Origin of the sequence: Stenotrophomonas sp. Sm2128 (assembly GCF_030985535.1) — a bacterium.
Lineage (GTDB): Bacteria > Pseudomonadota > Gammaproteobacteria > Xanthomonadales > Xanthomonadaceae > Stenotrophomonas > Stenotrophomonas maltophilia.
On sequence record NZ_JAPTFQ010000033.1, the window covers coordinates 1 to 49,060 of the forward strand.

General features: G+C 67.1%; 30 protein-coding genes. 5 read left to right on the plus strand and 25 right to left on the minus strand.

The features are described from left to right. Positions 1-116 precede the first annotated feature (116 nt). The 14 genes from O0K41_RS11240 to glnA all read right to left on the minus strand — a co-directional run bounded on the left by O0K41_RS11240 (position 117) and on the right by glnA (position 30,396). Entirely contained in the window at positions 117-743 is a 627-nt protein-coding gene (locus O0K41_RS11240; RefSeq protein ID WP_012478735.1) for a superoxide dismutase family protein, read from the minus strand. 31 nt (positions 744-774) lie between these two features. Beyond that, complete coding sequence (locus tag O0K41_RS11245; RefSeq protein ID WP_005407586.1) at positions 775-1,344, minus strand: superoxide dismutase family protein; 570 nt, start codon at positions 1,342-1,344, stop codon at positions 775-777. A 93-nt stretch (positions 1,345-1,437) separates the two neighbouring features. Next, positions 1,438-2,886: a nitrogen regulation protein NR(I) gene (gene ntrC, locus O0K41_RS11250; protein ID WP_123959345.1), complete on the minus strand. Its 1,449-nt coding sequence runs from the start codon at positions 2,884-2,886 to the stop codon at positions 1,438-1,440. Then, positions 2,879-3,940 carry an ATP-binding protein gene (locus O0K41_RS11255; RefSeq protein ID WP_088436486.1) on the minus strand — a complete coding sequence of 354 codons (1,062 nt, stop codon included), beginning with the start codon at positions 3,938-3,940 and terminating at the stop codon, positions 2,879-2,881. Before O0K41_RS11255 ends, ntrC begins: the two co-directional genes overlap by 8 nt. A 114-nt stretch (positions 3,941-4,054) precedes the next feature. Beyond that, on the minus strand, positions 4,055-6,100 hold the full coding sequence (locus tag O0K41_RS11260; protein WP_123959343.1) for a TonB-dependent receptor: 2,046 nt from the start codon (positions 6,098-6,100) through the stop codon (positions 4,055-4,057). A 107-nt stretch (positions 6,101-6,207) separates the two neighbouring features. Next, positions 6,208-6,522, minus strand: a complete 315-nt coding sequence (locus O0K41_RS11265; RefSeq protein ID WP_049423150.1) for a hypothetical protein — start codon at positions 6,520-6,522, stop codon at positions 6,208-6,210. A 108-nt stretch (positions 6,523-6,630) separates the two neighbouring features. After that, positions 6,631-7,797 carry an MltA domain-containing protein gene (locus tag O0K41_RS11270; protein ID WP_123959341.1) on the minus strand — a complete coding sequence of 389 codons (1,167 nt, stop codon included), beginning with the start codon at positions 7,795-7,797 and terminating at the stop codon, positions 6,631-6,633. Positions 7,798-7,864: 67 nt separating this feature from the next. Next, a complete protein-coding gene (locus tag O0K41_RS11275; protein ID WP_049449259.1) occupies positions 7,865-8,611 on the minus strand; it encodes an N-acetylmuramoyl-L-alanine amidase in 747 nt (248 codons plus the stop codon). A gap of 258 nt (positions 8,612-8,869) precedes the next feature. Beyond that, complete coding sequence (locus O0K41_RS11280) at positions 8,870-9,217, minus strand: hypothetical protein (RefSeq protein ID WP_123959339.1); 348 nt, start codon at positions 9,215-9,217, stop codon at positions 8,870-8,872. A 10-nt stretch (positions 9,218-9,227) separates the two neighbouring features. Further along, positions 9,228-24,710 (minus strand): hemagglutinin repeat-containing protein, encoded by a 15,483-nt coding sequence (locus O0K41_RS11285; RefSeq protein ID WP_308304506.1) that lies wholly within the window; start codon positions 24,708-24,710, stop codon positions 9,228-9,230. A 106-nt stretch (positions 24,711-24,816) separates the two neighbouring features. Continuing rightward, the gene (locus O0K41_RS11290) at positions 24,817-26,541 is read right to left on the minus strand and encodes a ShlB/FhaC/HecB family hemolysin secretion/activation protein (RefSeq protein WP_164221891.1); all 1,725 of its coding nucleotides are present in this window, start codon (positions 26,539-26,541) and stop codon (positions 24,817-24,819) included. Positions 26,542-26,848: 307 nt separating this feature from the next. Beyond that, complete coding sequence (gene amt, locus O0K41_RS11295) at positions 26,849-28,279, minus strand: ammonium transporter (protein WP_099605661.1); 1,431 nt, start codon at positions 28,277-28,279, stop codon at positions 26,849-26,851. Between the two features lie 21 nt (positions 28,280-28,300). Beyond that, entirely contained in the window at positions 28,301-28,639 is a 339-nt protein-coding gene (locus O0K41_RS11300) for a P-II family nitrogen regulator (RefSeq protein ID WP_004134334.1), read from the minus strand. A 347-nt stretch (positions 28,640-28,986) separates the two neighbouring features. Then, the gene (gene glnA, locus O0K41_RS11305; RefSeq protein ID WP_005407550.1) at positions 28,987-30,396 is read right to left on the minus strand and encodes a type I glutamate--ammonia ligase; all 1,410 of its coding nucleotides are present in this window, start codon (positions 30,394-30,396) and stop codon (positions 28,987-28,989) included. Positions 30,397-30,619: 223 nt separating this feature from the next. On the opposite strand from glnA, the gene O0K41_RS11310 reads away from it, so the two are divergent. The 3 genes from O0K41_RS11310 to O0K41_RS11320 all read left to right on the plus strand — a co-directional run bounded on the left by O0K41_RS11310 (position 30,620) and on the right by O0K41_RS11320 (position 32,924). Then, on the plus strand, positions 30,620-31,414 hold the full coding sequence (locus O0K41_RS11310) for an undecaprenyl-diphosphate phosphatase (protein ID WP_099605660.1): 795 nt from the start codon (positions 30,620-30,622) through the stop codon (positions 31,412-31,414). Positions 31,415-31,487: 73 nt separating this feature from the next. Then, positions 31,488-32,315 (plus strand): META and DUF4377 domain-containing protein, encoded by an 828-nt coding sequence (locus O0K41_RS11315; RefSeq protein ID WP_005411853.1) that lies wholly within the window; start codon positions 31,488-31,490, stop codon positions 32,313-32,315. Positions 32,316-32,438: 123 nt separating this feature from the next. Further along, entirely contained in the window at positions 32,439-32,924 is a 486-nt protein-coding gene (locus O0K41_RS11320) for an META domain-containing protein (protein ID WP_239503554.1), read from the plus strand. 35 nt (positions 32,925-32,959) lie between these two features. On the opposite strand, the gene O0K41_RS11325 is transcribed toward O0K41_RS11320, so the two are convergent. The 9 genes from O0K41_RS11325 to O0K41_RS11365 all read right to left on the minus strand — a co-directional run bounded on the left by O0K41_RS11325 (position 32,960) and on the right by O0K41_RS11365 (position 41,929). Then, the gene (locus tag O0K41_RS11325) at positions 32,960-33,571 is read right to left on the minus strand and encodes a YbhB/YbcL family Raf kinase inhibitor-like protein (RefSeq protein WP_005407546.1); all 612 of its coding nucleotides are present in this window, start codon (positions 33,569-33,571) and stop codon (positions 32,960-32,962) included. 10 nt (positions 33,572-33,581) lie between these two features. Then, on the minus strand, positions 33,582-35,651 hold the full coding sequence (locus O0K41_RS11330; protein WP_099604818.1) for a tetratricopeptide repeat protein: 2,070 nt from the start codon (positions 35,649-35,651) through the stop codon (positions 33,582-33,584). A gap of 56 nt (positions 35,652-35,707) precedes the next feature. Continuing rightward, entirely contained in the window at positions 35,708-36,697 is a 990-nt protein-coding gene (locus O0K41_RS11335; protein ID WP_197592303.1) for an alpha/beta fold hydrolase, read from the minus strand. 52 nt (positions 36,698-36,749) lie between these two features. Further along, positions 36,750-37,541, minus strand: a complete 792-nt coding sequence (locus O0K41_RS11340) for a lysophospholipid acyltransferase family protein (protein ID WP_024956258.1) — start codon at positions 37,539-37,541, stop codon at positions 36,750-36,752. Positions 37,542-37,661: 120 nt separating this feature from the next. Continuing rightward, a complete protein-coding gene (locus O0K41_RS11345; RefSeq protein ID WP_005407542.1) occupies positions 37,662-38,096 on the minus strand; it encodes a hotdog fold thioesterase in 435 nt (144 codons plus the stop codon). Positions 38,097-38,106: 10 nt separating this feature from the next. Then, positions 38,107-40,155 (minus strand): phospholipase D family protein, encoded by a 2,049-nt coding sequence (locus O0K41_RS11350; RefSeq protein ID WP_005407541.1) that lies wholly within the window; start codon positions 40,153-40,155, stop codon positions 38,107-38,109. Next, positions 40,152-40,769, minus strand: a complete 618-nt coding sequence (locus tag O0K41_RS11355; protein ID WP_005407540.1) for a YceI family protein — start codon at positions 40,767-40,769, stop codon at positions 40,152-40,154. Before O0K41_RS11355 ends, O0K41_RS11350 begins: the two co-directional genes overlap by 4 nt. Before the next feature lie 4 nt (positions 40,770-40,773). Further along, positions 40,774-41,250 carry a histidine phosphatase family protein gene (locus O0K41_RS11360; protein WP_005407539.1) on the minus strand — a complete coding sequence of 159 codons (477 nt, stop codon included), beginning with the start codon at positions 41,248-41,250 and terminating at the stop codon, positions 40,774-40,776. Between the two features lie 49 nt (positions 41,251-41,299). After that, entirely contained in the window at positions 41,300-41,929 is a 630-nt protein-coding gene (locus O0K41_RS11365) for a ParA family protein (protein WP_049419310.1), read from the minus strand. Positions 41,930-42,051: 122 nt separating this feature from the next. Here O0K41_RS11365 and O0K41_RS11370 point away from each other — a divergent pair, with 122 nt between their 5' ends. Then, positions 42,052-43,536, plus strand: coding sequence for an AAA family ATPase (locus O0K41_RS11370; protein ID WP_164221895.1), 1,485 nt, complete (start codon positions 42,052-42,054; stop codon positions 43,534-43,536). Between the two features lie 120 nt (positions 43,537-43,656). On the opposite strand, the gene O0K41_RS11375 is transcribed toward O0K41_RS11370, so the two are convergent. Then, positions 43,657-44,292 carry a tetratricopeptide repeat protein gene (locus O0K41_RS11375; RefSeq protein ID WP_164221897.1) on the minus strand — a complete coding sequence of 212 codons (636 nt, stop codon included), beginning with the start codon at positions 44,290-44,292 and terminating at the stop codon, positions 43,657-43,659. A gap of 171 nt (positions 44,293-44,463) precedes the next feature. Between O0K41_RS11375 and O0K41_RS11380 the strand changes: the two genes are divergently transcribed. Further along, positions 44,464-48,150: an indolepyruvate ferredoxin oxidoreductase family protein gene (locus O0K41_RS11380; protein WP_164221899.1), complete on the plus strand. Its 3,687-nt coding sequence runs from the start codon at positions 44,464-44,466 to the stop codon at positions 48,148-48,150. A gap of 73 nt (positions 48,151-48,223) precedes the next feature. Here the strand turns inward: O0K41_RS11380 and O0K41_RS11385 are convergent, their stop codons facing one another. Continuing rightward, positions 48,224-48,838, minus strand: a complete 615-nt coding sequence (locus O0K41_RS11385; RefSeq protein ID WP_164221901.1) for a DUF938 domain-containing protein — start codon at positions 48,836-48,838, stop codon at positions 48,224-48,226. Positions 48,839-49,060 lie beyond the last annotated feature (222 nt).

The following is a 49,060-nucleotide window of genomic DNA, read 5'->3' on the forward strand; positions in this document are numbered from 1 at the left end:
CGCCCCCCCCCCCCCCCCCCCCCCCCCCCCCCCCCCCCCCCCCCCCCCCCCCCCCACCACCCATCAATAAAAACGCCGGCTTGCGCCGGCGTTTTCCATTTCCAGCAGGAGCGCGCTTACTGCGCCTTCTGGATCACCGCACACGCCAGGCGCGCGCCGGCGTTGCCGGTCGGCTGGGTCTTGTAGTCATCCGCATCGGCATGGACGATCAGGCCACGGCCGATGATGTCGAAGTCATCACCCTTGCCGATGTTGACGTTGCTCGACACCGGGCCGTCGATGGTGGCCACGCCCTTGTCGTCGGCCTTGATGTTGGGCATGTCGCCGCCGTGGTGCGGATCGGTGGCGACGTTGCCGTGGTCCTGCTTGCCCGGGTTGAAGTGGCCACCGGCGCTCATGCCGTCCGGGGCGCTGCAGTCGCCCTTCTCGTGGATGTGGAAGCCGTGCTCGCTGCCCGGCTTCAGGCCGCTGATCTGGCCGGTCACGTGGACCTTGCCATCGACCACCTTGAAGGTGACGCTGCCCTTGGTCTCGTTGCCCTGGGTCGGTGCCAGCTCGGCGCTGGCCGTAGCATCGGCAGCCGGTGCAGCCGCCGGGGCCGGCGTTGCAGCCGGTTCGGTGGTGGCACCGTCGGCCGGCGCGGCCGGCGGGGTTTCAGCCTGCGGCGCGGCCGGCTGCTGGTTGCAGGCCGCCAGGCCCAGCGCAGCAATGGCTGCGAACAGCGAAGTGTGGATCAAGCGCATGGAATCTCTCCCTGGATGATGCCTGCAGTGATCAGCGGACAACCCGGATCACGCCACAGGCGATGCGGACGCCGGCATTGCCGGCGGGCTGGCTGCGATAGTCGTCGGCGTTGGCATGCACGACCAGTGCACGTCCGGCGATATCGGTGGCGGCGCCTCCGCCAAGGGTAACGCCCTTGAGGTGGATATCGACGTTGGCGCGGCCCTGGGCGTCGGCACGCAGATTGTCCATGTCGCCCAGGTGGTGCTTGCCGGTGCCGGCGCGGCCATGCGCAGCGCCACCGGGATTGAAGTGATTGCCGGCACTGCTGGCATCCACCGCACTGCAGTCGCCGCGCTCGTGGATGTGGAAGCCGGCCTGCTGCATCGGCTGCAGGCCACCGATCAGGCCGGTGATGTGGATACCGCCGGGCTCCACCATCAGTGCGATGCGGCCACTGACAATGCTGGCCGAGGCCGGCGCAAGATTGGCCTCGCCCTGCTTCGCTGCGCTGACCACGGTCGGCGGCGGCGGAGTAGGTTCGGTCTTTTTCGGCGCGCTGCCGCAGGCAGACAGCAGCACGGCGGCGGACAACGGCAGGATGGCAAAGGACAGACGCATCAAAGACTCCTTGCAGATGACACTAAGCGTTGCATCGTCCATGAACGATCAACAGTTCGGCAAGCGGGCGCGAGGATCGCGTGCAGGGGCCGTTCAATGGCCCCCGCGGCGGCGTCCGGCGCCCAGCTTGCGGGTAAGGGTATTGCGGCCAAGGCCCAGGCGGGCCGCGGCTTCGGCACGGCGGCCGTGGGTGATCTGCAGCGCGGCCTCCAGCAGGGCATGGTCGACCCGCTCGCGCACCTGCGCGTGCAGCCCTTCCACGCCTTCGGCCAGCTGACGGCGTGCCCATTCGGCCAGCAGCGCTTCCCACTGCCCTGGATCGGCGCTGGTGGTGCTGCTGCGACGACCGCGCGTACGGTTGAGCGCGGTATCGACGTCGGCCACGCCGATGGTGTCGGCGGCCGCCAACGCCGCCATCCGCCAGCACACGTTTTCCAGTTCGCGCACGTTGCCCGGCCAGTCGTGTTCGCGCAGCGCCTGCAGTGCGGCCGCGGTCAGCCGCTTCGGCGGCGTATCCAGCTTGCGCGCGGCGGCGGCCAGGAACGTACTGGCCAGCTGTGCGATGTCCTCGCGGCGCTCGCGCAGCGGTGGCAGCTGCAGGCGCACCACGTCGAGGCGGTGCAGCAGGTCGGCGCGGAACTTTCCTTGTGCAACCAGCCCTTCCAGGTCCTGGTGGGTGGCGGCGACCACGCGCACGTCGACGCGGATCAGTTCACGGCCACCGACGCGGAAGAACTCGCCCTGCGCCAGCACGCGCAGCAGCCGGGTCTGCAACGGCAGCGGCATGTCGCCGATCTCATCCAGGAACAGCGTGCCGCCATCGGCCTGCTCGAAGCGGCCGATATGGCGGCGCTGCGCACCGGTGAACGCGCCGGCCTCGTGGCCGAACAGCTCGCTCTCGAGTAGTTCAGACGGGATTGCAGCGGTATTGAGTGCAACGAACGGCCCATGCGCTCGCGGTGATTCGCGATGCAGCGCATTGGCCACCAGCTCCTTGCCGGTACCGGTTTCGCCAGTGATCAGCACCGCCAGCGGCGCCTGTGCCAGGCGACCGATGGCGCGGAACAGCGCGCGCATCGGCGGGGTATCGCCCACCAGTTGCGGCGGTTGGTCGCTATGCGCTTCGGCCGCAGGTGTGGCCGCGGCCAGTGCCGGTGCCACCGCCGGCAGCACGCGCTGCGCCAGCGCCACCGCATCGTCCAGATCGAACGGCTTGGACAGGAACTCATGCGCACCACCACGGAACGCACCGGCGGTGCTGGCTACATCGGTATAGGCCGACATCACCACCACCGGCAGCTGCGGCAGCGCGGCCTTGAGCTTGTCCAGCAGCACCAGGCCATCGTCGCCGGGCATGCGCACATCGGTGAACAGCAGCGCCGGTGGCGGGCCTTCGCTCAACGCCTGCAGGGCGGGTGCGGCGCTGTCGAAATCGACGACCTGGTAGCCCGCCTCGCGTAGCGCGGTGCACAGCACGAAGCGCACGGCCCGATCGTCATCGACCACCCAGATGCGCTGCGGGGACGAAGAAGACTCAGACATCGCGCGGGGCCTCCTCGGCCGGGGCAGCGCCGCTGACGATCGGCAGCAGCAGCGTGAACACGGTATGGCCCGGGCGCGAGCGGTAGGTCAGCGTGCCGCGATGCTCGCGCGCCACCTGCTGGGCCAGCGCCAGGCCCAGGCCAGTGCCTTCGGCACGGCCACTGACCAAGGGCAGGAACAGGTGTTCAGCCAGTTCCTCGGGAACGCCACGGCCGTCGTCGGCGATTTCCAGGCGCAACGCCAGCGTGTGCAGCTGCTCGGCAATGCGCACGCCATGCTCCACGCGGGTACGCAGGGTGATGTTGCCGGCGCCGGCCTGGATCGCGTTGCGCACCAGGTTCCAGACCGCCTGGGTGAGGCGGTCGGCGTCACCATGGAATTCGGGGATGCTGGGGTCGTAGTCACGCTGCAGGCGCACCGCCCAGCCGGCTTCGCTTTCGGCCAGGCGCAGCACGCGTTCCAGCGCGGCATGGATGTTCAGTTCGGCATGCGGCGCGGCCGGGGCCGGCGACAGCAGCTGGTCGAGCAGGCCGTTGAGGCGCTCGATCTCCGAACCGATCAGTTCGATCAGCTCACGTTCGCTGGCGTCGCGCTGCGCCGCACGCCGGGCAAGCAGCTGGGCCGCGCCCTTCAGCCCGGCCAGCGGGTTGCGCAGCTCGTGGGCCAGCCCCTTCAGCGCCGCACTGAGCGCGCTGGGCAGCGCCTGGGTGGGATCGAGTCCTGGGAACTCATCGACCGGATGCGCCTCCAGCAGCCAGCCGCCATCGTCGCGGCGGCTCATCCAGCCCTCGGCGAAGCGCGGTGCTTCGCCGGGCACCGCCAGCGCCAGCCGGTTCAAGCGCAGGCTGTCACGCTCATCGCGGGCCAGGAAATGGGCCAGGGCTTCGCCCTGCACTTCCAGTGCGGCCAGCGGCCGACCCAGCAGGCGCCGGATGCTGACGCCCAGCCAGCGGGCGAAGGCCGGATTGCAGCCGGCAATGCAGCCATCGGCCCCGGCCCAGGCCAGCGGCGTGCCCAGGGCATCGAGGGACGGCGGGGGTGCGGGGTCGGACATTGCACCAATGTAGTGCAAAACGGGGGTCCGGGGTCGGATCCCTTTCCGTCAGGAAAGGGCTCTGACCCCTGCCGCAGGTCGAGCAAGCTCGACCACTACCAGATGCGTGGCCGGTTACAGCTTCATGTTCAGGCCGACGAACACGCTGCGGCCCGGGGCCGGCGAGAACATCGGGCGGGCGCTGTCCCAGAAGAAGCTGTCGTACCAGGCGTAGGCGTACTGGCGGCCGGTGACGTTCTTCAGCTGCAGGTCCACGCTGAAACGCGGGGTGAGCTGATAGGCAGCACTGAGGTCGAGCACGGCGAAGCCACCGAACTTGCCGGCCACGTTGCGTTCTTCCAGGTAGTAATCGCCCTGTGCACGCGCCTGCAGGCCCAGCCGCAGCGCATCCGTGGCGCGGTAATCCACACCCAGATTGCTGATATGGCGCGGGGTGGCAGCCACTTCGCGGCCCTGCAGGGAAATGCCGGCATCGCGGTCGTCGCGGGTGATCTTCGCTTCCTGGTAGGCGTGCGAGGCCCATACCGTCCAGTCGTCGCCCAGTTGCAGGCTCAACTGCGCATCCACGCCGCGTCGGCGGGTCTTGCCCAGGGTGACCGTGGTGCCGGTGGCCGGCATGTTGGATACCTCGTTTTCCGCGTCCTGCTGCCACACCGCCAGGCGCGCCTGGGCGCCCTGGAACGGCTGGAACTTGAGGCCCAGCTCCATGCCGGTATTGGTGGACGGCTGCATCGGCGCCTGCCCCGGAGTGAGATAGGCCGGTGCGGTGGAGCCGGTCAGCACCTGGAAGGTGCGGCCCCAGTTGGCATAGACGTGGGTGGTCTGGCCCAGGCTGTGGATGACGCTCAGCTTGGGCTGACCGATGGTGCCGTAGTCCTGCAGGCGTCCGCGGACGCCGTTCATCAGGTGCGTGCTGCCACTGAAGCGATCGATACGATAGGCCGGCACGATCTTCCACGCCTCGGCGGGCCGGTAGATGGCCTGCACGTAGGCGCCCCAGTTGTCGAAGCTGTGGCGGTCGTCGTTCTGCACGCGCACCGGCGGCTGGCTGTAATCCGTCGGTTCGGCGTAGGCGTAGCGCTCGCGGATATAGCCGTTGTCCTGCTGCTCGTAGTTCAAGCCGCCTTCGAGGGTAAGCGCTGGGCTGGCCTGCCAGGTCAGCGTGCTGAGCAGGCCAGTCTGGCGCTCATCCCACACGCGGCGCTGACGCGGCAGGTTGCCGGTGGGCAGGTCGCTGAAGGTCACGCGGCGGTCGTCTTCATAGCGGTTGTAGTAGAGCCGCGTGCCGAAGGTGAGTGCGTCGGACAGCTTCATATCCAGGTGCGCGGCAAGCTGGCGCATGTCGCGGTCATCACCGTCGTTGCCGTTGCGCAGCTCGCTGCCACGGCGGTGCGTGCGCAGTTCCTCGGCGGTCATGAAGCCGGGTTCGTCGGCCTCATGGTGATAGGCGCGCGCGGTCAGGCCCACGCGCAGCCCTTCGTCCAGCGTGCCGAAGAACCACTTGCCGCCCAGCGAGTACTTCCTGGAGGTGTCGTGGTCGCGATAACCATCGCTGGCCTGGGTGCCGACGAAATAGTTCTGCGCGAAGCCATTGGCTTCGCGGCCAACCGCCAGCTGTGCATCACGGGTGTTGTAGCTGCCGTAGGCGAGGCGCGCATCGGTGTAGCTGCCGCCTTGGCGCGTACCGAAGTTCACGTTGCCACCGATGTTGTGCAGCCCATAGCGCGGGTCGTTAGTCCCGCGCACCACTTCGATGTAGCTGATGTCCAGCGGGAACAGCATGTCGATGAAGCGCTGGTTGCCGCTGTTGACGTTGCTGGGGATGCCGTCGATGAGGGTCTTGATGGCGTTGAGGTAGCCCTCGCCGTTGAAGGCGCGGAAGCTGACCTTGCCCGATTCGGCGCCCTGCCGGGTTTCGGTGAGCTGGATGCCGGGCATCTGCCCGAGCAGTTCCCAGCTGTGCGAGACATTGCGGTTTTCGATCTGGTCTGCACCCAGGACGTCCACCGAGGTCAGCACCTGGTGCGCACTGAGCTGGCCTTCGCCGTGCTGGTGCACCTGCACCTTGCCGAGGGTGAGCGCGGCATCGGCGGACTGTGCGAAAGCTTCAGGGGCGAGCGGCGCGGCCGCCAGGGCGGCCACAAGGGTGGGAGTCTTCATGGGAAGGGGCGGCTGCGGTGAAATGTAATCATATAACATTTCACATGCCCGCTTTTGCAGCGTCGAGCAAGGCTCGGCGCTACAAGGGCGGGTGCCGGGGGCTGGGATTACACCGGGTAGCCGGTGGCTTCCCGCGCCTTCTTCCAGGCGCTTTCGAACTCGCGCGCACTGATCTCGTCATCTTCGTCGAAATCCAGGAACGACACTGGCTGGTCGGCCAGCAGGAAGCGGTCATCGCTGTGGGCGTGCTCGTCGGCCCAGACCATCCTGGTGCCGTAGATTTCCACCTGGCGCACGATCTTCTCGCCACGGGCTTCCATCAGCACGTTGCCCTTGCCCAGGCCCGATTCGGCCCAGTGCTTGTAGTACTTCTTTGCGGCGGACTTCGCGCCGGGTTTTGCGTTGTGCTTTGCGTAGGTCATTGCAGGGGTCCTGGCCGCAGGCGCGGCCGGAAAGTTCGGAATGGCGCCATTATCAGGCATCCGGGGTGAGAGCCCTTCCCTTTGGAAAGGGATCCGACCCCTGCTGGTTCAGTTCGGCAGGGGCACGCCCTTCGGCCACAGCATCCAGATATTGCCCTTCTGCTTCATGTCGCCGGCCAGCTTGCCGGCGGCATCGCCGCTGCCCCAGTACAGGTCGGCGCGCACCTCACCGGCGATGGCGCCGCCGGTGTCCTGCGCGGCCACCGGGCGCACCACCGGGGTGCCGTCCGGGCGCGTGGTGGAGAGCCACAGCAGGCTGCCCAGCGGCACCACGCTGCGGTCCACCGCCACGCTGTAGCCGGCGGTGAGCGGCACGTTCAGCGAACCACGCGGGCCTTCCGGGCTGTCCGGGTTGCGCACGAAGAACACGTAGCTGGGGTTGCTGCGCAGCAGTTCCGGCACGCGCGCGGGGTTGGCCCGTGCCCAGGCGCGGATGGCGTCCATGGTGACGTCTTCCTTCTTCAGCTGGCCCTGGTCCACCAGCCAGCGGCCGATGGCACGGTACGGGTGGCCGTTCTGTTCCGCATAGGCCAGCCGCACCTGCTTGCCATCGGCCAGGCGCACGCGGCCGGACCCCTGGATCTGCAGCAGTTGCAGGTCCATCGGGTCGGTCAGCCAGGCCAGCACCGGGGCGTTGGCACCCTTGGCCGCGATGGTACCGGCGTCGTCATAGGGCTTGAGCACCTTGCCTTCGACGCGACCGCGCAGGCGCTTGCCCTTCAGTTCCGGGTAGAGGCTCTCCAGCTGCACCACCACCAGATCATCGGGAGTGCCGTAGACCGGCACCGTCGCCTTGTCGGTGCGGGTCAGGCTGCCGGCATAGATCGGCTCGTAGTAGCCGGTAATCAGTCCGTCGGCCTGGTGGCCACCGGCACGCAGCGCATAGACATCAAGGTCGCGCTGCAGGAACTGGCGGATCGCGGCCGGGTCCTTGTCTGACACCGCTGCGGCGGTGGCGCAGGGTTTGGCCCAGACGGCATCGTTCTTCAGGCGGGTGCAGCTGCTGCGCCAGGCAACGAAGCCGGCCTGCAGATCGGTATCGGAGACCGGGGGCAATGCGCTCCATGCAGCCTTGGCATAGGTGGCCGCGGGCGGCGTGACCGGCGTCGGCACTTCAGATCCGGTGCGGGGGGCGGTGGTGGCGCAACCGGCGAGCACGGCCGCTGCCAGCAGGATGCAGTGCCTGCGCTTGAAGAAGGTGGCGGAATCGATCATGCCGCCATGGTGGCGGGCCGGCCGCTGGGCGGCAACCCGGCGCGGGGTCAAGCGTTCATGCGCGGGGTCACGGCGTCTGCAGCAGCAGCGAGTACAGGATGCGCGCGTCTTCGGCATCCAGCGTCTTCGGCAGGTCGTCGCGGCCACGGAAACGGCGGTGGAAGGCGGCGACGGTGGCTTCGCGGTTGTCCAGTGGATAGCCGAAGCGGGCCAGCGCATTCCACGCGTCGAAGCCTTCCGGTGCCGCGCCGTCGGCGGCGCGCGGCCATACCCCGAAGCCAGCCTCGGCCAGCTGTTGCCAAGGGAAGAAGCGGCTCGGATCCTGCTTGCGCGTCGGCGCCAGGTCGGCATGGCCGATCACCTGTCGCGGCGGAATGTTCAGACGCGTGGTGAGATCGCGCAGCAGCACGATCAGCGATTCGATCTGCGCCGCACTGAACGGGCTGCGGCCATCGTTGTCGAGCTCGATGCCGATCGAGGCCGAGTTGAGATCGGTGATGGTGCCCCAGCGCCCCGCGCCCGCGTGCCAGGCGCGGCGCTCATCGGCGACCAGCTGGTAGCGATGGCCATCGGCGCCGACCAGGTAATGTGCACTGACCGGTCCACCGCTGTTGGCCGTGCGCAGCGTATGCAGGCTCTGCTGCACCGACTTCTGCTCGGTGTGGTGGATGACGATGATGACCGGCGTGCGCGCGTTCTGGTTGGGTGATGGCACCCAGGTGGCGAGCGGGTTGTGCTGCACGGGCGCGGTGGCGGTGCAGGCCGCCAGGGCCAGTGCCAGCAGTGTGGAAGCCAGAAGGCGGGGGCTGATCATGGGCAGATTGTAACCATGGACCGCAGCCGTGGTTCGGCGCAGCGCGCCGATCGTCCAGACACCCCTTGGCCCTGAAACCGGATATTCGACAGTCAAAATTCGCCTAATGACCTGCACGAGTCCAGAGGAACAATTGCACGCAGAAAAGCCTGCCCGACACCAGCCACAGCCCCGCCCCCAATAACAACCAAAATAATAAAAAATCCATAATTTCAATCAGACCCTAAAGTACCAATTAGTACCCGCAAACAGCTGACATTAAACTATCACTTCAAATACCAATTCATCCCTAAAAAGCGTAAGCCTTGAAATTTCCGCAATGGACGCAAGGTCTCTCCGGGTCGTCCCTTCGCGAACTACTCCCGAAATGAGGATCTCATCAAAGTATGAGGCAACACCACCAACCCATCCTCCCACGGCCTCATCAAGCAATCTTTCGAGACCAGGTGAACTCACCTCCACCCTAAGATCAGAAAATTGATGATCACGACTATCTACCAGAAAGCATTCCCTACCACGAACAACCAGAAAAGCCCTCAACGATACAACGCTTCCATACAGAGCCGGAAAATCAATACAAGAGAATTTTTCGAAACCATCAGACATTAAATATCACCTATTTACTAGTAATAATTGCTTCGCCAGAGAATTTTCTTTTAAACTCATCAATGGGCGTGAAATACTGCCTGCCCATTGCAGGGTCACGTATGGCAACTACATATTGCCCGTTCCTCATCGTAACACCGTCCACGACAACAGCATGACCTCCTCGATCCAAGCTCATTCTAACGATTGCAGGATCACCCTTCGCTGTTGCTTTCGCGAGCTCTTCAATAGTGACCGACGCCCTTCTGGTTGAAGAAAGCCCGTTGTTTCTTAGGACTTGGGCCAAGGCAGGCATAGTGGTCCCTTCAGCTCTTACATTGGACTGTATGATAATGGCGCCCAGGTCCACCTTTTTACCGGCGGTATCCAGCACCATTGCACAAGAAGTCGGCCCACAGGTGGGAAGCTGTCCCTGGTCAATAAGCAGCCTATCCCCGAAACGCGGGAGACTTGAACTACTTGGGTTGCCCGGCTCAAGTTTGCCGATGACATCGCCTGATGGTGCATCTGAATGAGGCGTTCCATCTTTGACGCCGACTGCTGGCTTCGCACCTTCCACGCCATTCGTTGCGACCTCCCTCTCCAACGCCGCCAGCTTCCTGGCCTTCGCGGCCGCACGCATCGCGGTGACATCACCCAAGCTGACCACGGCCAATGCGACGTCCAGCCCCATGTCACCCTTGGTGAAGCCGTTTGCGGCCACATCGGCCAGGTTCCATTTCTGGTTCAGGCCCAGCTCGTAGGTCGCCGCATCCCAGCCGTTCCCGAAGTAGCCTGAAATGGACGACCAGGCGCCGGCACCCTTTTCCTTCACGACACCCCAGCCGCCAATTTCGCCGATGCGCTGGAAGTCGTTCAAGGCCTGCTTGGTGCTTTCAATGGACATGTAGATGGCATTCATCTTCGCCATGTCCATGACCATTCCACCCGCGTTGGTCACCACGCCAGCTCCCGAGCCCACCTTGTCGAACAGCAGATTCAGTGCCGCGTTGGCTGCCGCCTCCTGTGTCTTCCCATTCAACGCGAGCATGCCGGCGGTGAATGGATCGCAGCGCCCTGCCGCTGCACAGGTGATCTTGTATCGTGTATCCAGCGAGGACGTATGCGTCAGCAGATCGGAGGCGACCTGGCCACCATTGCCCTTCGTCAGTGCCGCCTGGGCCAGATCAAGGCCATTGTCCTTGATCCATCGCAGATAGGTGGAGTCATTCTGGGTAAGTGACCAATAGGCGTCACCCAGCTTCGTCTGCTCTGCGCGGCAGGCAGGCGAATCGGGAGCCGCGGTACATGCAGCAATCAGTGCCGCATTGCGCGCGTCCGACAGTGCTGCCAGCTCCTTCTGTTCGCCGCAACGCTCCCCGCTCTTCATGCAGCTCAGCATGGCGTCGAGGAATTGCATGCGCTCGGCATGATTCAGGTAGTTGTTCTCGACGGAGTTCCTGGCGATGGTGGCTCCCAACGCCGCACCCATGGCTCCGTCTCCACCAATCCCCCCTGCCATCGCGCCGACCGCCTGGCCCAATGCCTTGATCTGCTGTTCCTGCTCCGGAGTCAGCTGCCCGCCATTCTGCCGCGCGTAGTAGTCACCCAGGAATTTGGCTGCCAGTTCACCCCCTCCGGCAGCAGCGGCTCCGGCACCCGCCGAACCCCCATTCGCCTCCGCAAGCAGCGCGCCCAGAAGCGCATGCGAGAGCATCTGCATCGCCTCACTGGGGACGGCGCTCTGCTTGTTGGGATCGAATGTCTTTCCAATCAGCTCAGCGGCGTAGGGCGCGAGTGTGTTCGAGATGACCTGACCACCTGCCTGCCCTGCCACGCCGCCGACCAGCGCGTTGGAGACCGCGTTGAGCGCACGGCCATAGGTACCGTCGGGTGCCCACTTCTGCTGCGTGACCAGCGCATCAGGGTAAGAGCTGTCAAAGCCTGCAAGGGCGGTGTACTGGTCCTTGGGACTGAGGTTGGCAAAGGTCTCCTTCTCTGCGGCGCTCTTACCCTCCAGGTAGGCATCGGTGATCTTGTTGATCCCGTAGCTGCCAATGTCCGATGCGATCTGCTTACTGGTGGCAAGAACCGTGCTTGCTGCGTTCGCCAGCGCCTGCTGGTCGGCCAGCATCTTGTTGGCATCCGGCATCGCCTCCAGCGCACGGTGTGCCGCTGCAGCATCGGTATTGACACCAAGTTCGGCCGCCGTGGTCTTCCTGCCGCCAATGGTGATATTGCCCTCGGTCAGTGTTGCACGCGTGCTTGAGCTGTCGCTGCCACTTTCATGCATCGGCAGTCCACCGCCGAACGCGACACCATCCACGCTGCCGAACGTTCCGGATTTGATGTTGCTGCCGATACCCTGCAGCTGCTCAACCGCTCCCACACCCTTGTCCGTCGGGCCCTTGCCGCTGCTGCCGAAGCCACCACTGATGCTGCCCGACGTGGCCTTGTAGTCCATGTGGTTCTGCAGGTCGGTGAACGTCAACGAGCCCGCAGTCAGTTCACTGTTGCCCGCATTGGTGCTGGCAATCGCGCCGCCCAACAGGTTCACGTGACCTGCATCGACGTGGTACCCGCCATTGCCGGCAAACAGGCCGCTCTGCTGGCCAACCCCCTGATAGCTGCCGTTGGCCTTGCCCGCACTGGCATACCCGTCAGCATTCCATGCGGTACCGAACGACACCTGCACGCGACCGCCCACTTGGCTGTTCTTGGACATGCTCTCGGCGATGTCCTGCAGCGATTCGATGGTCAGCGTGCCACCGGTCTTCACGTCGATGCGGTCGGCGGTGGCGGTCGCGCCACGGAGAGTGGTATCGCCCTCGGCCTTCATCGAGATGTTCTTGCCGGTCAGCGTGGTGTTCTGCCACGTGCTGCTCTCGGCGTTGGACTTGCTGCTGCCGACGCTGGCTTCGGCGTAAACGTACACGCCGGTCTGCGCGCCCACTGCAACGCCCACGCCGACCTCGGCGCCGGCGTTGCTGCTCTTGCTGCGGTCGGCTACATGCGCCTTGCCTGCTTCCAGCAGGATGTCACCAGCCGAATCCAGGCTGAGCGTGTTGCCCGCGCTCAGATTGCCCTGCACCACGTGGATGTCGCCCTGGGTGCTGGTCAGGTTGACGTTGCCACCCCCCTGGATGGTGGAGCCGCGCGAGACTTGGCTGTTGCCGTCGGCATTGCTGCTGGAGGTCTTGAACCCGACGCCGGCCTCGGCACTGAGCAATGCCCCGCCTCCGCCTTTGCCGGCCATGCTGGAGATGGCACTGGCGGCCTGATAGGCATTGGCACCAGCGGCAAGGCCCTGCATCTTCTGCAGGCGGTCGTCGGACTTGCGGGCGGCGTCGACATTGTTGAGCAAATCGATCAATGGCGACTTCACCCGCGCGAAGGCACCGATCTTCAGGTCCTTGTCGCTCTGCGAGTAGTGACCACTTTCGTCAGCGGTCAGCAGCTCGATCTCGGCAGCGGTGATGTCCACGTCCTTCGCTGCCACCACATTGCTGGCGCTCTGCGTGTACTTGCCACCTGCGGTGAGGTTGACGTTGCCGCCGAGGCTGCCGACGGTGCTGGCCACCTGTGAGACCTGCGCGTTGTCATCGCGATGATTCTCGCGATGCCAGCCGGAGAACTTCTCGGTATCGGAGATCTGCACAGTGCCGATCGCCTTGCTGTCCGAGCGGTTGGCATTGCTGACCGTGTCCTGCCCACTACGGATCGTCAGGTCGCCCGCAGCGCGGATGCTGACGTCCTTTTCCGCCGCGATGCTGGCGGCGGTCAGGCTGATATCGCCCTCGGTGGTGGCCATGCGTACACCACCACCCACCGACAGCTGTGTGCCGGTGATGGTATCGCTCTGGCCGGCGCCCTCGCTGCGCGAATTGTTGGTGCCAAACGGCAGACCGGCGGAGTTGGTGGCGATACCCCAACCCTTGCCCCGGCTGTCGCTGTCACTGCGCTCGGTGTTGTGCGCGACATCGAACACGATGTCCTTGGTGGCCAGCAGGACAGCATTGCCCTCGGCCGTCATCTGCGCACCCTGGCTGGTGATCGAGCCGCCATTGGCGATCAGCGAGAGATTGCCGCCAGCATTGAGGTTGCTGACCCGGGCGTCACTGGTGGAGTGGCTCTGGTTGCTGTTCGAGCGCTGGCTGCCGGCCGTGATCGCCGGCAGCACGGCCGCCGACACGCCGGCCGCTACGCCTTCAGCGGTACGCGTAATCCGGCCCATCATCGTGCCACTGTCGGCCATGCCTTCGGTGGCGTTGTCGCGTGCAGTGCGGTACGCCTTGGCCGGGTCGTAGGTGACGCCCACCGAGAACCCGCTGGACTTGCTCGACTGGCTGGCCTGCGTATCCACCGTATCCTGGCGGGCGAGCAGGTTGATGTCCTTGCCGACCAGGGTCAGGTCCTTGCCTGCGGCCACGTCGGACGCGGCGATCGTCAGCTGGTTGCCGGCGTTGATCAGCACGCTGCCTTCGCGCGAGGCGATGGCGGAGCCGACCTGAGTGGTCGACCTCTCGGCAGAACTGCTGCTGTTCTTCGAGCTGCCGTAGCCGATCGAAGCAGTTCCATTGGAGAAGCCACCGGTGAAGCCGGACTTCTTCCTGCTCTCGCTGGACTCACTGCTGTGATGGTCTTCCGCAGAAGTGATCAGCACATTGTTGCCCGCACCGAGGACCACTGTGCCGGTGGCATCAACCACCGCGCCTACGGCGGTCAGATCGCGGCCGGCGGTGACGCTCACGCTCTCGCCCATCAGGCCGGTGCCAATGGCGTAGCTGTCGCTGCTCTCGGCGTGGCGGGTGGTGGTGGTGCTCGACAGGGTCTTCTTTTTCTTGTCGTAGCTGTCCAGGCTGAAGTCATGCGTTTCGTTGGCCGAAAGCAGGTTGACGTCGCGACCGGCCGCCACACTCAGCGTGCCATCCGAGCTGGCAACCTGGGTGGCAGTCAGGTTGATATCGCGGTTCGCTCTCAGCACTACATTGTCGCCAGCCTGCAACTGGCTGCCACGCGCGGTCTCGTCACTCTGGCTGATCTGCAGCGAACTGCGCTTGCCACCGGCACTGAAATCACTGCTGCGGCTGTCTATCAGCACCTGGCTGTTGATGTCACCACCGGCCTGCAGGGCCATGCCGCCATCGGTCTTGATGCGGGTTGCGGCCAGGTTGATGTCCTTGCCCGCCGCCAGCACCACATCGCCAGCGCCCTCAATCGACGTCACCGCATGCGTGGTCTGGCTGTTGCTGGTGTGGTTGCGGCTGTCGTGGTTCAGCGCACTGCTCTGGCCCAGCGTCTGCGCAACCAGTTCCAGGTTGCCACCGGCAACCAGCTGGGTGATGCCGTGGGTACCAGCATTGCGGATCTCCGCTGCCTTGAGGCCGATATCACCGCCGGCCACCACCGACAGCACGCCATCGCCACCGGGGTTGGTGACATACAGGCCGGCCACGCGATCCAGCGTGGTCTTCTGCTGCGACAGGCGGTCGCCCTGGTCCTTCCATTCCGAGGTGGTCGAGGCCACGGTGATGTTGCCACCGGCCTTCAATGCAATGGCATCGGTGGCCTTGACGGTACTGCCGATGATGTCGATGTCCTGGCGCGCCGACAGGCCCACCTGCGCACCGCTGATCTGGCCGCCGGACAGGTTGCGGATGTTGCCGGCATCGATGCTGACCAGCTGCCGGCCGGCAATCGTGCCGCTGTTGACCAGGTCGCCGCGCAGCTTGACGTCCACCTCCGCGCCGGCCAGCAGGGCGCCGTCGTTGCCGAGGTCGCCCGGCATCACCCGCAGGTAGACCTGCGGCACCAGCGCGCGCACCACCGAGCCATCGGCCAGGGTGACGTCCTTTTCCACCAGCCAGACGATGTCGCTGGTCAGGCGTGCCATCTGCTCGGCGGTCAGCGCCACGCCGGGACGCAGGCCCCATTCGCTGGCGACCGTGGCGCCGGCCTCCAGCAGCGCGCGGTACTGCTCTTCGTCGCTGGCGTGCCCGGTAAGGAAGCGACGGCCGGTGAGTTCGCCGATCTGCTCGCGCACCAGCTTCTGCTCGTAGAAGCCGTCGCCCAGGCGCTTCTGCGTCTGCGAGGGCTCGAAGCCTGCCCGCTGCAGCAGGTAATCCGAGCTGAGCCAATCGCGATAGCTGGCAAAGCGCGGGTCGGTTTCCACGATGTGGTTGCCACGGTTGGCGTCCACATTGAACAGGCTGGCGGTGGGTGCACTGGCATTCGGGCTGGTGGTGATCACCACGCGCGGATCAGCACCGGTTGTCGTCGTGGCCTGCTTGCCATCCACTGCGGCATTGCCACCACTGCCGGCATGCTCTCCGGCGCGCACCGCCGCCGGGCCGTTGGCATTGGCCTGCCCGGCCTGGGCGGCATTGATGTCCTGCGCCGTGCCAGCACCCGCCCCGGCGTTGCCGGCCTGGCCGGGGCCCTGGGCACCCGCCGCGTCCGCGCGCACGCCGTCGGTCTGGGCGACCGCCTGCTGATGGCCACCGTTGGCGCCCTGCGCCGCGCCAGCGGTGCCCGGCCCCTGTGCGTCCACGCTGCCGGCACCCTGTCCTGTGCTCTGGCCGGGCCCCTGCACGCTGCCCGCGCCGGGGCCGACCGCACCTGCACCGCGGCCGTTGGTATCCAGCTGCGCGGTGCCCTTGCCACCACCGGCGTTGGGGTTGCTGCCCCCGTTGTTGTCGTTGCGCAGGTTGCCGACATCGATGGTGAGCTTGCCACCGGCGGTTATCGACGAACCCAGCGCGCCGGTCTTCTCGGTGATCGGTGCCGCCTTCCAGCGGCTGGAGGAGCCACCGTAGGTGATGGACTGGTTGTCGAAAGTGCTGGTACGGGTCAGCTGCTCGGCAGCATTGATCACCTCGGACTGATCGCGGTTCAGGCCGACGATGGCCAGGTCGCGACCCGCGGCGATGTTGGCGAAACGGTTCTCCAGCCGATCGGTGCTGATCCGCATGTTGCCGCCCGCGTTGATCACGGCGTTGTTTCCTGCCGAAACCACAACGTCTTCCACGGTGGTGCGGGTGGCAATGCGGGTCTTCTCGTTGCCGCTGGTCTCCTGCGGGTGACGCTGCATGTTGATCAGCGTCGCTTCCGGATTGTCATAGTCCGGATAGGTGATGATCTGCACGCAGGTCGTGGTGCAGGTGCCATAGGCGTTGCTGTACCGAAGGGTATCGGTCACGTACTCGATCGGCGGCGACCCCGGACCACGGGTGGACAGATCGCGGAAGGGATCTTCCGCGCCTGCGCCGAGCTGATCGGGATTGTTGCGGTTGTCGGCGCGGCTGACGTAGTAGATCGTGACCGTGCCGTCCTGCACGCTCAGGCGCTCACGTGACGCGCGTGCGCCATGCACGCCACCGCGGGCGAACGCATAGGCGCTGGTGTTGCTGGACAGCCGGATCACCGCCTTGCGGATCTGCTGGCCATCCGGAGTGACATAGGGGGTGTCTTCGAGGATGTCCGCCGGGTTGAGGTAGTAGATCTCATACGGCTGGTAATTCGAGGTAGCGCGGAAATCCCGGTTGTTGTTGTTGGCGTTCTTGAACCAGCCGGGTTGTTCCAGCCGCACCGGTGCATGCACGGTGGTGACCTTCTCCACGACCACGTTCTCGCGGATGTTGTTCACCGCCAGCGCGGACAGGTCCAGGTTGCCGCTGACCTCGATGGTGGAGCCGATGTTGTCGACCTTCTGCGCGCTGCCTACCGCGCCCAGACCGTTCAGGCCACCGCCGATGGCGGCGTCGCCATCGCTGAAGATCAGGCTCTTGCCGCTGTTGGTCAGCGTGCCGACGCCGAGGTCCAGGCGCTGGCGCGCAGCGATGGTACCTGCACGGTCCACGCCACCGATGTTGGCTGCCACGTTGTTGAGCGAGCCCGCCTGGATGGCGACCCGGTCACCGTAGATGCGGCCGCTGCCGATGTTGTCGACGGTCGCAGCGGTGATATGGGTGACGTTGCCGTCCAGCAGGCCGTAGTTGACCAGTGCGCCGCCCGCTGCAAGGCGGGTCAGGCCGATGCTGCTGATCTCGCCGGTGGAGGCGTTGGTGATGTTGCCCGCATTGATGTTGACGTTGGCGCCGGCCAGCTTGCCGGTGTTGTCCAGGTTGCCCTGGATGGACAGGCTCAGCGTGCCGTTGGCCACCATCTCGCCACGGTTGGTGTGGCTCTGGCCCAGCTCCAGAGTCATGTCACCCTGCGACATCAGCCGGCCATCACCGATGATCTCGCGGGTGCGGAGGGTCTGCTGCCTGCCGGCCACCAGGGTGCCGCCGCTGTTGACCAGGGTATCGGCGCGGACATCAGAGCCCAGCGCCGCCGACACCAGGCCACCGCTGTTGTCCAGGCGCTGGTTCACCTGCAGCACGAGGTTGTCGGCAATCACCTGGCCGTTCTGGTTGTCCAGGTTGCTGGTGGTCACCTGCAGGGTCTTGCCCTGCAACCCCAGTGCAGGACCATTGCCCGGGCTGAGCGTATTGCGGTTGTCGACACGGCCGGCCTGCAGGTCGAGGCGGCCGGTCGCGGCCACCAGGCCGCCACTGTTGAGCAGCGCGCCCTGCAAGCTGATGTCGGCATTGCCACCGGCGGTCACGCTGCCACCGGTGTTGGCCAGCTGCTGCGCGCGCAGCAGCAGGTCGGCCGCACTCACCAGCGAGCCGCCGCCACTGTTGTCGATGTCGATGGCCTGCACGTCGGCACCGGCCTTGGCGGACACCGCGCCACCACGGTTGTCCAGATCGCCGCTGCGGATCTGCAGCGTGCCACTGCTGACAATGCCGTTGCCGTTGGAACCGGCGTTGATCAGCCGCTGTCCGGCGGTGTTGATGCTGAGGGCTGCCGCCGACTGCAGCAGGCCGCCTGTGTTGTCCAGGGCACCGCTGCGCAGCTCTGCGTTTCCGGAAAGGCTGGCAATGATGCCGCTGCGGTTTTCCAGCGCCTGGCCGCGGGTATCCAGCTGCAGGTCGTTGGCGATGATCCGGCCACTGTTGTTGTTCAGGCCGCTGGCCGAGACCTGCAGGTGCTTGCCGGCCTGGACCAGGCCGCCCTGGTTGCGCAGCGCATCGGCGCTGGTCAGCTGCATGTCCTGACCAGAAGCCACGGTGCCACCATCGTTGTTGATGGACTGTGCCTCGGCCAGCAGTGCGCCTCCGGCAGACAGGGTGCCCTTGTCGCTGTTGTCGAGCAGGCCGTCGACGCGCACGGTCAATGCGCTGCTGCCATCGCTGTGCACGATGCCGCCGCGATTGTCGAACGCGCCTGCGATGAGGGTGGCGTCTCCTGTGGTCAGGATGCGGCCACCGCGATTCTCCAGCGCGTGGGTGATCGCCAGGGTGCTGATACCGCCGCCGGCAGCCTGGATCGTGCCCCGGTTGTTGAGCAGCTGAGCGCTGCGCAGATCCAGCGTGCCATTGCCGGCAAGCGTGCCACCGCTGTTGTCCAGCCTGTCGCGCGCGGACACCTTCAATGCATTGCTGCCAGAGGCGATGATCGAACCGCCCGCGTTGAGCAGCGTGCCTGTATCCACGGCGATGCGGGTAGCCGACAGCGTGCCGTCACGCAGGTCGGTGGTTTCGCCGGTCAACTGCAGGGCGCCATTGCTGAGCAGCTTGCCGCCCTGGCCATTCAAGGTGTGTGTGTTGATGGCCAGCATGCCGGTGCCAGCCTGCTGCACGGTGCCGCCGGCATTGCTGAACACTGCACTGGTCAGTGTCAGGTCACCATTGCTGGCGATCAGGCCGTTGCCGCCATTGTCCAGTGACGTGGTGGCCTGCACGGTGCTGGCCTGCGTGCCCGTCGCCAGCAGCTTGCCGTTCTGGTTGTCGAAGCGGTCGGCGTTGAGGGCGAAGTGATCGGCAGTGAGGGTGGCGCCGCGATGGTCCACGGTCACCGCATCCAGCTGCAATCCGCCTGCCGTGGCGATGCTGCCGCCGGCGCCGTCCAGCTGGGTGGCCTGTACGGTCAATACGCCCTTCCCTGCATGGACGATGCTGCCCGCGGCATTGACCAGTTGCCCGGCATCGACACGCAGATTGCCGGCATTGCTGGCGAGGGTGCCGCCGCCGTTGTTGAAACGGCCGGTGACGGTGATCCGGCTGTCGGACGTACCTGCCGAACTTAAGGTACCGCCCGCATTCGATAGCGAACCGGCGCTGATCTGCTGCGCACCGTTGGCAGCGATGGTGCCGCCGTCATTGCCCAGCGCGCCGCGTACCTGCAGCGACATCGCCTGGTTGCCGGTAGCGGTCAGCGTGCCCGCCGTGTTGTCCAGCTGGCCGGCCTCGACGCTGACCTGCTGCGCGGCCATGGTGCCCGCACTGAGATCGATGGTCTCGCCCTTCAGTTGCAGCTCGCCATTGCTGACGATGCGGCCGGCATGACCCTGCAGCGTGTCGGCATCGATCTGCAACAGGCTGTCGCCCGCCTGCTCGATGCTGCCGGTGCGGTTGTCCAGCGAAGCCGCTGACACGCGCATGCCCGCACCGCTGGCGATGACACCCTTGTTGCTGTTGTCGAGCAGGCCATCGGCCTTTGCCACCAGGCGTGCAGCGCTGTGCAGCGTGCCGCCCTGGTTGTCGATGCTGCCGGCGGTGATGCCGAGCCCGCCGTTGGCCAGGATGCGACCGCCACGGTTGTTGAGGTTCTGGCCGATGTTCAGCTGGCTGGCCGCCGTACCGGCGGACTGCAGCGTACCGCCAGCATTGACCAGCGCGGCGCTGCGCAGGTCCAGCCCACCGTTGCTGGATACGGTGCCACCGCTGTTGTCGATGCGTTCGCGCGCGCTCAGCCGCAGCGTGTCGCTGCCGGTCGCGGTGAGCGTGCCGCCGGCGGTGATCAGGGTGCCGGTATCCACCTCGATCCGCTTGGCCGAGGTCACACCCGTGCGCAGGTCGGTGGTGGTGCCCTTGAGCAGCAGGCTGCCATTGCTGACCAGCGTGCCGCCCGTACCGTTGAGCGTTCCGGCGTTGATCGACAGCACGCCTTCGCCGGCGTGCTGCACGGTGCCGCCGGCATTGCCGAACACCGCCGCCTGGATGCCCAGGTCGCCATTGGTGGCCAGCAGGCCCCCCTCACCGTTGTCCAGGCTGCCGACCACGTCGATCCGGCTGCCCTCTGCACCAGTCGCCATGACCTTGCCGGCCCGGTTGTCGAATGACTGTGCGTCCAGCGCGATGTGCTCGGCCTGCAGGGTGGCGCCGCGATGGTCCACGCTGCCCGCCTGCAGGGTGATGCCGCCTGCGCTGGCGATGGTGCCGCCCTGGCCATCCAGTTGCCCGGTGCGCAGCAGCAGGCCCTGGATGCCGGCATGGCTGAGCGTGCCCTTGACGTTGGCCATGCTGCCGGCGTCGATCTTCAGCGCCGCACCATTGCTGGCCAGCATGCCGTTGCTGTTGTCGAACAGGCCGTCGATGCGGAGCTCAGTGGACGCGCTGCCGGCCGAACTGAGCGTGCCGCCACGGTTGGAGAGCTCACTGGCTTCGATGTGCTGGGCACCGTTGCTGGCAATGGTGCCGGCGTCGTTGGCTAAGCGACCGCTGATCTGCATCGCCAGCGTTCCACTGCCCGTAGCGCGCAGCGCACCCGCACTGTTGTCCAGGCTGCCGGCCACGATATCGAGCTGCTCGGCCGCCACGCTGCCGCTGCGGAGATCCAATGACCCGCCCTGCAGTGACAGCGCGCGGGCGGCACCGATGCTGCCGCCCTGGCCCGACAGCGTTTGCGCCTCGATGCGCAGGTTGCCGTTGGCGGAGATCGCGCCGCTGCGGTTCTCCAGCTGCGCGGCGCGGATTGCGGATGCAGCATCACCGGCGGCAATCAACTTGCCATGGTCGTTGACGAAGCGGCCTGCGTGCACATCGACCGCACCATTGCTGCCCAGCGTTCCGCCGGTATTGTCGAGCAGCCTACGGGCCTGCAGCTGGAGCGCCTGGGTGCCCAGCGCACTCAGCTGGCCACCGGCGGTGATCACGGTGTCGCTATCGATGCTGATGCGCTGCGCGGTGGTAGTACCGTTGCGCAGATCGAGGGTGTCGCCCTGCAGCTCCAGCGAACCGTTGCTGAGCAGGGTGCCACCGGCGCCGGTCAGGTCCTGCGTGGTGATGACCAGGCTGCCGTATCCGGCCTGCTGCACGGTTCCGCCGGCATTGCCGAAGGTACGCGCGTGGATATCCAGGTTGCCATTGCTGGCCAGGGTGCCGCCATTGCCGTTGTCCAGCGTGCCCTGCACGCGCAGCGTATTGCCACCGGTGCCGGTGGCGATGATGCGCCCACCGCGGTTGTCGAACCCGGTCGCCGAGATGTCCAGCTGCGCGGCAGCCAGCGACGCGCCCTGGTGATCGACCTCGGCCGCGGTGAGCTGCAGGGCGCCGGCAGTGGCGATCTGTCCCTTTGCTCCGTCCAGGCGCCCGCTGTCGATGACCAGGCCGTCGCTGCCCGCATGGCTGAGGGTACCGCCGGCATTGACCAGCCCGCCGCTTTTCAGCTGCAGGTGGGCGGCATTGCTGGCGATGCTGCCGCCACTGTTGTCGAGCGTGCCGTCGACCTGGATCTGCGAAGCTGCCGTTCCCGCCGAATTGAGCGCACCGCCGCGGTTGGACAGCGCACCCGCCTGGATCTGCTGCGCGCCATTGGCGCTGATGCTGCCGCCGTCGTTGCGCAGCAGGCCCTGCACCTGCAGCTGCATCGCGTTGTTACCCAGTGACAACAGGCTGCCGCCACTGGTGTCCAGGCCGGTGGCCGTGATCTTCACGTCACGGGCGCGGGTGCTGCCCTTCTGCAGGTCCAGCTGCTGCCCACTCAACTGCAGCAGGCCATTGCTGGCGATGCTGCCAGCAGCTCCCTGCACGGTGGTCGCGTCGATCTGCAGCGTGCCGGTGCCGGCATGGTCGATGCTGCCACTCTCGTTCAGCAGGCCATCGGTCTTGATCTGCAGATCGCCATTGCCGGACAGCAGGCCGCGCTGGTTCTGCAGCCGCTGGCTGGCGTGGATGTGGCTGGTGCCGGTGCCTGCGGCGATCAGCTTGCCGCCGTCGTTGATGAGGATGCCGCTGTTGATGTCCAGCGCACCATTGGCGCCCACGGTGCCGCCGCTGTTGTCCAGGGTGCGCGATACCTGCAGCTGCAGGGCATCGCCGCCGGTCGAGGTCAGCGTGCCGCCGGCGGTGGTCAGGTCGCCGGCGCGCACATCGATGCGCTGCGCGGCGGTGGTGCCATTGCGCAGGTTCAGGGTATCGCCGTGCAGCTGCAGGGTGCCGTTGCTGAGAACGGTGCCGCCCTGGCCCTGCAGGCTGGCGGTGGTGATGCGCAGGTTGCCAGCGCCCGCCTGCTGCACGGTGCCGCCGGCATTGCCGAAGAACGCTGCATCGATCTGCAGGTCGGCATTGCTGGCCAGCAGGCCACCGTCGCTGTTGTCCAGGTGATTGCGGACGTTGAGCGTGCTGGCCTGCAGCCCCGTGGACAGCACGCGGCCGCCGCGGTTGTCGAAGTCCTGTGCGCTCAGGCCGAGCTGGCGGGCGACCAGCTGCGCACCACGGTGGTCGGCGCGGCCCAGCTGCAGGTCTGCCGCGCCGGCGGTGGCGATGCTGCCCTGCACGCCATCCAGTACCTCCGCACGCAGCAGCAGGTCCTCGCTGCCGGCGTGGTTGATGCTGCCCCGGGTGTTGACCACGGTGCCGATGTCGAGGCCGAGCCGCGTGGCATTGCTGGAGATGCTGCCCTCGCTGTTGTCGACCTGGCCGATCATCCAGGTCGTCTCGGCGCTGCCACCGTGGGCAAGGCTGCCGCCGCGATTGATTGCCGATTGCGCCTTCAACTCGAAACCACGGGCGAAGGTCATGCGGCCGCCGCTGTTGTCCAGCTGTTGCACCTGCGCGCTGGCCGCGCCCTGGACCTGCAGGGTGCCACGCATGTTGCGCAGCGCCTGTCCCTGCACCTGCAGGGTGCTTGCGCCCAGCGTGCCGTCGCTGTTGTCCAGGCTGTTGCGGGCGCTGAGCTGCAGGTCGCCACTGGCTTCGATGCGGCCGCCGTCGTTGTCCAGCGTTCCTGCGATGTTGAGCACACCGGCCGCCAGCGGCGGAAGCGGCGTGACCGGCGGGGTGCCGCCGCCAGTGCCGGGAGTGCCAGTGCCGGGGGTACCTGTGCCTGGCGTACCGGTACCTGACGTACCCGTGCCTGGCGTACCCGTACCCGGCGGGGTGCCGGTGCCGCCGGTGCCGGTGCCTGGCGAAACGCTGGACACGGTGCCGATGCGGCCCTGCAGGTTGCTGAGGTCGGCGGCCTGCAGCTGCAGCGCCTGCGTTCCAAGCTGTTCGATGCTGCCGCCGCGGTTGCGCAGCGCATCGGCATTCACTTCGATGCGTCGCGCATTGAGCGTGCCGCCACTATTGTCGACATCTGCCGGGGTCTGCACGCGCAGCTCGCGCTCGGCACTGAGCGTGCCGGCATTGGCGATGCCCGCGCTGGCGTCGATGCGCAGGTCCTGCTGCGCATGCATCGCGCCGGTATTCTGCAGCCGGCCGTCGGCGGTGACCACCAGCTCGCCGGCCTGGGCACCGATCTTGCCGGCATTGCTTACGCCCACGCCATGTTCATTGCCGACCAGCCAGATGCGGTTGGCATACATGCCGCCCAGCGCGCCCACATCCAGCGCGAAGGTGGGCGCGGCGGACGTAGGCTTCTGCTGCTGCACGCTGCTGTGGTCGGCACTGACCACGTTGCTGCCCAGGCTGGCCTGCAGCTGGTTGGCCCAGATGCCGGCATTGACCTGCAGCGAACGGGTGATGATGTCGGTGTAGTCGGCGCGGCTGGTATCCAGGCCCGTGCCACCGACACCGATGCTGCCACCTTCCACGCGATAGCCTTCCAGCACGCCATTGCTGACGATCGGCGTGCCGGTGGTCAGGGTCACCCGGCTGGCGTTGAGGAAGCCCGCGCCATTGACCTGGATCCCGGCCGGGTTGGCGATGACCACCTGCGCCCGCGCACCGGCCACCTCCACATAGCCATTGAGGTGGCTGGGATTGCTGCTGTTGACCTCGTTGAGGATGACCCGTGCGGTGCCCGTGGCCAGCCACGGATTGCCCTGCACCCAGCCACCCAGCTGGGTCTGCACCTCGCCGCGCGAGTTGTTGAGGATCACGCCCTGCTGGCCGACGTCGAACTGCTGGTAGGTATTGCGCGACACCCCGCCCGCACTGGGCGTGGTGATGTTGACCTGTGGCGTGCCGTTGGCCGAGGTGATCACCGTCGGGCGCTGGTTTGCCGGCGCGCCCGGGTCGGCGGCGATGCGGCCCGGGTCGGCCGGCGCCTGCTGCGCTGACAACGGCTGCACCAGCCCCACCCAGCCCAGCACCAGCCACAACGCGAAACTGATCGGTCGCAGGGTGCCGACCGTGCGGCCTTCACGATTGTCGGCACCGCCGTGCGCGGCGTTGACCAGCTCGGACGCAACCTGCATGACCCCGAGCGTACGGTTGAAGACCAGACGGTAGACTTTGTTCACGGCGCTGATTCCTTTCGGTGCTGTTGGGTGGTGTGCGCAGCGGGCTGCGCGGTACCGCATCGTGTTGGCCGCGCTGCAGGCAGCGCAGGCCGGCCATGCGCAGGCGTCAGAACGAGACGCCCATGTTCATTCCGAACGTGGTGTAGGCGGTCTGGAAGCCGCGCGGCCTGGACAACGGGCTGCCGACGAAGGCATCCCAGTTGATGTGGCGGGTGCCACCGCGAAGGCCGAGCGCGGTACCGGTGAGCCGGTCGCCGAGCAACCGGGCCGTGGACGGACCGCCGACGCGGCCGTGATCGACCGCGACGTAGGCCTCCACGCCACTGCCCAGGGGTACGCCCACTTCATTGCGCAGCAGCCAGCCGCGCTCGCCGGTCAGCGACATTTCGCCATCGAAGCCACGCACGGTGTAGCGGCCACCGATCGAGAACCGATCCTGCGGTACCAGCGGCGAGCGGTTCCACTGCGCACGCCAGCTGCTGGTGTAGCGCAGGCTCTGGCGGCCCCACTGCATCGGCACGACCAGCTGCGCATCGGCGGTGAAGATGCGGCCATGCGCCGTGCCTTCGCCAAAGGCCTCTTCCGGTGCGCGCAGCGCGTTGAAGGCGCCGGTCCCCTTGCGGTATGCCAGGTTCACATCCAGCGTCGCCTTGCCGATGAAGTGCCGGTGGCCCAGGCCCAGTTCCCAGCCCGCCATGCGGCGGCGCTGCACTTCGATCTCGGTATCGTTGATGAAGTTGTCCGATTCGCGGTACCAGCCGCGCGCGTACATGCTGGTCTTGGCGCGCGCGTTGCGGAACAGCATGCGCGTCAGGCGCAGCTCGGCGTTGCGGCTGGAGCCGCTGTAGACGTAATTCTCGAATGCGCCGGCAACGGTCTGCTCATAGTCGAAGTTGCTGGCGTTGGCGCCCAGCAGCCATCCGCCCAGCGGCACGCTGTAATGCACTGCCCAACTGTCGGTGCCACGCTCGCTGCCGTTGAACAGCGATCTGCCCACGTTGATGTAGAACAGGTCGCTGAGGCCGGCCGCGTTGTCCACCGACACCGTGGTGCCGGCCTGCATCTTGCCGGTGGACTGGCTGCCGGCATCGTCCAGGGTCAGGTTGACCCGTACCAGGCGCGCCTGCTGCCAGCTGATCACCAGATCACTCTCGCCCGGCTTGGCCGCCGCGCCATCGGCCGGGGGCGCGATCTGGATGTCCACCTGCGCGGTCGGCACGCGCTGCAGGTTTTCCAGCGCCTGTTCGATGTCACGCAGGTTCAGTACTTCGCCGCGTGCCACCCGCACCGCGTTCCAGAGGGCGGGGGTGCGGCCTGCGCCGTCGGCAAAGCGGATGGCATTGACGCGGCCCGGGACGACCGTGAGCGTCAGGATGCCGGTCTTCAGGTCCTGCGGTGCGGCCAGGATGCGGGTGGTGACGTAGCCGCGCTCGATGATCGCGTTCTGCACGCGCTTCATCACGATGTCCACGCCGGCGGTACCCAGGCAGCGCCCGGTGGCGGGGTCGCTGCGCGGATCGGCTGCCGCCAGTGCCCAGCGGAAGCGGTCGGCCTGGTCACCCTGCAGCTCGATGCGGTTGATGGTGAAACAGGGTGATTCGTCCACCGGCAGATGGCCGAGGTCTTCAGTAGCCGGCTGCAGCCGGACATCCGGCGTGGCTTCCTGTTGTTCGCGCAGCGCGCGTTCGCGCTCCTGCTGCCGGAGCAGCTCCTGCTCCGGTGACACGACCTGCGCCCCGGCCGGTGCCTGGAAGCCGGCGATGGCCAGTGCCACGCCCACGGACAACCGCCAGTGCAACGCGCGGCTGCGTACATTACGTCCCTGTTCCACGATGTCCTGTTCCCTGCAGATGGCTGCCAGACCGACGAAGATGCGGCTGGAAGAGGCAGCACTGTAAGGGAATCGCGTGGCAGGAAACAGAGCCGGCAAACTGCCGCCGGCCCAGCCCATCCGGGCAAAATGTGATGTCCGACGGACGGCGTTCCGCTAGCGGGCGGCGCCCCGGATCTACACCCGACCCAGCGCAGGTCCGCCAGTACGCCGACAGATGCCTGCGGCACTGGGGAAACCTGTGCCCGGCCCCCGCCACTGCAGGCGACGCAGCAGTGGCGGGGTACCTTTGAAACCGTGAAGCCCGTCAGGCCTCGTAAGCCGACTCACCATGCGAGGTGACATCCAGGCCGGTGCGCTCTGCTTCCTCGGTCACGCGCAGGCCGACCACGCTGCGCACTACCAGCAGGATCAGCGTCGTCACCAACGCCGACCACACCACGGTGAGGCCGACGCTGACCACCTGCACCCAGACCTGGTGCGCGATATCCAGATCCGCCTTGGTACCACCCAGCGACTGTGCACTGAACACACCGGTAAGGATCGCGCCGACGATGCCGCCGACACCATGCACACCGAACACGTCGGCGGTGTCGTCCACTTTCAGCAGGCGCTTGAGGCCCGTGACGCCCCAGACGCAGACCACGCCGGCAACGAAGCCGATCACGATCGCGCCGAGCGGGCCGACCGTGCCACATGCCGGGGTGATGCCGACCAGGCCGGCCACCGCACCCGAAGCAGCGCCCAGTGCCGATGGCTTGCCCTTGCTGATTGCTTCCACCAGCGTCCAGCCGAGCACGGCGGCGGCGGTGGCCAGCACGGTGTTGAGGAAGGCCAGCGAGGCCACGGTATCGGCTGCGGCAGCGGAACCGGCATTGAAGCCGAACCAGCCCACCCACAGCAGCATCGCGCCGATGTAGGTGAACGGCACGTTGTGCGGCTTCAGCGCGGTCTGGCCGTAGCCCAGGCGCTTGCCGACAAACCAGGCAGCCACCAGGCCAGCAACGCCCGCATTGATGTGGACCACGGTGCCGCCGGCGAAATCGATCGCGCCCAGCTCGCCCAGGTAACCGCCACCCCAGACGATATGTGCCATCGGAATGTAGCTGAGGGTGAACCACAGCGCCGAGAACAGCAGCACCGCGCGGAACTTGATGCGCTCGGCGAAGGCACCGACGATCAGCGCGGTGGTGATGCCGGCAAAGGTCGACTGGAACGCGACGAACAGATAGTCCGGCAGTCCCTTGATCGGCGTGTTGCCGACCGACTCGGGGGTGAAGCCCTTGAGGAAGGCGAACTCGGTGAACGAACCGAAGAACGGATTGCCCGCGCTGAACACCGCGCTGTAGCCGTAGGCCACCCACAGCAGCAGCACCAGCGAGAACACCACCAGGATCTGGCTCAGTACCGACAGCACGTTCTTCGAACGCACCAGGCCGCCGTAGAACAGGGCCAGGCCCGGCACGACCATCAGCAGCACCAGCAGGGTGGAGGTGAGCATCCAGGCCACGTCGCCATGATCATAGGCGGCGGCCGCTTCGGCCACGGCCGGCGCAGCGGCTGCAGCTGCAGGGTCCTGCAGCGGCTCAACGGCCACGCTTTCGCTCGGCAGCGGCGACACCTGCGCCTGGGCGTGGGCATTGCCCGGCCAGGCACCCGCGGCCAGCGCGCTCAGCAGCATCAACAGGCACACGATATGGAACCGGGCTTGCCACCCGGTGAGAAGGCGCATCTTCATGGGGGAGTCTCCGGAAGGGGGTTACAGCGCGTCGGCACCGATTTCGCCGGTGCGGATGCGGATGACCTGTTCGACGGCGGTGACGAAGATCTTGCCGTCACCGATCTTGCCGGTGCCTGCCGACGATTGGATCGCTTCGATCACCGCATCGGCACGCTCGTCGGTGACTACGGTTTCGATCTTGATCTTGGGCAGGAAATCGACGACGTACTCGGCGCCGCGATACAGCTCGGTGTGGCCCTTCTGGCGGCCGAAGCCTTTCACTTCGGTCACGGTAATGCCCGACACGCCTGCGTCGGACAAGGCCTCGCGGACCTCGTCGAGCTTGAACGGCCGGATGATGGCGGAGATCAGTTTCATGCGCATGTCCCGATGGTGGATGGGGCCAGCGCGCCAGCGCGCGTTGGCATCAGGCAACCACGGGTCATCAGGATGATGACCGTGGCTGTTGCACCGGACACGTACAGGGCCGGGACGGCCGTGCCTCTCTCCTTGCACGACCGACGCGGGAGGGAGGGCGGCCCTGGTCGCGTATCCGGTCTCTCTCTTGCCCCTGGATAAGCGGGCCAAAGGCCCACGTTCCAATGCAGCGGACTGACAGTCCGCTCTACAACGGCGGGCCTGCGCCCGCCTTGCGGCTCCCCAGCCGCGAAAACGGAAGCGATGGCGGCGGGTGGGAGGGGGAAACCCACCGCCATCGCATCCGGTCAGCTGGCGTAGTACAGCTGGTATTCCAGCGGGTGGGTGGCCGCGCGGAACTTGGTCACTTCCTGCATCTTCAGCGCGATGTAGCCGTCGATGAAGTCATCGCTCATCACGCCACCGGCCTTCAGGAACTCGCGGTCCTTGTCCAGCGCTTCCAGCGCCTGGTCCAGCGAGGAGCAGACCTGCGGGATCAGCTTCTCTTCTTCCGGCGGCAGGTCGTACAGGTCCTTGTCGCTCGGTGCGCCCGGGTCGATCTGGTTCTTGATGCCGTCCAGGCCGGCCATCATCAGCGCAGTGAAGGTGAGGTAGCCGGACTGGATCGGGTCCGGGAAGCGCATTTCGATACGGCGCGCCTTCGGGTTGGAGACCCACGGAATGCGGCACGATGCCGAACGGTTGCGGGCCGAATAGGCCAGCATCACCGGCGCTTCGAAGCCCGGCACCAGGCGCTTGTAGCTGTTGGTGCCCGAGTTGGCGAAGGCATTGATGGCCTTGGCGTGCTTGAAGATGCCGCCGATGTACCACAGCGCCAGCTGGCTCAGGCCACCGTAGCCGTCACCGGAGAACAGGTTGGTGCCGCCCTTGGACAGCGACTGGTGCACGTGCATGCCGCTGCCGTTGTCGCCGACGATCGGCTTGGGCATGAAGGTGACGGTCTTGCCGTTGCGGTGCGCGACGTTCTTGATCACGTACTTCATGCGCAGCAGTTCGTCGGCCTTCTGCACCAGGGTGCTGAACTTGGTGCCGATCTCGCACTGGCCGGCGGTGGCCACTTCGTGGTGCTGCACTTCCACTTCGATGCCGACCTGTTCCAGGGTCTTGCACATCTCGGCGCGCAGGTCGTGCAGGGTGTCGGTCGGCGGAACCGGGAAATAGCCACCCTTCACGCCCGGACGGTAACCGCTGTTGGCGCCGTCGTACTTGGCGCCGCTGTTCCAGGCGGCTTCTTCGGAATCGACCTTGAAGAAAGTGTTGCCCATTTCATTGGCGAAACGGACCGAGTCGAAGATGAAGAATTCCGGCTCCGGGCCGAAGAACGCGGTTTCGGCAATGCCGGAGGACTTCAGGTAGGCCTCGGCGCGCTTGGCGATGCCGCGCGGGCAACGGCCATACGGCTGCATGGTGGCCGGGTCGAGGATGTCGCAGCTGATCACGATGGTCGGATCGGCGTAGAACGGGTCGACGTAGGCGCTGGCGGTATCCGGCAGCAGCACCATGTCCGACTCGTTGATGCCCTTCCAGCCGGCGATCGAGCTGCCATCGAACATCTTGCCTTCTTCGAACAGCGACGGTTCGACGATGCTGACCGGGAAGGTGACGTGCTGTTCGACGCCACGCATATCCACGAAACGCAGATCGACGAACTCGATCTGGTTGTCCTTGATCAGCTTCTCAACGTTTTCCACGGACATCGGTACGACCTCGGATGGGGATGAATGCCTGCTGAGGTACAGCAACGACCGTGCCAACTTTTCGCAGGCCGCAAGTCATTGATTTCAAAAAGGGTGCTCCGTGGCGGTGCAGAACGGCGCGCACCAAACGGGTGCACCCAGCACCAGACGCACCCGTTTGGTGCGGCGGTGATCGTCTATCCTCTCGACCTTCTTCCTTCCGCCGCGCGTGCACGCACCGTCCATGTCCGACCTGCTCTCCGCCCTGCTGCTGGGCATCCTCGAAGGCTTGACCGAATTCCTGCCGATCTCCAGCACCGGCCACCTGCTCATCGCCCAGCACTGGCTGGGCGCCCGTTCGGACTTCTTCAACATCGTCATCCAGGCCGGTGCGATCGTGGCGGTGGTGCTGGTGTTCCGCCAGCGCCTGCTGCAGCTGGCCACCGGCTTCAACCAACGCGAGAACCGTGAGTACGTGTTCAAGCTGGGCGCCGCCTTCCTGGTCACCGCAGTGGTCGGCCTGGTCGTGCGCAAGGCCGGCTGGTCGCTGCCGGAGACGGTCAGCCCGGTGGCCTGGGCACTGATCATCGGTGGCGTCTGGATGCTGCTGGTGGAGGCCTACACCGCGCGCCTGCCCGACCGCGACCAGGTGACCTGGACAGTGGCGATCGGCGTGGGCTTGGCGCAGGTGGTGGCCGGCGTGTTCCCGGGTACCTCGCGCTCGGCCTCGGCCATCTTCCTGGCCATGCTGCTGGGCCTGAGCCGCCGCGCCGCCGCCGCCGAGTTCGTGTTCCTGGTCGGCATCCCCACCATGTTCGCCGCCAGCGCCTATACCTTCCTGGAGATGGCCAGGGCCGGGCAGCTGGGCAGCGAGAACTGGACCGAGGTGGGCGTGGCCTTCCTTGCCGCGGCCGTCACCGGCTTCGTCGTAGTGAAGTGGCTGATGGGCTACATCAAATCGCACAAGTTCACCGCCTTCGGCATTTACCGCATCGCGCTGGGCGCGGCGTTGCTGCTGTGGTTGCCGTCCGGCAGCTGAACAGCGCCGGGGCACGATAACCCCGTTGCCGGCCCCACCCCGTTTCCCCCACGGTTCCCCAAGGAGAATCACCATGAACCGCAAGCTCACCCTGCTCCTCCCGTTGGCCCTGATGGCCGCCTGCAGCCAGACCCCGGCCCCGGCCGGCACCGGCGGCGACGACGTGGCCCCGGCCGCGGCCAAGGCAGCAGACCAGCAGACGCTGGCGCACCTGGATGCGCAGCGCCTGCAGAGCCAGCACTGGCTGCTGCAGCAGGCCACCGGCGCCGACGGCAAGCGCATCGACGCGCTGTTCGCCCGCGAAGACAAGCCGGTCACCCTGGACTTCGCTGATGGCCGCCTGTCGGTCAGCAACGCCTGCAACCACATGGGTGGCGGCTACACCCTGGCCGACGGCAAGCTGACGGTCAGTGCGATGGCCTCGACCATGATGGCCTGCAACGACAAGGCGCTGATGGCGCTGGACGAGGCCGTGTCGAGCCGCCTGCAGGGCGAGCTGAAGGCCGAGCAGGATGCCGATGGCAAGCTGACCCTGACCACCGCCAAGGGCGACGTGCTGGTGTTCAACCCGGAACCGACCGCTGAAACCCGCTACGGCGGCGCCGGCGAAACCGTGTTCCTGGAAGTGGCTGCGAAGACCGAGAAGTGCTCGCACCCGCTGATCCCGGACTACCAGTGCCTGCAGGTGCGCGAAGTGAAGTTCGACGACAAGGGCCTGAAGCAGGGCGAGCCGGGCAAGTTCGAGAACTTCTACGGCAACATCGAGGGTTACACCCACGAAGACGGCGTGCGCAACGTGGTGCGCGTGAAGCGCTACGAGGTGAAGAACCCGCCGGCCGATGCGCCGTCGCAGGCGTACGTGCTGGACATGGTGGTCGAGTCGGCCATCGAGAAGAAATAAAACGATGGAAGGGCGGCCGAGAGGCCGCCCTTCTTCATGGTCGGTAGGGCCGGCCGCTGGCCGGCTGCCCTGCGCGGCACTGCCAACACACGGATGCGGCCGGCCAGCGGCCGGCACTACCGGATGCATCGGGAGATCGGCATGAAGCACGTCCCCGTCCTCATCATTGCTGCGCTGCTCGTCATGTCCGCGAATGTGGCCGCTGCCAGCACGCCCAGCACCGATCAGCTTGAAGCGCACCTGTGGCAACTGGTGCGTGCCACCAACGCGCAAGGAAAGCGCATCGACGCGTTGTTCGTCCGCGGTCGCGCGCCCTACACACTGCGCTTCCAGTCCGGTTTCATGAGCGAGTTGAACCTGTGCAACCACGTCAGCAACGAGTACCGGCTGCAGGGCAACCTGCTGATCCTGCGCAACGGCGTGCAGACCACAGCGCTCTGCATCGATCAGAGACTGCCCACGCAGCAGAAGCTCGCCGGAAAGCTGATGCACGGCGAAGGCTCGGCACCGACGCTTGCGCTTGACGACCGCGGCGCGCTGGTGCTGCGCAACGCGAGGGGCGACACCGCAGTGTTCGAACCGGCGGCGCTGCAAGCGGATGGAAGGTAGCGCCGGCCGCTGGCCGGCTCTACCCTGTGTGCTGCTCAGCCCAGCGCCGGGTTCAACGTGTAGGTGCCGTGCAGTGCGGCTTCGGCCAGCACGTGGCCGTGCATGGCGCGGTACGCGTCGGCGGCGGTGAAGCGCTGCGGCAGGTCCAGCGACGCCACGTCCAGCGCGAATACCCGGAAGAAATAGCGGTGCATGCGCTCGTCGTTGAACGGCGGATAGGGGCCGTCATAGCCCAGGTAATCACCGGCCATGTCCGGGTTGCCCGCGAACCAGCCGGTGAAGTCGTTCAGGCCCTGGCGGCTGCCGGCCGGGCCGGCGGGTGCGGGCTTGCCCTTCACCACGAAGCCGTCGCTGCAGCTGCCAGCGGCGATCTCCTGCACCGTGGCCGGGATATCGGCCATCACCCAGTGCACGAAATCGCAGCGCGGCTGGTCGCGCGGCACGCTCATGTCGCTGCGACCAACCGTCTCCGGCACGGTCGGTACGTCCGGGTCCACGCATACCAGCAGGAACGAACGGGTGCCGGCCGGCGCCCCGCTCCAGGCCAGGTGCGGGTTGCGGTCCGGGGCGAAACCGTTGGCGTCGCCCGCGGCGAACTCACGATCGATCGGTGCGCCGTTGGTCAGGCTGTGGCTGGTCAACTGCATCGGACTCTCCTCACTCTTCCGGGTAACCCAGACGCACCGCAACCGGGGTGAGCTGGGCGAAGGCGGCGCTCATCACGTCGCGGTAGTTGCGCCAGTGGCCGGCCGGCAGGCGCGGGGCTCCCAGCTGTGCCGCCGGCGGCATCGGCCGCTCGAACAGGCGGCCCAGCAGTTCGGCCATCGCCTGCGGATCGTTGCCGATCTGGTCGATGCGCAGCAGCACGTGCGGGTACAGGTCGTCCTCATGCAGCGTGGCGATCTGGGTCAGCGCGCGGGTCAGCCATTCACTGGCTTCGGCCAGCGACGTCATCGCCAGCGGCGCGGCGGCACCGTAGGCCACCCAGTCCAGCAGCATGTCGCGCGGGTCGCGCAGCACCAGCACCAGGCGGCCCTGCGGCAGCTGCGGGCGCAGCGCCCACAGCAGGGCGTTGTCCCACCACAGCAGCCAGTCGATCACGGTGTCGCTCTGCAGGCCACGTGCCGGCAGCTGTTCACGCCAGCGCTGCACCAGCCGCTCCGGCGTCAGCACGCCTGAGGCCAGGTCCTGCAGCGTGTTGTAGTTCTGGAACGCATCATCGGGCGGCGTGTTGGTGTAGCGGTCGCTGCGCAGCACCGGGCTGGCAGCAGCCAGGCCGGTCGCCACCCGCTCAACGCCCGAACCCGGCGGGCCCCAGAGGAAGATCGGCGCGGAGCTGGCATCGCCGTCGATGCTGCCCTTGTCCGGCCAGCTCGGCGGGGACTTGGCCTGTGGCGGCAGTGGCAAGCGCTGCGGCGCCTGGTCAGCCTGCAGCGACAGCCAGGTGCGCAGGGCGTCCTGCGGCTGCCCGGCGCGGTCCTGGATCTCGCCCATCCACGTCCGCAGGTCGGCGCGATGCTCTTCCGGCGCCAGCTCGATCAGCGCCTGCACGCGGGCCACGGCGGCGGCGGGATCGCGCTGCAGCAGGCCTTCGACCAGCCGGGTCTCGCCGCTGACGCGGCCCGGTTCCAGGCTGACGATGCGTTCGGCGATCGCTTCGGCCTGAGCATGTTCGCCGGCCATGTCATGCAGGCGCAGGCGCGCCTCCAGGGCCGGCAGATGCGCGGGCATCGCCGCCATCCAGCGCTCGACCGCGGTCACGGCGCTTTCGCTGCCCACCTGCTCGATGGCCAGGCGTGCCAGCCACACATCGTGCAGCTGGTCATTGGTATCCAGTACCGCATCCAGGCGTGCACGCGCTTCATCCTCGCGCCCCAGGCGCTGCCATGACATCAGCAGCAGCTGCAGCACCTGGCGGTCTTCCGGCTGCGTCTCCAGCAGCGGCAGCAGGTAGTCCAGGGCCTGCAGCGGCTGGCCATTGCGCAGCGACAGTTCACCCGCCAGGCGTCGCATCGACGGTACGTCCATCTCCGGCTGCTGCAGGGCCACCTGCATCGCTTCGGCGGCGGCCGGTACGTTGCCCTGGCGCAGTGCCAGCTGCACCACCAGCCCATGCAGCGAGGACAGCGACGGATTGAGTTCCAGCACGCGGCGGAACGACTGCTCTGCAAACGCCAGCATGTCCTTGCCCAGGTAGGCAAAGCCCAGCGCGTACAGCACGCGGGTATCGTCCGGCAGTGCCTTGCTGGCAGCCGACAGCAGCGCCAGTGCACGGTCGGCGTCACCGCGGCGCAGTGCAACCATGCCGTCGATGGTCAGCAGTTCCGGATGGTCCGGCTCCACGCGCGCGGCCAGGGTGGAGATGCGCTGCGCTTCGTCGAAGTCATTGCGGCCGATCGCCAGGTGCGCCTGCATCAGATAGGCGGAGAACGAGTTCGGATCGAGGCCGGTGGTGCGCACCAGTGCTTCGTCGGCACCCTCGAACTGGCGCAGTGCCAGCAGCAGGCCGGCATGCTGCAGGTGCAGCTGGGCGTCGTCCGGGGCCAGCCGCAGCGCCTGCTGCAGGGCCTCCATCGCCTCCTCGGCGTTGCCCTGCTGCTGCAGCGCAAGCGCCAGCCAGCGGTGGGCGTTGGCCTGGCCGGGTTCGTCACGGGTCCACGCCTGGGCCAGCTGCACGGCCTGGTCGGCCTGGTTCTGGCGCAACGCTTGGATGATCTGGTCTTGCATGGCAGTCCGGTTCAAGTGCAAAGCCGCATTGTAGCGGGCTGCGCGCTGTCGCCGGTTCAGGCCTGCAGGACCCGCTGCAGGCGCTGGGCGACCCAGCGCTCGGAGAAGCCGTCGCCGCGCCAGTTTTCGATGAACCCGCAGTGGCCGCCCCAGCAGGCGGTTTCCAGGCGCGCCTGGCCCGGCAGCTGCCAGTTGCTGAAGGTCGCGTACGGAATCACCGGGTCATCCTGCGCCATCAGGATGTCGGCCGGTACCTGCAGGGACGACAGGCGGTCGCCGGCGATCGAGTAGCCGTCGAAATAGGCCTGCAGCGAACCGAAGCTGGTGTGGCGCTCGACCAGCCAGGCGGTCAGCGCGCGGATGTCCAGCTTCAGCACGCGGTCGTCGCAGTCGCTCAGCTCGGGGAACAGATCGCGCTTGCGGCGCAGCGAGCCGGCCCATTTGCGGCGGAAGTACCAGTCGTACATCGCCGGGCCGTTCTCGATGCTCTCCATCGTCAGCGCCGGGTCCAGCACCGGGCACACCGAGGCGACGCGCAGCAGCGGCACGCCGGCCGCCGGCGCGCGCAGGGCCAGGCGCAGCACGAAGTTGCCACCCAGCGAATAACCGGCGGCCACCAGCGGCAGCTGCGGCCAGCGCTGGGCGATATCGCCCGCGGCGTGCACCACTTCATCGATGAGATTGGAGTGGAAGATGCCGGGGTTCAGGTGATGGGTGTTGCCGTGGTCGCGGAAGTTCAGCCGCACCACGTCGAAGCCCTGCTCGATCATACGCGCGGCGGCCATGCGCATGTAGCTGGATTCGGCACTGCCTTCCCAGCCATGCAGCAGCAGCGCGATGCCCTTGGGCTCGCGGCCTTCGACATGGCTGTGCCAGCCCTGCAGGCGCACGCCATCACCACCATCGAGGATCAGCTCTTCGCTGACCGCACCGGTGGCCGCCAGCCGCAGCAGGCCGCGCTGCAGGCGCATGCGGCTGGAGCTGAGCATCGACTGCAGGTGCGGATTGCGCAGCCAGCGCGGCGGCTGATAGTCAGCCGCATGCAGCGTCGGCGTACCGGCGTCCAGGACAGGTGGCGGGATCAGGGCCACCGCAGCCTCACCCGGCGCTCATGGCCGCCACGATGCGCGCGCGCGAGGTTTCCGCGATGCGCCGACGGCCTTCCAGGTCCTGTGCACCGATCGGCGCCAGGAAGTGCACTTCCGCACGTCGCGCCGGCTCGCCGAGCAGGCGCAGGAAATTGGCAAAGAAGCTCTCGTTCGGACCGAACGCGACGATGGTCTGCGCGTCGCCCTTCGCCCCGTACACCAGGGCCACCGGCTGCACCGGCACGCCGGTCTCGACCGCGGCCTGGAAGATGCGGGCGTGGAACGGGCCCACTTCGTGACCGCCGCGGGTCCGCCCTTCCGGGAACACGCCCACGGCCTTGCCCTCGCGCAGGCGGTCGGCCATCACCTGCATCACGCCACCGAGCGATTCGGTGTTGCCACGCTGGTGGAAGATGGTCTGGCCGCGCGCGGCCAGCCAACCCACCAGCGGCCAGCTGGCGATCTCGCGCTTGGCGACGAAGCCCATCATGCGCTGGCTGTGCAGGATGCAGATATCCACCCAGCTGACATGGTTGGCCACGAACAGCACGGCACCGGGCAGCGGCGCGCCGACCTGCACCAGGCGGAAGCCGAAGATCCACATCAGCCCGCCCTGCCACCAGTTGACCACCTTGGCGCCGAAGGTCGCCTCGCCCACGCGCAGTTCGCCCCACGGCGGAAGCATGCCGATCAGGATGAGCGGCAGGAACACGATGATGTGGACCAACAGCAGCGGTACGCGGTACAGGTAACGGCACACACGCGCCACGCCGCCACGGGGGGCCGGAGTGGGGGAAGTCATCCGCGCACGATACCGGAGGGCCGTCATCGCTGCCAGCCGATTTAGGCCATAACCGCCATCGACCGGGGCAATCGGCGGGGAACGCTGGGTTCCGCTGCCGTCAACGAGCGCCAGGGGGGCTCAGCCGTGACCGGCAGCCACCACCGCCAGGGTCAGCCGCGAGATGCATACCAGACGGCCCTGCTCGTCCTCGATGCGGATCTCCCACAGCTGGGTGCTGCGGCCGACGTGCAGCGCGCGGGCGGTGCCGGTGACCGTGCCCGAGCGCACGGCACGCACGTGGTTGGCATTGATCTCCAGGCCCACGCAGACCTGCTTGCCGGTATCCACGCACAGGTTGCCGGCGCTGCTGCCCAGGGTCTCGGCCAGCACCACCGAGGCACCGCCGTGCAGGATGCCGTAGGGCTGGCGGGTGCGCTCATCCACCGGCATGGTGGCCTGCAGCCAGTCCTCGCCGGCGGCACTGAAGACGATGCCCAGGGATTCAATCGCCGTGTTGCGGCTGAGCGCGTTGAGCTGCTCGATGGAAACGGCTTCGCGGAACACCTGGGCCATGCGAGTACCTTCAGAGGATGGGAACGAGACCGGCGCCGAATGCGGTCAGCATGCGCACCAGCAGCCACTTCGGGCCGACGTTGACTTCGGGGAAGTCGCCGACGGCGACGTAGCAGCGATGGAAATCAGGATCCTGCCGCGGCAGCGGCTGCGGGCACTCCGGGCCGGGCTTGAACTCGTAGTCGGTGGCGTAGCGCCAGGGCCAGAAATCAAGGATGGGCAGCGCTTCGGAGGCCTTGCCGACGCTGTAGTTCAGCCCCGACAGCACCGGTGGCTTGGCCCGTGGCGCCACCGTCCAGGAGTTCTGTGGGTGGGTGTCACGCAGGATGCTCTGCGCCAGTTCCTCGGCAAAAACCGGGTCGTCGATGATCACCGCGCCTTCGGTGTTGTAGTTCTCGCTGCGCGGATCGAAGTTGTGGGTGCCGACCACGCCGATGCGGCGGTCGACCACCAGCGACTTGGCGTGCAGGCCCATGCGCGCGCCCTTGCGGGTGACCGGCAACGGCTTGTTGACCGCCTTGCTGCCCAGGAACGACGGCCGCGTCTCGGTGCGCAGCAGGCGCGTTTCCACCTCGCTGCCGGCGGCGCGACGGCGTGCGCGTGCGTTGTCGTAGGCACCATCGCTGTGGCGATTCAACGGGCCCTGCCTGCTGCCGGCATCCGAACCACTGCTGCTGCCACCGCGTGCGTTGCTGCCGGCAGCACTGCCACCGATCAGCGGATTGCGACCGCCCTCGTCTTCCCCCCCGGGCGCAGCGATCGGGTCGGGCAGCAGGTTGCGGTAGTCAACCGGCGCGTCCAGCGGGAACGGCTTGTATTCGAAGATGTTGAAGCCCAGTTCGCGCATGTTGCGCCGCTTGTACTTGTACGACAATGCATACACGATCGGGTTGTCGGTCGCCGCCAGGCTGTTGCTGGACACCACCACGCGCGGTGGCTGCGGGCGCTTGCGCAGTTCACGGAACAGCTTCTGCGCCGGCTTGGACAGTACCAGGTACGGCGTCTGCAGGATCACTTCCTTCTGCGCACTGGCGATCAGCGCATCCAGCTGGGGCTCGGTCACATGCTGGCCGGCCAGCGGTGCATCGGCCTTCTCGCGGCGATGCTTGCGTGGCAGATCGGCCACGTAGCGCACCGAAGCCACCGGTAGCGCGGTATCGACGAAGGAACGGGTGACGAACTCGGTGTCGTTGGCTTCGGCACTGACCCGCTGTACCCGTTCCGGGCGGCGGAAGCTGGCCGGCGGCAGCGTTGGCACGCCCTCGCGCAGCAACGTGCGGCCCACGTCGTTGAGGCGCTCGGCCGGCACGCTGCGGTGTGCGCGCCAGAACGCGTCGAAGTTGGCCGCCATCGCACGTGCTTCCGGGCCGGCGATCAGTACATCGCGGTCGCGGAAGTTGTACTCGCGGTCCCAGTCGTAATAGTCGTCCTGGTAGTTGCGGCCACCGACCACGCCGATCGCATCGTCGATCACCAGCAGCTTGTTGTGCATGCGCTGGTTGAACCGGCGGAAGCAGCACAGCACGCTGCCGGCATAATCGAAGTAGTTCAGCCGGGCCTTGCCGAAGGTCGGGTTGTAGACCCGCAGCTGGAAGTTCTGGTGGGCGCCGGACAGGGCGCCGAGGATCTGCAGGTCGGAGATCGCCGAGAGCTGGTCGATCAGCAGCCGCACCTTCACCCCGCGCCGCGATGCGGCCAGCAGTTCGTCGATGACCAGACGGGCGCTGTCGTCCTTGTCGAAGATGTAGGTCTGCAGGTCGATGCTGCGGGTGGCGCTGCGCAGCAGGTTCAGGCGTGCGACCAGGGCGCCCTCGCCCTCATCGAGCAGGGTGGCGTAGTGGCGCGGTCGTTCCGGGGTGGATTCGGTGAACGCCCGGCCGGCCAGCGCCCGCAGCGGCGAATCCTGTGCACAGCGGTCTGCACGCTGGCAGTCGACCACGGTCGAACGTGCCTGCACGGCGATTGCCTCGGCGCGGTCGCGCTCGGCATTCGACAGCGATGCACAACCGCTGCCCAGCAACACGGTTGCCAGCGCCAGTACACGCAGCAGGAGGTTCACGGTTTCGGCGCCTCGCTCAGGCGCGCACGCAATACGAAAGTCACTCGGTCACTCAAGGCAAGCTGCCAGCTGTCCATGCCATACCGGCCTCGCTGCACGGTACCGCGGCTGACGACGTCGCAATCATAGCCGGGTCGGGCGCACTCCGCCTTCTCGACCTTCAGTGTCTCGGGGTGGCTGATCCCGCGCAGGGTCAGCCGGCCGTTGATGTCGCCACCGCTCTCCACGGTTTCCGGCCAGTACGGCAGCGAGTCGAACTCGACCACCGGATGGCGGCCGGCATCGAAGAACTCCTCGCCGCGCATCCACCCGGTATAGCGCGCCTTGCCGGGGATCTCGACCGAGCGCGTGAACATCTTCAGGTGCACCTGGTGGCGGCCGTCGGAGAGGATCTCGATGCGCCCTTCGAAGTGCGGGAACAGGCCTTCGATACGCTGCCCGAAACGGGTGCGCACCTCGAAGCCGATCTGCGAACGCTGGGTATCCAGGCGCATTACCCGGTGCGCTTCGGCGACCACCGGTGGCAGGGTGGTCGGCGTGGGCACGGCCGCCCAGGCCGGGCCGAGTGCCAGCAGCGCGGGCAGCAGATAGCGGCTGCGCCGCGCCAGGCTCATCGGATCACGGCCACCAGAATGCGTTCAGGCTGGCCACGCCTGGCTCGATCGAGGCCTCGCGCGGGAAGCCGAGCACGGCGATGCCGGCCGGCGGCATGCCGCGGTAGTCGCTGCTGGTGCCCTCGGTCATCAACGCCACCAGCCGCTCCAGGCCCGGGTTGTGGCCGACGATCAGCACCCGGTCGAGATCACGGCGGTCGTCCACCAATGCCGCCAGGGTGCCGGGGGTGGCTTCGTAGATGCGGTCTTCCAGGCGCTTTTCCACGTAACCGATGGTGCCGAGCACGGCTTCCAGGGTTTCGCGGGTACGCCGCGCCGGTGAGCACAGCACGCAGTCCGGCAGCAGGTTGTTCTCCTTCAGCCACTTGCCGGCGGCTTCGGCTTCGGCGAGCCCCACCGGCGACAACGGCCGGTCGAGGTCGGCCTGGCCGGGGGTAGCCGGTTCGGCATGGGCATGGCGCAGCAGGATCAGTTCACGCATCGCGGGTTTCCATGAAGAAGAGGATGCAGCAGGAAGAGTGACGCAGGCATCAAAGCTTGAGCCAGGACAGCAGCGGCTCCCAGTCGGCCTGATGCTCCCGCACCTGGGCCGAGCGGTAGTCGAACAGGCTGCGGCCGAGGCCGGTCATGACCACGTAGCTCTGGCTGTCACGCAGCTGCGCGACCACCGGGTACGGCCATTCGGCCAGCATCTGCAACGCCTGCTGCGAGGTCTGGGTCCAGGGCTTGGTGCGGTTGAGGACCAGCCCCACCGGCAGCTTGCGGCTGTGCACCCGCGGGTTCTGGGCCAGGCTGTTGAGGAAGCCGACGATGGCTTCGATGTCGAGCGCCGAGGGCAGCACCGGCACCACCACCGCGTCGGCAGCGTCAAGGAAATGGGGGATATCGTCGGCCAACGCGCCCGCCGGTGCGTCGATGATGACGGTTTCGGTGCCATCGGGCAGCTTCTGCGCCCACTGCTTCTTCCGATGCACATCAATGGGGAGCACCGCGCTTTCCAGCCCGGCCCGCCGTTGCGCCCAGCGGGTGCTGGAGCCCTGAGGGTCGGCGTCGGCGATCACCGTGGCCCTGCCCTGCAATGCCGCGTACGCGGCCAGGTGGGTGGCGACGGTGGTCTTGCCCACCCCGCCCTTGGAACCGGCCACCAGGATCGTCTTCATGCCAGCCTCGCTTCCGGGTACGTGCCCCGAGCGTACACCGGCGGTGGTGACGGGAGGTAGCACCGCGCTGAACCTGCGGCCATCCCTTTGCTATCGTGGCGCCCCCGAAGGATCGAACCGGCATGAGCGAGCTGCAGGACCTGAGCGCACTGATCCGCGCCAACACCCCCCTGATCGTGATCGAGACCCAGGACGAGGGTCGCATCGTCGACCTGTTCCGGCAGACGCTGATGCACGTCTGGCGGGCGCTGCACCGGTGGTCGATCACCGAGGGCCTGCGCCGCATCGACCTGGACAGCGAAGATCCGCCGGCCGGGCCACCCGACGCCAGCGCGGCCCTGCAGATGATCCGCCAGGCCGGGCAGCGCGGGGTCTACCTGCTGCTCGATTTCCACCCCTACCTGGGCTATGCCAGCCACCAGCGCGCCCTGCGCGACCTGATCCAGCGCCGCCACAGCGAACCGCACGTGCTGGTGCTGATCGGCGCCAAGGTCGAACTGCCGGCCGAGCTGGAAGCGCTGGCGGTCCGCTTCAACCCGCGCCTGCCCGATGCCAACGCCCTGCTGAAGATGCTGCGCGAGGAGGCCGATGCCTACGCCCGCGAACACGGCGGCCGCCGCGTCGAAGTCGACAGCGAGGCGGTGAAGAAGATCCTGAAGAACCTGCAGGGCCTGAGCCTGGTCGATGCCCGGCGCATCGCCCGGCAGCTGATCTACGCCGACGGCGCGCTGCGCGACGACGACCTGCCGCAGCTGGCACGGCTGAAGTTCGAGCTGCTCAACCGCAGCGGCCACCTGTTCTTCGAGCATGACAGCGCGCGGTTCGGCGACGTGGCCGGCGCCAACCGGCTCAAGCGCTGGATCAACCAGCGGCGTGTGGCGTTCATCGCTGGCTCCGCACCGGCCGGGCTGGACCCACCGCGCGGCATGCTGCTGCTGGGCGTGCAGGGTTGCGGCAAGTCGATGCTGGCCAAGGCCACCGCCGCCGGTTTCGGCGTACCGCTGCTGCGCCTGGACGTGGGCGCGCTGTACAACAAGTACCACGGCGAGACCGAGGCCAACCTGCGCCAGGCCTTGGCCTCGGCCGAGCAGCTGGCGCCCTGCGTGCTGTGGATGGATGAAATCGAGAAGGGCCTGGCCAGCGGTGGCGAGGACGGTGGCGTGTCACGCCGCGTGCTGGGCCATCTGCTGACCTGGATGGCCGAGCGCAAGGCACCGGTGTTCGTCGTGGCCACTGCCAACCAGGTGCACGAGCTGCCTGCCGAGCTGCTGCGCAAGGGCCGCTTCGACGAGATCTTCTTCGTTGACCTGCCTTCGCCGGAGGTGCGCGTGGAACTGCTGCGGCTGCACCTGGGTCGGCGCCAGCTCAATGCCGACGACTTCGCACTACCCGCGCTGGCGGCTGCCGCCAACGGGTTCTCCGGCGCGGAGATCGAGCAGGCGATCGTGGCCGGGCTGTATGCGGCGCACGCCGAAGGGCGGCCACTGGATACCGAGCTGCTGATGAACGAGATCCGTGCGACGCGACCGCTGTCGGTGCTGATGGCCGAGCAGGTGGAGGCACTGCGGGCATGGGCGTCGGGGCGGACGGTTTCCGCGGACGATTGAGGTTTCCAGCGAACGGCGCAGCCCCTCGTGGCGGCTGGTTGGCTGTGAACATCAAAAGCCACGCTTGGCCGGGCGGGGTGGATTCGCGGGGGACGCCGTGAACCCGGCCGAACCCCTTCCTCAGGGCCACGCAGGCGGGGCCGCCGCCCAGGCCTGCTGCACTTCGGCCAACGACGCGCGCTCATCCTCGCGCCACTGCGGCAGCAGCTGCGCGTAATTGGCACTGGTGCCCCATTGCGACGGCTCGGTACGCACTGCTGCGGCATACCACTGCACGGCCTCCTGTTTCTGCCCCATCCGCCATAGGGCCAGCGCGTACGTGGGTGGCACCCAGCTGGGCTTGCTGCGCGCATTGCCGGCCGACGACAACCATTGCTCCAGCGCCGCATCCGGCTTGCCCTGGCGCAGCAGGTCCCAGCCATAGTTCCAACGCACGCTGCGGCCCGCGCTGCTCTGTGCCGGCGCCTCCTTCAGGGCCTCGCCATACAGCTGGTCGGCCAGCTCGGCACGGCCCTGGGTGCTGGCCACCGAAGCCAGCTGCACGGTGGCTTCCACCGCGCGCCGGCCGCGCTCGCGCAACCTCACCAGCTGGGTGACCAGCTCATCGCCCTCGCCCTGCATCGCCACCATCGGTGCCGCCGCCAGGTCGCTGTCGAAGTAGAACTCCTGTGGTGCCGGCATGGCCGGCGCGGCCCACGCCGTGGCCGCTCCCGAGGCCAGCAGCACGCTGGCCAGGATCTTTCCTGGAACTGACATCCCTTCTCCCCAGGCTGCACAACCGCAGCCTCCCTCTCTCGCCCCGATCCTAACCCCAGCAGCGGCGCGGGCGCGAGTGCCGGGCCCACCACGGCCCCGCTGCTACAATTCGCGCCTTTCCCGCCGCGTGCCCGCACGCGGCCGGTGCCAGCCGATCCTACCGGGCCAGCCATGACCAGTACCGCGCAACTCACTTCGCCCTCCTCCGCCGACCTGCTCGACCGTGATTACACGCTCGACCACAAGTACACCCGCAACGAGGGGCGGATCTACCTGAGTGGCGTGCAGGCGCTGGTGCGGCTGCCGCTGATGCAGCGCCTGCGCGATGCCGCCGAAGGCATCGACAGCGCCGGCTTCGTCAGTGGCTACCGTGGCAGCCCGCTGGGTGGCTTCGACCTGGAGTTGTGGCGCGCGCGCAAGCATCTGGAAGCGGCCAAGGTGAAGTTCACCCCCGGCCTGAACGAGGACCTGGGCGCCACCATGGTATGGGGCACCCAGCAGACCAACCTGTTCCCCGGCGCCAACGTGCAGGGCGTGTTCGGCATGTGGTACGGCAAGGGACCGGGCGTGGACCGCTGCGGCGACGTGTTCAAGCATGCCAATGCGGCCGGCACCTCGCGCTATGGTGGCGTGCTGGCACTGGCCGCCGATGACCATGCCTGCCGCAGTTCGACCCTGCCGCATGGCAGCGAGGACGAGTTCGTCAGCGCGATGATGCCGGTGCTGAACCCGGCCGGCGTGCAGGACATCCTCGACATGGGCCTGCTGGGCTGGGCGATGAGCCGCTATACCGGCCGCTGGGTCGGCTTCAAGACGATCGCCGAGACGGTGGAATCGTCGGCGTCGGTGCAGGTCGATCCGATGGCGCGCCGCATCGTGCTGCCGGAAGTCTTCGAGATGCCGTCGGGCGGCCTCAACATCCGCTGGCCGGACCCGCCGCTGGACCAGGAAATGCGCCTGCACCGCTATGCGGTGAAGGCCGCGCAGGCCTTTGCCCGCGCCAACGGCATCGACAAGGTGGTGATGGATGCGCCGCGCGCGCGGCTGGGCATCGTCACCACCGGCAAGAGCTACCTGGACGTGCTGCAGGCGCTGGAGTACCTGGGCCTGGACGAAGCCGCGTGCGCCGACATCGGCATCCGCGTGTACAAGGTCGGCATGACCTGGCCGCTGGAACCGCAGGGCATCGCGCGCTTCGCGCAGGGGCTGGAAGACATCATCGTGGTGGAGGAGAAGCGTGCCTTCATCGAGCGCCAGATGAAGGAACAGTTCTTCAACTGGCCGGCCAGCTGGGGCCAGCGCCCGTCCATCGTCGGCAAGTACGACGAGAGTGGCGAATGGATCCTGCCGTCCACCGGTGAACTGACCCCGGCCACCATTGCCGGCGTGATCGGCCGCCGCATCCAGAAGTTCTTCAACAACGAATCCATTGAACAACGCCTGCAGTGGATGCAGCAGAAGGAAGCCGAGCTTGCGTTGCCGCGCGCCAGCTTCCCGCGCGTGCCGCACTACTGCTCGGGCTGCCCGCACAACACCTCCACCCAGGTGCCGGAAGGCTCGCGGGCACTGGCCGGCATCGGTTGCCATTACATGGTGACCTGGATGGACCGCAGCACCGACACCTTCACCCACATGGGCGGCGAAGGCGTGACCTGGGCCGGGCAGGCGCCGTTCACCGATACCCCGCACGTGTTCCAGAACCTGGGCGACGGCACCTATTTCCACAGCGGCTCGCTGGCGATCCGCCAGGCGGTCGCGGCCGGCGTCAACATCACCTACAAGATCCTCTACAACGACGCGGTGGCGATGACCGGCGGCCAGCCGGTGGACGGCCCGCTGAGCGTGCCCGACATCGCACGGCAGATGCGCGCCGAAGGCATCCACACCATCGTGGTGCTGTCGGACAACATCGGCAAGTGGACCGGCCAGCGCGAGCACTTCCCCAGCGACGTGGAGTTCCACGACCGCAGCGAACTGGAGGAGGTGCAGAAGCGCCTGCGCGAAGTGAAGGGTGTTTCGATCCTGATCTACGAACAGACCTGCGCCACCGAGAAGCGTCGCCGCCGCAAGCGCGGCAAGCTGGAAGATCCGCAGAAGCGGGTGCTGATCAATTCGCTGGTCTGCGAGGGTTGCGGCGACTGCGGCAAGAAGAGTTTCTGCGTGTCGGTGCTGCCGAAGGAAACCGAGTTCGGGCGCAAGCGCGAGATCGACCAGTCCAACTGCAACAAGGACTATTCCTGCGTGAATGGTTTCTGCCCGAGCTTCGTCACCGTGCACGGTGGCCAGCCACGCAAGGGCAGCAAGCGCGACGCCTCCACCCTGCTGGACAACCTGCCGGCACCGACCATCCGCGGCACCCTGGAACAGCCCTGGAACATCCTGATCACCGGCGTCGGCGGTACCGGCGTGGTGACCATCGGTGCACTGCTGGGCATGGCCGGCCACCTGGAAGGCAAGGGCGCGACCGTGCTCGACCAGACCGGCCTGGCGCAGAAAGGTGGCGCGGTGACCACGCACATCCGCATCGCACGCCGCCCGGATGACATCCACGCCGTGCGCATCGCCGCCGGTGAAGCCGACCTGGTGCTGGGCTGCGACATGGTGGTGGTCAACGACTACTGGGCGCTTTCGAAGGTGCGCGCCGGCCGTTCGCAGGTGGTGCTGAACACCTACGAAGCGATGCCGGGCACGTTCACCACCCGTCCGGACATGCAGTTCCCCGCCGCCGACATCATCGCCGGTGTGCGCGTAGCCCTGGGCGGCCAGGAGCCGCTGCTGCTCGATGCCACCCAGCTGGCCACCGCGCTGCTGGGCGATGCCATCGCCGCCAACCTGTTCATCCTCGGCTACGCCTGGCAGCAGGGCCTGGTGCCGCTGTCGTTCGAGTCGCTGATGCGCGCCATCGAACTCAATGGCGCCGCCGTGGCGATGAACCAGCAGGCCTTTGCCTGGGGCCGCCTGGCCGTGGTCGACCCGCAGGCCGTGCAGCAGGCCGCCGGCCTGGTGCGCAACCGCCACACCGATACGGAGTCCACCCCCGGCCCGCTGCACCCGCTGCCGCCGGGCGAGTGGGAAGGCAATGAATGGGGTGCGACCGCGGCACCGCGCAACACCGGCGACGAACGCGAGCTGCGTGGCCTGCCCTCGCACGGTGGCGACGTGGCATTCCTGCCGCTGGACGACGCACGCCTGTCGCGTTCGCTGGACGAAATGATCGAGCGTCGCGCCGCCTTCCTGGTCGATTACCAGGACGCTGCCTATGCCAAGCGCTACCGTGATCTGGTGGCACGCGTGCGCGCCACCGAGGCCGAGCGCATCGGCGGTTCCACTGCGCTGACCGAGACCGTCGCCCGCTACCTGTTCAAGCTGATGGCCTACAAGGACGAGTACGAAGTGGCCCGCCTGTACACCAGCGGTGACTTCCAGCGCCGCCTGCAGCAGCAGTTCGAGGGCGATTACCAGTTGCGCTTCCACCTGGCGCCGCCGCTGTTCGCGAAGAAGGACGAGCAGGGCCGGTTGCTGAAGAAGGAATACGGCCCGTGGATGTTCAAGGCCTTCGGCCTGCTGGCCAAGCTGAAGTTCCTGCGTGGCGGCCGCCTGGATGTATTCGGCCGTACTGAAGAGCGGCGCATGGAGCGCCAGCTGATCGCCGATTACGAAGCCACCGTGCAGCTGCTGCTGGATGGCCTGGAGGACGGCCGCCTGGCCCTGGCGGTGGAGATCGCCAGCGTGCCCGAGCACATCCGCGGCTTCGGCCACGTCAAGGAAGCGCACTACGAACAGGCCAAGGCGCGCGAGGCTGCCCTGCTGGCGCAGTGGCGCAACCCGAAGGCGCTGCACATCGTGCAGGTGGCCTGATGGTCGTGCCGGCTGCTGGCCGGCATCCCTCCTGGCAATCGGTTGCCGGCCAGCGGCCGGTACTACCGGCGGTTCAGCCCAGCCGCCACAGCAGCAGGCGGTTGTTGGCCGGCATCGCCACATCCCCCAGTCGGGTGAATCCGTGGTCGGCGGCCAGCGCCTGCACCGCTTCGCTATCGCGGATGCCGCTGCGCGGATCACGTGCCTTCAGCCAGGCATCGAACTGCGCGTTGCTGTCGCTGGTGTAGTGGCCGCCGTAGTTGAACGGGCCATACACCGCCAGCAGCGCACCATGACGCAGCACCGGTGGCAGCGCCGCGAACAGTGCCTGCACGTGTTCCCAGCTCATGATGTGCAGCGTGTTGGCGCTGAATGCGGCGTCGAACGTGCTGCCCTGTGGCAGGCTGAGCCCAGGCGCTGGCGGTAGTTCCACCTGCAGCGCCAGCGGCGGCAACAGGTTCAGCAGCGCGGCCTCTGCACGCCAGGCCTCGATGCCGGGCAGATGGTCCGGATGATCACTGGGCTGCCAGCGCAGCCACGGCCAGCGCTCGGCGAAGAAGGCCGCATGCTGGCCGGTGCCACCGCCGATCTCCAGCACCCGATGGCGGTCGCCCATCCACGGGTCGAGTGCGGTGGCGATGGGTTCGCGGTTGCGCTCGCAGGCTTCTGAATACGGCTTGCTCGACATCAGGACGGGGTCCGGGCGGGGTCGGCCCCATTGTGCACGAGGGGGTGTTGCTCGGCAGGGCTGCGCCCTGCACCCGCAGGAGCCGGAGCCAGAGCCAGAGCAACGTCAAAAGCGGGCTTTCCGTGGGATGCCGGGGTGGGTCCGATTGAGGGGGACGCTGCAAGTACGTCCATGTAAGCTCGGTCGCCGCATCCATGCGGCTCACGCCCCCTCAACCGGACC

Bases quoted from the DNA above. Each gene is read 5' to 3' on its own strand.
- O0K41_RS11265 (WP_049423150.1), bottom strand. From the start codon at position 6,522: ATGACCTACGCAAAGCACAACGCAAAACCCGGCGCGAAGTCCGCCGCA.
- O0K41_RS11270 (WP_123959341.1), bottom strand. From the start codon at position 7,797: ATGATCGATTCCGCCACCTTCTTCAAGCGCAGGCACTGCATCCTGCTG.
- O0K41_RS11320 (WP_239503554.1), top strand. From the start codon at position 32,439: ATGCATCGGGAGATCGGCATGAAGCACGTCCCCGTCCTCATCATTGCT.
- O0K41_RS11315 (WP_005411853.1), top strand. From the start codon at position 31,488: ATGAACCGCAAGCTCACCCTGCTCCTCCCGTTGGCCCTGATGGCCGCC.
- O0K41_RS11385 (WP_164221901.1), bottom strand. From the start codon at position 48,838: ATGTCGAGCAAGCCGTATTCAGAAGCCTGCGAGCGCAACCGCGAACCC.
- O0K41_RS11375 (WP_164221897.1), bottom strand. From the start codon at position 44,292: ATGTCAGTTCCAGGAAAGATCCTGGCCAGCGTGCTGCTGGCCTCGGGA.
- O0K41_RS11380 (WP_164221899.1), top strand. From the start codon at position 44,464: ATGACCAGTACCGCGCAACTCACTTCGCCCTCCTCCGCCGACCTGCTC.
- O0K41_RS11255 (WP_088436486.1), bottom strand. From the start codon at position 3,940: ATGTCCGACCCCGCACCCCCGCCGTCCCTCGATGCCCTGGGCACGCCG.
- glnA (WP_005407550.1), bottom strand. From the start codon at position 30,396: ATGTCCGTGGAAAACGTTGAGAAGCTGATCAAGGACAACCAGATCGAG.
- O0K41_RS11330 (WP_099604818.1), bottom strand. From the start codon at position 35,651: ATGCAAGACCAGATCATCCAAGCGTTGCGCCAGAACCAGGCCGACCAG.
- amt (WP_099605661.1), bottom strand. From the start codon at position 28,279: ATGAAGATGCGCCTTCTCACCGGGTGGCAAGCCCGGTTCCATATCGTG.
- O0K41_RS11345 (WP_005407542.1), bottom strand. From the start codon at position 38,096: ATGGCCCAGGTGTTCCGCGAAGCCGTTTCCATCGAGCAGCTCAACGCG.
- O0K41_RS11260 (WP_123959343.1), bottom strand. From the start codon at position 6,100: ATGAAGACTCCCACCCTTGTGGCCGCCCTGGCGGCCGCGCCGCTCGCC.
- O0K41_RS11365 (WP_049419310.1), bottom strand. From the start codon at position 41,929: ATGAAGACGATCCTGGTGGCCGGTTCCAAGGGCGGGGTGGGCAAGACC.
- O0K41_RS11245 (WP_005407586.1), bottom strand. From the start codon at position 1,344: ATGCGTCTGTCCTTTGCCATCCTGCCGTTGTCCGCCGCCGTGCTGCTG.
- O0K41_RS11360 (WP_005407539.1), bottom strand. From the start codon at position 41,250: ATGCGTGAACTGATCCTGCTGCGCCATGCCCATGCCGAACCGGCTACC.
- O0K41_RS11310 (WP_099605660.1), top strand. From the start codon at position 30,620: ATGTCCGACCTGCTCTCCGCCCTGCTGCTGGGCATCCTCGAAGGCTTG.
- O0K41_RS11280 (WP_123959339.1), bottom strand. From the start codon at position 9,217: ATGTCTGATGGTTTCGAAAAATTCTCTTGTATTGATTTTCCGGCTCTG.
- ntrC (WP_123959345.1), bottom strand. From the start codon at position 2,886: ATGTCTGAGTCTTCTTCGTCCCCGCAGCGCATCTGGGTGGTCGATGAC.
- O0K41_RS11325 (WP_005407546.1), bottom strand. From the start codon at position 33,571: ATGCAGTTGACCAGCCACAGCCTGACCAACGGCGCACCGATCGATCGT.
- O0K41_RS11240 (WP_012478735.1), bottom strand. From the start codon at position 743: ATGCGCTTGATCCACACTTCGCTGTTCGCAGCCATTGCTGCGCTGGGC.
- O0K41_RS11300 (WP_004134334.1), bottom strand. From the start codon at position 28,639: ATGAAACTGATCTCCGCCATCATCCGGCCGTTCAAGCTCGACGAGGTC.
- O0K41_RS11275 (WP_049449259.1), bottom strand. From the start codon at position 8,611: ATGATCAGCCCCCGCCTTCTGGCTTCCACACTGCTGGCACTGGCCCTG.
- O0K41_RS11355 (WP_005407540.1), bottom strand. From the start codon at position 40,769: ATGAGCCTGGCGCGGCGCAGCCGCTATCTGCTGCCCGCGCTGCTGGCA.
- O0K41_RS11370 (WP_164221895.1), top strand. From the start codon at position 42,052: ATGAGCGAGCTGCAGGACCTGAGCGCACTGATCCGCGCCAACACCCCC.
- O0K41_RS11340 (WP_024956258.1), bottom strand. From the start codon at position 37,541: ATGACTTCCCCCACTCCGGCCCCCCGTGGCGGCGTGGCGCGTGTGTGC.